This window comes from Pasteuria penetrans (assembly GCF_900538055.1).
Classification (GTDB): Bacteria; Bacillota; Bacilli; order Thermoactinomycetales; family Thermoactinomycetaceae; genus Pasteuria; species Pasteuria penetrans.
In genome coordinates this window covers 1,038,083-1,095,753 of record NZ_UZAC03000001.1, presented here as the reverse complement: position 1 = coordinate 1,095,753, position 57,671 = coordinate 1,038,083, and the positions used below count along the sequence as shown (strand labels likewise).

The following is a 57,671-nucleotide window of genomic DNA, read 5'->3' as shown; positions in this document are numbered from 1 at the left end:
GGTGAGCTGTGACACGCTGGGGAAAGCCATGGAAGACGAACTATTTATGATCCGGGCGGCATGCGGTGTGTAGGCGGGAGGAACCTAATCTAGGCGTTATACTAAGGTGTCGGGTCATAAGTTCCTAGTGAGGCCCCCGAATTCGTGGGGGTCTATCGGGCGTGGGGTCCAAAGTTCCCAGCGAGGTTCTCACATCCTCTGGGAATCTTTTGGAATTTTTAAATTCAATATATATGTACATTAACTAAAAAAAAGTGTATATTGCATTTATTCATTAATAAATAACATATTATGATGATTGTGTGGCATCATTCACGAAAACTGAGGTGGGCGTGTTTTCGATCATTGGTCTGTACAATCCGTACTTTTGGACTCGGCACCCGATGGTGTTTTGGTTCTCCGGAGCTGATGGGGTTGGATTCTAAACCACCCTGCGCCGCTGGTATAAGGAGCATGGGTAGGGAGTAGTGGTCAAGGAAAAGGCGGGAATGCTTGTCTGGTGCGGGTTGTGGGGATCGGCGGAAGCGATCCCCGTACATCGGTTGGTTTGTTTACACGAGCGGGACACTTCATCTTGATGTGGCTAGGCATTGTCGTCTAGGGTCGTTGTGATGGTTTTTTCTTCACCTCCGTAGGCGCTTGTCATTCATAACTTTCCATATTTTTGTTTGCATGATGGGGTTACTTCCTTTATGGAGGTAACCAGGATCTCCGTCATGGCGGTCAATTCCTCCATGGTTGCTGCCAGCGGTGGGACAAGAGCCACCACATCCCTACCCAGAGGGCGAATGATCAGGCCGTGTTGGTAGGCTCGTTGACAAACATGATGGCTGACTCGGGCCGCAGCGGGGAAGGGGATGCGTTGAATGGCATTGGATGCGAGTTCGATCCCTACTGCTAAGCCCAGTTGTCGCACTTCGCCTACGTAGGGGAAATCCTGTAGGGGGGCGAGACACTTTGCTAGATGATTCTGGGTTCTTTGGATGTGGGTCAGTAGCTGCTTTTCTTCGTACAGGGCCAAGTTGGCTAGGGCTGCCGCACACCCTAGAGGATTACCGGCGTAGGAGTGTCCATGATAGAGGGTTCGCGTGGAGGGTACAGCTTGTTCATCATAGAAAGCATAGTATATGGAGTCTGTAACTATGGTAGCGGAGACAGGGAGATACCCTCCTGTGAGCTGCTTTCCAACCATCAGGATATCAGGTTTTACCTCTTCATGTTCGCAAGCAAACATAGGACCCGTTCTACCAAAACCCGTCGCGACCTCGTCTAGGAGTAACAACACCTGATACTTTCGACAGAGTTTCTCCAAACCCTTCAAAAATCCTGATGGCATACGAATCATCCCCCCAGCCCCCTGGATCATGGGCTCTACAATCATGCCGGCAATCTCCTGGTGGTGGGAGTCTAGTAGGGTTTCTACCTCTGTCAAACGGGTGGTACAGCATGCGGACTCCGTACCCGGGAAGCGGTAGGGATGGGGATAATGAACGGTGTAGGTTGGGAAACCCATAGTTTCGAAGTCGCTGTGATAAAGGGGTATCCTTCCTACACTCATAGAGCCGAGAGTGTCGCCGTGGTAAGCATTTTGGAACGTGATGAGGGCACGTTTTTTGTGATAACCATGATAATGCCAGTAAAGAAAAGCCATTTTCAGACCCACTTCTACGGCCGCGGCACCATTGTCGGAAAAAAACACCTTTTGCAAGCGTGTCGGTGTGAGCTTGATGAGTTCCTCAGCCAATACAATGGCGGTAGGATGGGCCGCCCCCAAAAGAGTGGTGTGGGCTATCTTGTCCAACTGTTTTTTTATTGCTTCGTCTAGAATGGGGTGGCCATGTCCCCATACATTGAGCCACAGGGAGGCTGTTCCATCGTAGTACACCTTCCCCCGCACATCGATGAGTCGTACGCCCTCTCCCCGCTCAATGATGGGTGGGTCTTGAGAGAAGTGGGAGGCCATCTGCGTAAAGGGGTTCCATAGATATTTCCGATTTTTTTCTAATAATTCAATATAATTAGATCGTACCACCTTCATCCCCCCGTTGATCATGGAGTACCTATCGCCCTGCCGGTATATATTCTTCTACAACATTGCACCCTTTTCTTTCAGCCCATTCAACCATATTCAAACCCCATATTCAATGTTTGGGTCTCCTTGTGATGCGATACGGGTTCCTTGATTTTCCGAGTCTTGACCCTAGTCGTAGTTGGTAGGTCCGGAACGAAGGATCATCCCTTACATTGATCATTTTTTTTATAGACTTAATTATGATACCGGTGTGGGGGATTGTTTTTTATGATTCAGGGGATCTTTTCTGGTATGATTTTGTTACGATGGTAGGAAGAGTTTTCGAGGGGGGATTTGCGATGGTTGAAAAAAAGGCAGCTACGAAAGGGAGGACAAAAAAGAAGGAATCCGTGTATTCTGAATTACGGAAGCGTACGAGGGAACTTCTATCGGATGCCGAGGTGTCTGATATTCGGACAAGGCATCTTTCGGATCCTATGTCGGTTTATAGATTCCTGAAGGGTACTTTGGATCCCGTTGTATTCCGTTCCCTATGGTCGGAACTTCTCCGCTCTCGAAATATACATAATTTTCAAGAGCTCTGTTCTTCTTCCACGTGTGAGGCAATGGCCCTCTTTGATCCCGATATTATAGCTACCTTTGCAGAGGCCCCCATTTCTGACGAGACAGAGGACAGTGACGTGTTAGGGTTTCTTGCTGATATTTTCCAACAAGCCCGGGTCGAGCGGGAAGAGGGGGAAGCAGGGGACTCATTGATGAGGGTATGTACGTCCGTGGCCAGTCTGAGGTCTGTCCTACAGGATTGGTCTAAGGAGTCGGGTGGATCCGCGAGGATCGGTTTTGTACCTACCAAGGGTGCGTTGCATGCTGGTCATGAGTATATGGTGCAGCAGGCACGTCGGGAGAATGAACGGGTAGTTCTGTCCGTTTTTGTGGGTTCAAAGCAGTTTTCCTCCCATGAGGAGTACCTTCGTTATCCCCGTGATCGAGCAAGGGACCAGAAGAAGGCACAGAGGGCAGGTGTGGATCTTCTCTTTGTTCCTACCGAGGAGGAAGTGTACGCGGAGGCCCCTCCTTCCCTGTGTGGGGATTCCCTAGAAGGGTCCCGGGAAACGGGGCATGATTATGAGGAAGCGGCGCAAGAGGTTTTGAAATTGTGTCAATGGATTCAACCCCATTCCCTCTATTTGGGTCTCAACAACCCGAGGCGGTCCCTTGCGATTCAACGGAAGGTTGAGTCTATGCCGTTTCGTGTGGTGGAGATTCCGTCCGTTCGTGAGCGGGATGGTTTGATTTGTTGTGCACGAAATGCCCATCTTACATCCAATGAGCGATCGTATGCGTCTTTCTTCCATCTCCGTTTGAAATTAATAATGGATCTCATTTTTGTTGGAGAACAACGCGCTCGGTGCACCGGTTCTGTTCCCTCTACCGTGAAGGGTGCGGAAGAGTTTATCCTAGGATTATTGAAGCGCCAGGGGAAAGGAGGGAAGAGGGGGCCGATTACGAGAAAGATAGAGAGTGTGGCTCTGCGTACCTATCCAGGCTTTCAGGTTCCTGATGACTTACAGGTCCGTTCCCTGATCTTGTTGGTATCGGTTCGATATGGATCTACATGTCTGATGGATCATATTTTATGGACAGAGAATGGTTTGGAGAAACATCTCTATTGTCCTTCCCTGAGGGGGGGTTGTGGATGGATGATTCCCAAAAACTTGTCCGGGATCTACCGTCATCTCATCAGGTTCCTCCCTGATTTCAGGACCCTGTGATGATGGGGCGGAGATATGGATCAGGAGGGTCCCCGTGGGGATGGGAAAATTCGGGGTAGGTTTCCTCCTTTCCGTTTCCCATGGGGGGTTTCTATCCGCATAGTGACCATGTATAGATTGAAAACATACAGGGAATGAATATCAAGAAATCATCGGGGAATTTGTTGGTGGTGGGGGGGATCCCCCGTTTTTTTGATACGATGGAAGAATCTTGGGTCCTGGGTTGGGGTGGTTTTCGTGGATGTTGTGGGGGTCCGATTGATATTTTCAGAAGATTTATACATGATTACCCATTCGTTGTTGGGTTCCCTTCACAGGTTACCTACCTAAGGATAACGGAGGAATGGTAGGGCGGGTTTTGATTCATGTTGTGTTGTCGCTGTAGGGTAACTATTTTCGTTCTATTGCTCGTGATACAATGGGCGGTAAGGGGGCACGTTACGATAGGTTGGGGTATTTTTACATAAGGTGATCTATGGTAGGTAAAAAAGCTGGAAGGGGTAGGAACATGGCGACATTGACGGTGGAAAGTGTGACCCATGCCCTTCGTTCCGTACAGGATCCGGAGCTGGGCAAGGATTTGGTTACCTTGGGCATGGTAAGCGAGGTACGTGTCGAGGGGTCCGAGGTGAGCCTGACTGTTGTACTTACGGTGGCGGGTTGTCCGATGAAGGCCAAAATCAAACAAGATGTTGTGGACGCCATCAAGGCCCTTGGGGCTACCTCTGTGGGAGTTACTTGGGGCGAGATGACGAGCGAGCAAAGGAAGGCTCTTTCCGGGCGGCTGCAAGCAGAGCGGAAACAGACGGGTGCAGATGGAACGACCCGCCCTCCCGCCTATTGGTTGCAGGAGCAAGGGGTGGTTTGTCTCGCTGTGGTGAGTGGCAAGGGGGGGGTAGGAAAATCTACAGTAGCTTCTAACCTGTCTGTTGCTCTGGCACGTGCGGGTTGTCGGGTAGGTCTGGTAGATGCTGATATCTATGGATTTAGCATACCGGAAATGATGGGTGTACAACGCCGTCCGGTGGTCATTGATGAAACCGTTGTTCCCGTGGAGCAACATGGTGTTCAAGTCATGTCCATGGGCTTTTTTGTGGAGGATAATGCCCCCGTCATTTGGAGAGGGCCTATGTTGGGAAAAATGCTCCGCAATTTCTTTGTCGATATCCACTGGAACCAGGTGACCCATTTCGTTCTGGACCTACCCCCGGGTACAGGGGATATCGCACTGGATGTTCATCAAATGATTCCACAGTGTAAACAAATCCTTGTGACCACCCCCCACCCTAGTGCGGCTCATGTAGCTATTCGTGCGGGTAGTATGGCCCTGCACAAAACGAAGCACGAATTATTGGGCGTGGTAGAAAACATGGCCTGGTATGAGAATCGATTGGGGGAAAAGGAGCAGGTTTTTGGTTCGGGTGGAGGAAAAAAGGTAGCGGAAACGCTCGGGGTTTCTCTTTTGTCCCAAATACCTCTGGTGTCCCCTGGGGGTACCAGTGAGGGTGTGGTGAGGGATGCGATTTATCCCCCCGAACATCGATTGGGCGCTATGTACGATCAGCTTGCTGCCGCTGTTCTTAGTAAAATAAATTCGTCTTCGGCAGCCCGGTAGAGGGATACGGTGGGGGGGTTCCGCCTAGAATGCAACGAAATCGCATTCCGACTTGGCTTAGTTCGACTTTATTGGTAGGCATTCTCATTGCGCTGACCCTCCTTTGGGTGTTACAGGCTCTTTTGGGTTATAGAATTTCTTGGGGATGGAAGGGCGTAGCTCTTTTTTCTGTCCTGCTCCCTCTCGCTTCCATCATGAGTTTTCTGATTTATCTTGTCCTTCATTCCATGGCTAGGAGTTACTTTCTCGCTCGGTCTCCGCGTGCTTATCTCCTAGTGCAATTCATGTTGATAGGGGTTGTCATGTTTCTACTCTTCCATTTGCAGGGACAGCGTGCAGAGACGGGGTGGTGGCCCAATGGGGGATTTCCCGTCTTTGTTTTTCTTGCCTCGTTGGGGGTTGCTCTTTGGAAGGTATGCCTGGTGAATCGGCGTGTTTTTGTGCCCACTCTGTTTTTTATGGTTACATTCACCGCCCTAGCTAGTAGTCCCGTTCTCAATGTGCAGCAGGGTTTGCTCCCCTGGCACTACATCATTTGGTATGTTTTAGTCATTTTTTTCTGCAATGCATGGCAAATCTTATGGCTCTCACGTTGGGTACGTACTTCCACCGCTTCGCCTCCACCGGATTCCTCCCTTTCCCCCCCGTCGGGGGGGATCAATCGACAGGATTCACCCGCACACCGGCGTCTGAAAGTAACTCGGAAACTGTGACGAATGTGTATCCCTCCCCTTTGAGTTGATCGATGATCGTTGGGAGCGCTAGATGGGTCTGCTTACAGGTATCGCTGGCATGGAGCAGAACAATATCCCCTGGATGGGCTTTCTTTACAACATTTTTAATGATTTTATCGGCTCCAGGATTCATCCAGTCCTTGGAGTCCGTCCCCCAGTGGATCGAGGTGTATCCCAGTTTGCTGGCAATTCCCAGGACACGGGTAGAATCGCTGCCATCTCCATTAGGATAACGGATCAACTTAGGTTTTTTTCCTGTGAGTTTTGTTAGTATGGTATCCGCTTCGAGAATTTGTTCCCTGATTTGCTGTTCACCTAGGTTGCTGTAGTTGATGTGTTTATGGCCATGACTTGCAATTTCATAGGTTTTAGCAATTCGTTCGACAATATGAGGGTGTTGTCTTGCCCAGGGACCTGAGAGGAAGAAGGTGGCGGATTTTATTCCCTTTTGTTCCAAAATATCCAGGATGGGTCCAGAACGCTCTTCCCCCCAGCTGATATCAAAGGTGAGGGCAATTTGTTTTTTGTCCGTCTTTACATCACGGATTGCCATGGGGGGTTTCGGGGGTGCAATTCCCCCACTGAAAACCTCGATTGCGTAGTGGCGTTCCGCATAGGCAAACGAAAGCAAGCCGATGATAGTTGCCGAGAGTAAGGTCACGCGTAACATTTTTCTACCAGAAATGACGATGATGAAAGGATGCATTCGTTCCACTTCTCCCCCTTGTCTGGCTGCTGTGGGTAACGCCTGATGTTGGATCCTATATATCCCCATAGGTACGCTCCAGCTTGTCATGTATGATCCTGGGGTTTCAGGATAGGTGGTTGCTTTTCTTATGGGGGATAGGCCCCCAGCGGTAGTAATTTCAATATTCTAAACGAATTTGTTACAATCGGATCGAGTGGTAGGAAATGGGGTGGTTTCCATCGATCCCCTTAAGGGAGGACGGTATTCTATGGAGTGTGTTGCATAAAATTGGTACATATCCATGCGGGGAAACAGTCCCATCCAATGGGAATCCGCTACGGTAGATGGGGATTCGGTCCAAAATTCAGAGACAAGTTGGGAAACGAAAACCATGATCCTATATCCGGATCCCTTAGGTTTTCCTGACCCATGGGGTCATGGGGTCCGTGGTAGGATTGAGCCCCATGGGGAAGCGGGCTACAATAGGTGGGGGGAGAATGGGAGGCTCGAAAAGGAAAGGGTTTGTCCATTGATTTAGACTTGTGTACATAGGATCTGGTGGTTTTTGTCCAACCCTTTTTCCCCCTAGCGCCGAATAAGGGTTGTATAGTCATGGCGGAAGGATGAGGAAGAAAATCCTATTTGGGGGTGTGAGGGTTTTGCATAAATCCTCTGCTAGGACGGAGGAACCCTTTTCCCCCAGCGTGTGCGAGGGAGGGTTCTGTCTACGGATCCCACAGTGGGAGGAAGAGTACCCTTCGTGTACAGTGGGGATTACGCTATGGAAGAATCCGGAGGTAGAGAGTCAATACCAGTTGCCCTGGGGAGCGCATGGTACCCTGTGGGCACAGGTGGTCCACAATCGTAGGAGACTGTGTTGTTTTTTGGATATGGATATGGAATGCTGGACCATGGCCGAGCAGGTGCATGATACAAGGGTTGCTTGGGTTACTCCGTATAGGAGGGGACGCGGCTCTTCCTCCAGGGAGGATGCGTTTCCGGATGCGGATGGATTGGCCACGGATCTAAAGGACGTATTGTTGGCCATTTGCGTTGCGGATTGTGTTCCCGTTTATTTGATGTATAAGGAACCCGATTCCCCCCAAGGAAAGCCCTTTTTAGGCCTTCTGCATGCGGGATGGAGGGGAACGGCAGGGGGGATCGTTAGGCAGGTGATCCCCCATTTGCGGAAGCTTTGGGTACCCTTGTCCGAGGTTCGGGTAGCCTTGGGGCCATCCATTGGGCCCTGTTGTTTCCAAGTTCGGGAGGATGTGGCCCAATTGTTGTTGGCTAGCTCACCCTGTCCCTCGGTGGGTGAGTTGGATTCCACAACGGGATGGTGGCGAATCGACTTACGGGCCATCCTAGTCGCGCAATGTGTGGAGTTAGGGGTGAACCGGGAGCACATACTCGTGAGCCAGTGGTGTACGTGTTGCAGTCGGGAGCCCCGTTTTCACTCCCATCGTCGACAGCCTGAGGTGGGTTTGCGAATGGCAGCATGGCTGGGTTGGCGATCTAATGGACGAGGATGGGAGTAGATATCAGGTGCAAGAATCGCAATTGTACACCCGATGGCAGGGAATTCATCGTCGTCTGAGGCAGGCTTGTGCGCGTGTGAATCGTGATCCCGCGACGGTAAGGGTGGTTACGGTTACGAAGTCTGCCACAATTCAGCAAATTCGGCAGGCGCAGGAGCTTGGATGGGATCATTTTGGCGAAAGTAGGCCGCAGGAGGCATTACGTAAGAGGGACGCGGGTATTCAGGTGGGTACATGGCATCTTATTGGGCGATTACAACGGAATAAGTGCAAATGGGTGGCGGGGTTCTTTCGTTATTTTCATGCCCTGGATAGGATGTCCTTGTTGGAGCCCTTGTCCGTACAGTGTGAGAGGGCGGGCACAAGATTGCGTGTTTTCTTACAGATCAACGTGAGTGGGGAGGCCAGTAAGGCAGGGTTTCCTCCCTCTTCCCTTGCAGAGGTGTTGGACGAGTTGCCGGCTTATCCGTCGTTGCAGGTGGTGGGATGGATGACAATGGCACCGCGGGTGGAGAGGGCAGAGGAGGTAAGACCTGTTTTTCGTCGGCTTGCCTCTCTGCAGAGGGAATGGGCTGCGCGGGGGAATCATTTCCCCGAACTTTCTATGGGTATGTCCAATGACTTTGAGGTGGCGATCGAGGAGGGTGCTACATGGGTACGGATTGGTTCGTCTCTGTTTGCACCGGATCATGGAGGGGGAGGTAATTGAAATCCTTTGGGGGGAGGGAATGCGGTGGCGAGGTGGATGGATCGCGTCATGGATTTTTTGGGGATGGATGAAGAAGAGGAAAGCGAGGAGGAAAGAGGGGAGGAAAGGGAACCCTCGAAGCGTGCAGAGGGCAAGCGGGGGCGCTCGGGTGTCAACAATGTGGTCTCGTTTCATGCTCCGAAACAGACTCAGAAAGGTGTGCGTGTTGTTTTGTCTGAACCCAGGGTATATGAGGATGCACAGGAAATGGCCGATAATCTAAAGAATCAGCGGTCCGTGGTCATCAATTTGCAATCGGTGCCTAATCCTACGGGACGCCGTATCCTGGATTTCCTCAGCGGGACAGTTTATGCATTGGGGGGACATATTCAGAAGGTGGGTCCAGGCATTTTTCTTTGTACACCGGCTAATGTTGATGTACAAGGAACCATCCGTGAGATGTTACGTGAGAACTGAGGGAGGGGGATCCTTTGCCTAGGTTTCTATGAACAAAGGTGGATGGGTGATCTTCCCTCGTTTGCCTGAGGAATAAGGCGTGCGTAGTGAATCGTTGCAATTCTTATTTTATCTTTTTATATTCCTATTTATTATGGATTTAGTTCTAGTTATTGGATTATAATAGAGCTATGAGGTCGATTGAATTTATGTGGGATGGGGTAGAAACTTTTTGCGAGTTTGTCATTGCTTACATTGGGTAGAATTTCCTTTTTTATTATTTTACAGAAAATTTATTTATTTAAAAATATTCAAAATAGCCAACGGAACCTCTGCCCTGGGAGTAAGGAGGGGCGGAAAGGACCTCGTTGGGACGTGTGGATCTCATGCTGGCCGAATGGGATGGGAATGGATGCTAGAGAAGGAGGAGGGGTTGATTATCTACAGTAGCGGGGGATACTACAGTGTTCCTGATGGCCCTGGTAGTCTTCTCCTAGGGCACGGCTGTGAGGTATCTTACGATCAGGCGAGTTTTGTACCATGAAGTTCCCCTTAGTTCATCGGTCCTAGGGGGAATGATTCCCAATCTGATTTTTTTCAGTAGGGGGATGTGGGGGGTTGTTGGTTTTGGATAGGTGCAGGACGATGGTCTGATTCTAGTGGATAGTTCAAATGAATTTTACCCCCTTGGTGTACGGATTATTGCAATGGAATGGGGCTTGTACGGCTTGCCTCACACGTATTCATTTGAACAGGTGAGGTAGAAACATTGAGACTCTTAGTGAGGGAGTGTACAATGGTGCAGTGGGGAGTGAGCCGCCACCCTGATGATGGATCGTGATTGCGTAGGGTTGTGTTTAGAGACGGAGGATGTTTTTGTGACGTATGCATTCGGCCATGGGGACAGGAGTTGGATCGGTTTTTGTAGGGTGATTTACGTTCCCATGTGGGATACACAGATGATAGGAATGTGAGACTTACCCGCGCCGAGAGTCATTTTAGGAGGTGCAAACAAGAGATGCGAACAATGCGCATCACCCCTTACGATATCCGTGATAAGGAATTTAAGTATGCATTTAGAGGCTACAACTGTGCAGAAGTGAACGATTTTTTGGATCAGATTACCGACTGTATGGAGTACATGAAGGTCCAAAGTGAGCAATTGGAAAAGGAGAATGAGGATTTAAAGCAACAGGTGCAGAATTTACAGGGCCAGCTGGATGAAGTTTCTGCTACGGGTCGTCATACGTATGCTAGTGATTCCCCTCAGTCTGCTGGTATGATGGAACAAAGTATATACAAATCCATTCGTGTGGCTCAGGAAGTGGCTAATGAGGTGAGCGCCAATGCTAAGAAAGAGGCGGAGATCATAGTTCAAGAGGCGAATAAGAACGCGGATCGGGTTCTCAATGAGGCGATTGAAAAGTGCCGGGCTTGGGAACGGATGGCGATGTCCTATGAGGTTCATATGAAGGGTCTCATACGTTCGCATTGGGAGATGATCGAGAATTCTGATTGGTGTTCAACCGGGAAGTTGGCTGGGGAAGCGGATAGGGATGTAAAGGAGACAGCGTCTACCCTACCCGATGGATCTGAAATGGACAAGGTAGCACAGGAGGCGGCGGCAACAAAGGTTTCAGGCGATGGATCTACACAGCAGCAGCGGGCATCGACGGCGGCCCCATCTTCCACACAGGATTCTTTTTCTCCAGCGATGGATTCACAGCAAATAGCTGGTTCCTTGCCCACTCCAAGGGGCGGGGGGCAGTCCACGGATCGTAATGTGTTGACGTATTCTCCGACGTCCACAACGGGTTCGGGTCAACAACCGTCACCGTATGGCCCCCCCGCTGGTGTACAGGGGAATTATTCCCAACAGGTTCAGGATGGGTATGCGGGTCCAGGGGAATATTCATCGCAGCAGGAGAGTGGTGGTTATTCGTCTGATGAACAGCCACGGGATATGTATCCCCTTCCCCGTTCCTATCGTATGCGTCCGGAGTCTTATGATACGTCTGCGGGGGGAACGGCGTCCCGGGGGGGGTCTGCCCCCGAATACCCACCTACTGCCACCTACCCTTCCCCACCTGTGGGGGATGAAAATATACGCTCTGGGGGTCCGACAGGTCCATCGGAGGACAGCGGGGCTCAACAGGGAAGTGGCTATGATGATGGTTCCGTAGAGCCGCGTCGGGAGGTTCGGCGCGGAACGCGTAAAAAATTGAAGAAGAATGCTATCTTTTAGGGGGCAGCGGACCTGGACGTGGGATTCCCTTTGCTGAAAAGACGCCTTGGGCGGCTTTCAGCAATGGTTGTCCTGACAAAGGGTCGTTGTTTTTTGCTGGATGGGGTTTCGAGCAGTGGATATCTAAGTAGAAGAAATATCCAGTATAGGTTCCACGTTGTTTGGGTCAAACTATGATTGCACCACATCATCCCGTGTGCAACCCATGTTGTACGTGGTGTTGTAAGGTGAAGGGGGGTTCTTCCGGTGGGCCAATGTGGACGCAGCAAAGCGGACTCGGGGTCAACGCCGGGGGAGAGCAAGGGAAGTCCACCCGGTTCTGAATGAACTCTCGGTGTCTAGTCATTTCTTTGGGTAGACAGGTGAGTTATAGGGGTTGACAAGCTGAGTTCTGAACGATAATCCTCGTTCAATTTCCCGCTTTGGATCGAAGGGGCACCTTCCCGCTTCTTTTTTGGCAACAAAAAAGGGGCGTTCAAGGGTAGGTGCCCCTTTTCGTTCCTTCATTTATGGCTTCGCTCGAGTTTCCACCTGGATCCTCCCTGTCCTGTTCTTGGGTGTTTTTTTCTTTGTAGGTGTATCAGAAGAGCCGGCTCAGGGTGCTTGTAATTGCATTTTGTCTGTGATTTCAGTAGGAATCTTTTGCCTGAAACTGTTCCCAGAAAACGGGATCCAACGAGCGTAGGATACAAACTAGTGATGATGAGTCTACGGGGAATTGGGGGATAGATGGGGTTGGCTATAACAAGTAGCGCTGGATCGGGAATTATAAAAAAATTTAAAAATTTCAGTTATAAAGAATGAGGGATTTTCTTTCTGCGGTCCTGATCGTTTCCCCCTATGGTTGTAATGTTCTTGTGATATAGTAATAAACAATAGGCAGAAGAAAATGTAAGTACAAGGGACTCAGGGAGAGCTGGGGGGAAAGCTAGCAGATGGGTGTCTTATACCTGTTCCAGGTATAGTTGCATATTGGTGTTTCGTCGGATGAATGGATCCCATGGGCCCCTAGCATAATGCGAGAATAGTACGTGTGGTTCCTTGGCGGTGTTGATGGAGAGGGGAGGGGTCAAGAGTTCTCCTTGACACTCTCCCAGGGGAATTTAGGCATGCGATCGGGCGCAATCGTATCCTTTGTGGGAGGGGAGAAGCGGGAAAATCTGTCCTTCCACAGGTCCTGGAACAGGTAGTGGAAATGATCATGGAGAAAATCGTGTGAATCGTTTTGGATGATCAACGGGGGGAGGGGAACCCCCCGTCCTTGAAACGTGGTCGTATTGTAATGAATCGACGGTCTTTTCTGATGTTTGTTGTGGGCTTTTTGTTTGTTCTTCTTAGGATGGGGGGATGGGAAAATTGGAGGAAGAAGGGGGGAGTCCCTGCGGTTGTGGGTTGTAAAGGAATCATGGACGTTGAGGAAACGGGGCAGTGTGTGCCAAATTTTATTCGGCCTACTTTACGAAACGGGCGAGTAGGTGAGTACATAAGTCTCTCGGAGTATATCGCAGGGAAACCCACGGTCCTGTTTTTCCTTGAACTTTCCCTCGACTTTGTCGTTGGCAAGCCGATTTCGGATCATGATCAGAAGGGGCTGAGGAACTTACGTGAGGAATTACGAGTTGTAGGGGAACTACAGGATCGTTATAGGGGTCGGGTCAACTCTCTTTATATCCATAATGGTCACGATACCTATGATAGTGTAGGGATCCCTCAGGCCACTACGGTTGCTGGAGTCTGTTGCAGGAAGGTTGCAAACCTTTTGGGATGGATTCCGTTCCGTAGCGAAACAGTCCTTTTCTGTTTCCCTTGTTGTTTTGACTACCATGGGAAACTCAGTTTCCAATTTTACCCATTCTATCTCATTCCATAACTGTCATCATCTCATCCTATGGTGAGAGGTATATCCCCTTTCTTAATGGACGTTCGTTGGTGTTCGTGTGTACGGCGCTGGCTATGAGTGGTTTTATGGTAGGATGTGGGGGAAATCCCCTTACAGGGCTCATTCCGTCGTTCATCGCTTGCTTGTTTTTATGAGTGTGGCAATTTTCATTGCCTTTGTTTCCATAGAAATTTCTGAAGCAATACATTCATCGTTGGGGTCCCTCTCCTGAAAAAGTCCCATGTATCTTAGATTATGGGGTCCTCATAGTGACATTTTGTGTGATGGGGGTTGGACAACAGGATGAACCAGCAACAATGCCAGGAGTATTTCCGCCTAGTATGGGAGAAGGGTTGTCTCGCCCATGCTTATGCCTTATTCGGTCCGGCGGAATCGGGTAAGCGTGCGGTGGCTCTCTATCTAGCTCAGATGTTGTTCTGTACACAACGGCGGGGCGGGAAGGCCTGTCGACGGTGTAGGGATTGTCAATTGTGCGAACGGGAACGTCATCCCAGAATGAGGATTTGGGAGGGTGTTGATTCTATCAAGATCGGCGAGGTACGGGATTTTTTACAGCAGTCTAGTAGGGATGGGGGCCCTGACCCCCATGTGTGGATCGTGGGGGCAGCGGAACGTTGTACTACCCAGGCGGCTAATGCTTTGTTGCGTTTCCTCGAGGAGCCCATGGGGGTATGGTATATTCTCCTACTCAGTGATCGACCATGGGCTCTTTTGCCGACCCTACGATCACGTTGCCAAATGGTATTTTTGACACCCCCTTCCCCTGCGGTGAGGGTTGCTGGGTGGGTGAAGGGGGGGATGGGGAAGATTCAGGCCGAAGTAGTAGTACAATTGTCTACGCAGGGGGGGGCTAGTGTACAGAAATGGCCCTATGAAAAGTTTGCGCAATGTTCCATAGGGGTGATACAATGGGCGGAAGAGACGCTGGTTACGGGTAGGATGGGCCCCCTAGGGGCGCAGGTGATGTGGGAGGGTGAGCGCCCGGATGTTGTAGGGAAGGTAGACCTCTGCATTGCGTGGGCAAGGGAGGGGTTGTGTCGGATGGTAGATCGTGAAATGTCTGTTGTACCAGGGTTGTGGAGTGAATTTCCTCCTTCGGGCTCCCTTCGGTCCATTTCAGAACAGCGTTGGTTGCGGTTTCTGCGGAATCTTCTGGTTGCACGTGGGAGATTGATGAATCCCTCCCTCCACCCGCGTGGTATCTTAGAGCGTTTTGCTCTGGACATGCTTTCCACCGGCGATCAATGACAACGAGCAAGAGGGTGATGGCCGATATGGCCAAGGGTGTGGCGGTGCGTGTTGTGCGGGTGATGGATCATCTAGAGGGTCAGGTTCGGCGTTTGCAGTCCGATTGTGTTGAGCTTCGGCAGCAGTTGGTAGCGATTGTGGAGGAAAACAATCGTTTGTGGATGGAGAATCGCCGTTTGGTTCGCGCAAAGGGAAATGCCCCTGTTGGTGAAATAGGGGAAGGATCGGGGGTTTCCACGGGTGGTGATCAGCTGCGGTCGTTGTATGAGGAGGGTTTTCATATTTGTAATGTTCATTATGGTCGGTTGCGTGATCGGTTGGAAAGGGATTGTATGCTCTGCCTTTCCTTTTTGACGCAAGGGGATGAGGCGCCGGGGTAGTTTTTATACCGCGGTGTTTTTTCGTTGTACCTATCTATGATCTGGGGGGAGATAAGGTCCCATGGAACTTTCCTATCAGAGGAGTTTTGTCGATGATGCCCCCTCGATAGGGGGGGGGGATGGGTCCAAGCTTTACGTAGTAGCAACTCCCATCGGTAATTTAGCGGATATCACCTCACGTGCTCTGGATATTTTGCAGGGGGTAGACCTCATTGTGGCGGAGGACACACGTCGAACCCGTAAGTTGTTGAGTCACTATGGATTACATACTCCTTTAGCGCGTTACGACGGACGAGGGGGGGAGGCTAGAATACTGGAGCCCATGATGTCACGGGGTCATAACGTGGCTTTGGTTACGGATGCAGGAACGCCTACCATTTCCGATCCTGGGAATGCGTTGGTACGGGCTGCTGTGGATGCAGGTATTCGGGTGGTAACGATTCCGGGTCCTTGTGCTATGGTCGCTGCCCTTGCTGCCTCTGGATTGGCTACCCACTCGTTCCTCTTTGGGGGTTTTTTGCCCCGTAAAGCTACGGCACGGTGTGCGCGTTTGCAAGAGATGCAATTCGTGCCCGCCACACTGGTTTTCTATGAATCCCCCCAGCGGCTCCTGCAAACGTTATCAGATATTGCCAATGTGCTGGGGGATCGCCCTGTAGCCATTGCGCGCGAGTTGACGAAGTACTACGAGACGTGGTGGAGGGGTCCTCTAAGTAAGGTGATGGAGATGCTCAGAGAGGGCACTCGTATGCGAGGGGAATGTACGATTGTGGTGGAAGGAAGGGTAGCGGGGGAGGGTCCGCCAGTCCCCCCTTCCTCCGTTCCTGTTTCCATTGAACAGGCTGTTCGGGAGGAATTGGCACTGGGGAAGGTACCCCGACAGGCTTTTAAGGATGTTGCCAGACGGTTGGGTTTGTCCCGTCGTGAGGTGTATCAGAGGTACCATGGTTTGGGGATAGGGAGGGGGGAAGAGGACGACCCCGAAGGTGGATAGGGAATGGTTGGGTACGAATGGGGAGCCGTTTCCTATATTTTTTATTTTTACCTATCCCGTGTTGTTTTTATGGAAATTTTTATTCGAATACTTGTCTTGGTACAATCTATTTTTGTATACATCGTGTGGTTCGTGCATAAGATTTTCTGCAAGCGAGCCACAGGTTGTTTTCAAGAAAGTAAGACGGTCTGCTTGTGCGATGCTTACCATCCAGTTTTTGTTAGGAAGGGAGGTGTAGCCTCACGGAGCATCGCGGAGTTGAGCGATGCTACTTTAGGCTAGATTGATATATGTCCCAACCAGGAATACCCAATGTTACCCCTGTTGTTAGTTTGACACGTACGGATGCTGTCAATCTCCTCCTATCTTCGGTAGCCTTGGAGGAAATTGCTCTGAGTCACATTCTCAACGCAGAGGGGGAGAAGGTTCAATACGTTCTGGGTACGCTGTCTGGTTCGCGAATGCCGGTCCCGCCCACTATTGCAGAGTTGATGGATATCAATAAAAGTGTACTTTCTGTAATGAAGGAGACAATTGCTGGGGAAATTATTTTACAGTCTAAATTAGAATCAGTGGCAGGTTTGGTATCGGGTTCGGATGGGGGAGGTCTACCAGGCCCACCGGGCCCACCGGGTCCACCAGGGTTTCCAGGCCCGCCGGGATGTCCAGGTCCGCCTGGACCGCCGGGTCCGCCAGGGATTTGTTGTGGGGGTGCAACAGGTTCTCGGGGGGGTCCAGGACCACCGGGACCACCAGGGCCACCGGGCCCACCAGGACCACCAGGACCACCGGGACTACTGGGTCCATCGGATTCTTGTTGCATAGGTGCAACAGGGGCGACGGGCGAGCGGGGATACCCAGGACCACCGGGTCCACCAGGTCCACCGGGGTCGTCAGGGTTGCTGGGACCACCGGGGCCGTCTGGGTTGCCGGGATCCCCAGGACCACCAGGACCACCAGGACCACCAGGACCACCGGGTCCACCGGGTCCATCGGGTTCTTGTTGCGTAGGTGCAACCGGAGCGACGGGCGAGCGGGGATACCCTGGTCCACCAGGGCCTCCAGGTCCACCGGGGATGGGTTGTACGGGTGTTACAGGTCCGATGGGTGCGCGGGGGTATCCGGGACCGCCAGGTCCACCGGGGTGTCCGGGACCGCCGGGTCCTCCAGGATCCCCAGGTCTGCCAGGGTCACCGGGTCCGCCAGGGATCGGTTACACGGGTGTTACAGGTTCAATGGGTGCGCGGGGGTACCCAGGGCCGCCGGGGCCACCGGGTCCACCAGGTCCACCGGGCCCCTGCTGTTGTTGTCAGGGGGTAACCGGTGCCACGGGTCCACCAGGTCCCTGTTGCCCAGGTCCTACAGGTCCACAGGGGCCCCAGGGTCCAATGGGTCCAATGGGATCTATGGGTCCATTGGGGCCAAGGGGACCGATGGGACCAATGGGACCGATGGGACCGATGGGACCAATGGGTCAACAGGGTCAACAGGGTCTACCGGGTCCCTGCTGTACCGGTCCTCCAGGTCCGCCAGGAGTACCAGGATCACAGGGTCGGCCAGGACTATTGGGACCACAGGGTCCTCCGGGTCCACCAGGACCACTGGGTTTACCGGGACCGCCAGGGTTACCCGGCGTACCAGGAAGTACAGGAGCTACCGGGGTGACGGTGCGACACGTTGCAGACCAAGTAGGGGCCAGTTCTTCTTCTATGGCATCTATGTACTCTGCCCAGTTAGTGATAGGGCTGGAACTGTATCATCGAGTGCCTGCATGAATGAGGAATCATGTGGGCCTGCGTCCCACCCGTGTGCAAGATCCCTTTGTGAGGATGCCTGGCATAGAGCCGGGTGGGGTGCATCGAAATCATGGCTAAGGTGAGTCATACGCCCAAAGGGTGTTGAGGCGAAACGGATCATAAGGGCCATGAACCGGTATTTTTTTCTGGGAGATTATTCCCGATGCCGTCACGTCGGGTAGTAAGGGTTGCAAGAATGTCGATTTCTTGCATCGTTCCCAGTGGCCTTCTTACCGTCACCTAAGGTCATGGGGGAAGAGTAGATGGTACGGAACGTGGTTTGTGGGTTTTTCCGCAAAAGCAAAGCCGGAGTACCGGAGAAGTGTGTTAACGCACATGGAGGGAAAGGCTTTTGTCAGCGGCGGGTGGTAAGAGGTCTATTTCATTGTGGTTCTACCATCGGTCGTTGATAGAGTGCCGGATGCAGTGAAAGTTGCCTGTCCGGTGCGACGCAGGGGAGGGGTTGGGGCACTTTCCCTTTCCTGCGATGGTCCTCAAGGCCCAATGGGTCCGAATGGTGTGTGTTGCACAAGACAGCATGCCCATTTGGGTCTCACGGAATTGACTAATGTGGCCGCTGGTAGTGCGATCCCGATTGATGAGAATTTCTATATTTCGGGTACGAATATTACACATGTGGTTCCTTCGTCCAGTGTTCTTCTGGCTCCTGGATCAGCCTATTCTGTCGAGTACACGATTGTTGCTAATCCGCCGCCTACTTATGGTCTCAATATCGTTCTGCGTCTCGATGGTGTGAATATTCGGGGTAGTCGGGCGCGTAGTCCAGAAACTGCCCTGGAGATTGATGGTTTTGTCAGTTCTTCAGGGGGGGCCATTTTCAGAACGACGGGTTCCCAGACTAATGTGTTGGAGTTTGTCATTGATTCCGGTACTACGCCGACTTTGGTGGATGAACTTTCCATTCGCATCTTTCAGTTGGATTGATGGTATCGGGTTTGTTGTGGGGGGATGATACACGAGGGGCGCACATAGCTCCCCTCGTGATTTACGTTTACCCATAAGGAGGGAGGGCCTTGGGCTTCTCTGTTGGATAGGTATTCTGTTGTAGGTGTGTGAATTTCTGAATGAGGTTTTCAGGGGTGTGTGTCGAGTAGTAAGCTGTATAGGTGATGAATCATCTATCACAACAAACAACCCCTGCGAAGGATTGTTCCCTAGTATAATTGTATATATTTTTATAAATAATTAAAATTTTTAGATCATTCATTTTGTATCGAGGGCGTAGGGTGGTCGAAAGCCCCAGTTTAAAAAATTATTATGTTGTTATGAAGTTTTTCGTTCCTATTCACACCAAAAAAGGGTTCGAATAGACCCCCTTTTTGGTAATTCTCTATACCCCTGTGTACTTCTAGGGGTTCCCTTCTCGAACTACCTTATATCCCCCCTGGATTTTTCCAATGGATTTATCGTATGCGTTGAGTAATTTTTTATATCTATGTGGATTCCCACGGGCTTTCTCCGCGGTCCCTGTCAATTGGGACCACGCCTCATTGAGTGAAAACGTTTCTTCTCCATACCCGAGTTGTTTGTGATAAAAATCATTAGCTTTATCCACGAGCTCCCTCATATCTTCCCCGGATACTCCGTTAGGATCCTGTACCATTCTCTTAAATAATAGTTTATTTTGGGTAACAAGTTCCCTCCATTCCGTTTCCATTTCCCCTGTACCCGATTCCGTTACGGATGTGTGTTGTGAGTTCATACTATGGGCTTCTATCGAATGGGTAATGATGCTATCTTCCCCCATTAAGGCCAGTAGACTGGTAGAGGCGAATAGAATGCTTGTTTTTATTGTTCTTATCATAATTACTCACACACTCTCTTTCTTGTTTTTTAGGATAGATACACCACTATTCTTCTGGCAGGGGTTAGCATTCCCCCCTCCGACCCATTGTAGTTTTTTTGATGCATAGGGTCAAACAATCCGTCCATTTTTTTATAACTTTCCATATCATGGGAAGAAAACGGAAATTCTATGTTTTCTTTTCTATGGACCATCATGTTCTGGTGGATGGGAGGTTCCTGGATTTCCATGGGTCTCTACCTCGGGACCAAGCTAGGGAAGGAGACCTATGTTCTGGCGACATGCAGTGTACAGGTGGAATGAACTCAACCCTGGCTTTTCTGTGCAACTTGGAAACCTGTTGTCGTGCAGATGCCTAGCAGCTGATCGTGCCAGGCCGGTAAAAGCCAAGAGATATCGGGGAGCTCTGCATATACAGGGGCAGATTGGTTCGTGGTAGCCTAATGGGGGTGGAGCAAAGGGGACAGTCTACCGAACCGGGTCTGGAACGATTGAGTGGGGAACGCGAGGAATCACACCGGTCCGGTTCTGTGAGGGGCTCTTGGTTGAAATGCTGGGTCTACTCGACGTCGGACGGATGCCTGGCTGTTGCCAGGACGTAGTCAAAGGTCTAAGACAACTGGGGTGTTTTGTGCGCGAGGTCGGATCGGATCAGACCAAGTAGCCTGATGAAATCCTTGTGATAAAGGCAGGGCGAAGGGGTCCAATAGCACAGATTTTGTCTGATCTTCGTTAGGCAGGGAGCCAAGAGGAACTGTATACAGAAGGCGAACTAGTCTATGGTATTGTGTGCGTGTGCCGTAATGGGGAGGTGGGGAGATACCAGCCCACCTGATCCATGTTGGGAAGACTAATAGGGCACTTTTTATGGAAAATTTTTCTTGATATTTGTAGGTAGGATGTGTAGTTTAAAAGGGAAAGAGTTTATTTTATATTATATATTTATAAAAAATAAATATATTTTATCAATTCCATTGGGGGTTCCAGGAGGGCTCCTTTTTTTGGTTGGGTAAACCCTTCAAAAAATCTACGAATGGACCATCCAGATCATTTACGCATGCGATCCTACGCAATCAGCGGCATTAGGTGATTGGAAGCCTGTCACCTACCAGCAGTTGGCTCAGCAGTTGGCCCCGAAGGGCCCATTACAATCCTCATCGTCGATACAGCCTACTTGACATTGACATACACTCGATGATATTCCAGGCCCGAAGTTTGGCTAAGGACCTGAAAAGGGGGGAGAGCCTATCCACTAGGGTTACAGGGCAGCCCGGTGAACTCAAACGATCTGTTTGCCTACCATCCGTTCTCCATATGCTACTCCATAATACAGCCTGCTTGATTCATGCAATAATTTCATACCCTAAAGCCTCTGTTCATCCACCCGCTATGAACAGCGGAGACCCGGTGGTCAAGAGCCTCCGATTTCAATAATTATTATGTTATTAATGGATTTATCGAATTCGTTTAGTAATTCTCTATATCTATGGGGCTTTCTACGGGCTTCCTCAGCAGTCCATGTCAATTTGGACCATGCTTCCTTTAGTGGAATCGCATTTTTTCCATACCCGAATTGTTTATTATAGAAATCATTAGCTTTATCCACGAGCTTCCTCACATCTTCCTTGGATACTCCGTTCGGATCCTGTACCATTCTTTTAAATAATATTTTATTTCGTATGACAAGTTCCTTCCATTTTCGTATAACAAGTTCCTTCCATTTCGTTTCTATTTCCTCTGTACCCGATTCCGTTACAGATTTGTGTTGTGAGTCCATACCATAGGCCCCTATCGGCTTGGTAATGATACTATTTCCTCCTATTGAGGCCAGTAGGCTGGTAGAGGCGAATAGAATACCTATTTTCATTGTTCTTATCATAATTGCCTACACTCTCCCTCTTGTTTTTTAGGATGGACACACCACGATTCCTCTGGTAGGGGTTGGTATTCCCCCCTAACTTATTATAGTCTTTTTGATACATAGGGTTGAACAACCCGTCGGGACCGTGCAATTTCTTGTGGGGAATGCCCTATCTATGAATCTAGTCTCACCTTTTCGTAAAGCAATTGAGTAACATAATAACATTTTGTTATGACACTGTTCCTGTTTTAGTATCCCAGGGGTATTTATCTTATTTAATATTAATTTTTTATAAAATTTTTACCAGGTCCTTGCGTGAAAGACGAACATTGTGTTGTAGTAAGATCCATTCTGTTTATGGTACGTACAAAAACAATAAAAAATCCGTAATGTTGTTAACATTACAGACTAGGATGGAACCTTGTTCCATTACCATTATATTACATAAAATTTTCAATTTAGAGGACATAGTATAACAGAAGGATAAACAAAAAGAAAATGGAAATTGGTTACCATTTTTAACGAATCAGGATGGTCCGGGTACTATAGTGAATAGGTAAAAAAGGAGGGGACAGAGTTAGAAAACCAAAATATAAGGCTCTTGGCCAAACTTCGGACCTGAAATATCCTTGGGTGGTTTTTTCCTAATTCTGGATTGTAAGGATGAGTTAGGTGGGGTCTCAGGTTTCCCGAATCCTCACAGGAACACCTGATTCCCGGGAATGGACGGTTGACAATGGACTCTAGGATATAACTCATTTTATCTGATTTTGTGGTTCCCAATTTCTCTATTTTCACGATTTTCACTTCGTCCGAAAAAGGGGGGGCCCCGGGAAATTTAGTTCTGTCTTCATATCAACAACCCCTTATTACCTGATAGGGGGTGAGTTGCCTATCCCCACTCCCGAGACTGAACCCCCAGGTCCGATATGCGGCCAAGATCCAAATATAATAAATATATTTTATATAGTAATCCATGGAGGAAACACTCAGAATGGGGGGAAATCCCCCCCAAAAACCCTGTTCAGAAATTCACACCCCCAACGGGATACTGCTGGGAAAAACGAGAGAATACTCTATTGTCAGATATTGCTGGAGAATACATATCACCCCGTACGAGGAAACAATAGAAAGGGGGATTAGTGCATCTTTTACAGGGTTTGGAAGTGGAAGAGATAACCTTAGAGGGGGGTTCAGGACACCCGTATGGTTTTCGGGAGGGGCAACTTGGGCATGATCAACCGGTGGAACTGAATAAATTTATTTATGATAAAGGGATGAAACTAAATAAGGAAGGTAAACATTTGTTTCGCCTTGAGGTTAGGCAGGATGCCCCGATGGAAATGAAACGGTTCTTATTGGAAAAAATACCCGGTTCAGTTATCTTTATCTATGGTACAGAGATTACAGGGGCGGATACTGATGAGGTGGAGGGATTGCTCCTTACTTCGGTGGATTCCTCGTTTCCTCCGGTGATCTTGATCTGGGATGGGAATACCAATCGGATATACCGCTTGGATGAGGCTGGGTTAGGAACCCCAAGGATGCGAAACCGACGGGGTGAAAGTTGTGCATCGGTGCTTATGACAGCAACCGGTAGTGGCATGGCGGCTGGTTATGATGAATTAAATTTACCAGGTTTGGTAATTGGGGGACTTATAGGCGCGGTGGGTGGCCTTGTTTGGTGCATAGTAGATGATTGATAGAACCTAGGGAAGGGATCACGTCTGTATGGAATGGGGGTTTAATAGCCCATAAACTAAAAAAACCTCCCTACGAAACAACCACAACCTGGATATTGTGCGTCGTGTTGTGCTATTAGGGTGGATGAGGGGATAGTTCCTCCGGAATAGGTAGAGGTGGTAAGTGGATTCCAAATCGTTTTTTCCAGCAAACTATCCATTGCTTCACCGATAGATAGAGGGACCCCTCTCTTCATTATAAGGTCCTGAAACGTGTTTATCCGTCTATACACCGCATAGCCCACCGGGGCAGTAAATAGGTTGCCTTTCTCTGATTTCTCTGATTCCCATCTGGCAGGGGTAATAACCCTGCTTTTTCCTAGATTGTTCACTACCAGGTGTCCCTTTACCCCAGCATCGCTAGACGGTTTAAAGCCTGCCATGCTACCTATCGCCGGTTCCGAAGGACCAGACAACCTTTATCCCTTGTACAACTTCTTGACACGCATAAGCCGGTTATCCAGGTATGCCCACTTCAATTTTTGTGTTTTCTGTTGCACAATTATAATATTATATTTAAAATTTAGATATTTTTTTTCATATTTAGGATTCCTGTTGAGGACTTTTGACCCTATGCCCATAGGACCTAACGATTTCGCTTGTTTTTTCCCGGTGTGCTATACTGTCGTAGGTCTTGTCGACAACTGTGTGGTTATTGTTGTTCTTGATAAAATCAGGTAATTTGTTAAAAAAGGGGAGGAGGTATTGTATCTCACTTGTATCGGATCTTACAAGCATATGAGCTAATAGTATTTTGTTCGAAGTAGATAGGGCCATGTTACCTTGCCGTCTTTATAGGGGAAAGGGAGTGTTTGTCGTATGCAAAATAACATATCTGTTTGTAAGTTCTTATTGATACCACGCGTTCTAGTGGCTCTGACTCTAGTTTTTTGGTTGGTTGTTGTCCTTCCTCCTACGTTTGGTAAATGGTTATTCTTATTTATAATTAGTGTTGTATCATTACATCTCTTTATTTTGGAAATATTATTTTTATTTTTTATTAATAGAAACGTACATACCTCCCATAGGAGAAAAATGTTGTACTCGAGTATTATTGTGATGATTTCCGTTTTTTTGTCATTTTTTTACCTTATAATCATTCCTTCTATGTTCAGTACAGAAAAAGGTTGGTATTCTGGACCGGTCATAATTTTTCTTGGATTTACCCCATTTTTATTTGGTGGTTTTTCATTGTTATTTCTATATAATGATTCCAAAAAAAATCAAGAAAGGGTTCGGAGATACATTAGTCTTCATGACCGTTTGATACGGTGCAATGAAGAATGGAATTCTTTAGAAAGAAGGCCATGGCGACAATTCCTTACTTGGATCTGGATGGGTACTCTTGCTGCTATGATGACTAGTATTTTATTTTGTCCCGATGGAAAATGGGCCCTGTTATTGTTTTCCCTAACGTGTTGTGTGGGAATGTTGTTTGTTCATTGTATAGGTAGAGATTTACCCCAGTCCCATCCCTGGCACCCCCAATCGTGGTATATTAGTTTAGGGATAACCATTGTATTTACAGCTATATTTACATCTTTATTTACATCTGATATGCAGTGGGTACTTTGGCGGTTTTTTCTTTTGGATGAGGGTCGTTTGTTTATGATCTTGTTTTTTCTCTTTTTCCTTCCCCTGCTTCGTTTGAACAATCCTATGGATCATTCGAATCAATGGATTGTTCCAGGATTGCTTAAGATCCTTCGAAATCGGGAAGGGAAGGACAATGCCTGAGAACATATACCCTAGGTCTACTTGGCAATCCCTTCACCACACTTTTTTCAGATAGTGGTGGGGGTCTTTTCGGATTCTTTGATGTGTGGGGGACCGGCAGCATTTCGTTGGGGGTGTGGATAGCTCCCCCTTTTTGGTATTTCTCTATGCTCCTGTGGACTTCTAAGAGCTTCCTTCCCTAACGATCTCATATCGTTCCCGGATTTTTCCTTAGGCATTTTGTTGAATGGATTTATCGTACGCTTTCAGTAATTCTTATTCTTTGTGACATAATGGGGAGGTGGGAAGATCTCAGCCCACCTGATCCAGGTTGGGAAGATTAATGGGGCACTTTCTATGAAAAATTTTTCTTGATACCCGTATGTAGGATGTGTAGTTTAAAAGAGAAAGAATTTATTTTATATTATATATTTATAAAAAAATAAATATATTTTATTAATTTCATCGGGGTTCCAGGAGGGATCCTTCTTTTGGTTGGGTAAACCCTTCAAAAAATCTACGAATGGACCATCCGAATCATTTACGCATGCGATCCTACGCAATCAGCGGCAGTAGGTGACCGGAAGCCTGCCACCTACCCGTTGGCCCTGGAGGACCCATTACAACCCTCATCGTCGACACAGCCTACTTGACATTGATATACACTCGATGATATTCCGGGACCGAAGTTTGGCTAAGGACCATTTTTCCATTATGAACCATCCATTATGAACCATGAAAAAATAGGCCCTTCCGGGCCCTTCTGATTCTGTGTCCATTGAAGTTTGGGGACCTACATTGTACTGTTACTCATCACCGTAGATTAAATAATTATATATAAAAAATAACGATATGATGATCAATATAGCATTAATAAATTTACCAATCATTAGTATTTTTTTTCTCTCAGAAGAGGATATAGGGGGAAGAAGAAGTGGTTTGCCAACTTCTCCATACCTATCTGTTTCCTGCAGTGAGCTACCGAAAATGTATTCCATCCTACGCTGTCCCATACAGAGATGCAGCCAATAGGATGAGAAATGCGGTTGAATGATCGTAACCATAACAGTTGAAATTGTTTGTATTTTTGACCAGTTGGTTCCAAAGGTATGAAAAAAATATAAAAAGATAACATACAATGAACAAATTGTTATTATTTCTTTATTTATAAAATTTAAATCAATGGGACCTGCCTCAGAGCACCATCGGTATTCTCTTCCTATTTGTAATCTAAAAAAAACACACCAACCCACAAATCCTGCTGATAAGATCCAGAAGGGCCTATTCTGTGGATCCATATGGAAAAATAGGAACAAGGATGCCACCATCCATAGAGGACCGATCCAATGGAGAGCATACCACCGAAATTTTGAAAAACCCTGCATTTGGTATAGATGGCGGCATTTTTTCCTATAGGATTGCATTTGCAGGAGTCGGTCCAAAAGATCGAGCCACCGATATTTCTTTTTTCCCTTGGGGGGAGGGTCTATTTTTTGGACAAGAATACCAAAGAGAGGGACAACAAATATCAATGTCGGAACAATCATTTCATTGGGAAACCAATCACCCATACAGATAGGTACTATCATGATAATTTGAAAAAATATTCCAGTAATAAGGAAGAGAGGAACCATCAGCCATCTTAACTTTGGGGCTTTCGTACGTTCCATCGATTTCTTCATGGTTTCTAGGAGGACCTCCCATGTATAAGCACATAAACAATGGGCCCATTCGTTTTTCCTAAGATTTTACCCCTCATCCATTCCCCGTACCATCTTGATGATCAGTATAACGAAAGAGCTGAAGATTTCTAAATTACTTGCTTTTTTATCTATCCAATCAACCTACACCGCCGTTCGTGAAAAGACACCAGTTTTAACTTTTTTATCAAACTCCGTATACTTGGAATCACAAAAGGATTTGTAACCGAATGACTACTCACATCCGTGAAAAGAAGACAATATTGCAAACACGGATCAGAAAGAAAAAAGGGCAAAGCCAACGGGAAAACAGACAAAACGAACTAGTAAAGGGGTTACCCGGGGGTGAAAAACAGCCCTTACTCTCGGTAAGGGCTATTCTACAGAAGGTTGCGTGACTTTTATGCCATTTATGACAACAAAGGACACATTGGTGTCCTATTGGGCAGCATCCCGTTGGGGGTGTGAATTTCTGAACAGTTTTTTGGGGGGATTTCCTCCCATTTTAGGATGCAATCGTCAGGCGTTCGTACGACCGCAACCTCCTAGGTTCGGTATGAGCGTCCTAGATTAGGTTTCCTTCCGTCTGTATACCACATGCCGCCCGGGATCGTTAGTAGGGTTGTCTTCCGTGACCTCCTCTGCCGTGTGTCAAGTCGTACCCTAGTTTCGACCGGGGTGTTTCTACATCACATCAGCAAGCGAGGGTTAGGTGGTTGGAAAGCCTGCCAACCTATCGGCCAGCTCCGGGGGGCCAATTACAACCTTCATCATCACCTATATAACTTACTTGACCATACCCCTGGAGAAATTTTCCTGCGGTATCCCCCAGAATAGGATGGGGGTTAGCACAAGCACGAATCTTGCTACAGGAAAATCATCCCTCAATTTGATGTGTAATAAATATAAATATAATTTACATTAAATTTTACTTTGAAAATATCATTTATGTATATTATAATCTGTTTATATAAAATAATTTTTGTGTATATTTTATGGAATAGGATGATTTTCATACTAACTAAATCTTACGAATGGGGGTAAACAGATGAAGAAAAAGTTCAAAAACAAGGGAATCGCTATAGGAGTGACACTCCTAGGTGTGTTGTCCATCAGTCCAATTGGGGTATCGACTGATGTATTTGCAGGAGGCGCAGGAGGCGGATTATTAGGGAACGTAGTGAATGGGACAGGTGGTCTCCTGGGGAACCTATTCAATGGGATATTGGGTCACGGTGGTGGGATACTCAGCGGGATATTGCGCGGGATAGGGGGATTGCTAGGGATAGGAGGTGGTTGATTGCTAGGGATAGGTAGGAGCTCTTGGGTTTCAAGAGGGGGTAGGTGTGGGGATCTCATCCTAATTTGGGACAGTTGCCCGGGGATTGAGTAAGGTCATCTTGGCCGAGTTATCCATGCGATTGCAAGGTCCTTGCATTATGGCGTCTCCATGAAAGAATTTCGATGGATACTATGCCCCCGTATTTTCCTCGGAATATAACGGATCCACCTACAGAAAATCGATTAGGACCGAAAAAGAAGATGGGCTGTTGTTCTCTATAATTCCATAAGGGGGTACTGTACCTTGGTGTGGGAGGACCCCCCTGAGAACATGAAAAATAAAGAAGGGAGTCATTGAGTGTGTGACCCTATGACTCCCTGTTTTTGGGGGGATTCATCTATTTCCATAGTGGTGGGGCTCCCTGTCTTTTGGATCTTATCAACCAATCGAGCCTTCCATTTCTAATCGGATCAGTTGGTTCATTTCAACGGCATACTCCATGGGTAGCTCCTTAGTAAAAGGTTCAATGAAACCCATGACGATCATTTGTGTAGCCTCTGTTTCATCAAGGCCCCGGCTCATCAAGTAGAAGAGCTGCTCTTCACTCACTTTAGAAACGGTAGCCTCGTGTTCCAATACAATGTCATCGGTATGCAATTCGTTGTAGGGGATGGTATCCGAGGTGGATATGTCATCTAGTATGAGTGTGTCGCACTTCACGTTGGCTTTTCCACCGTGTGCTTTTTTGGCAAAGTGGGTCAGGCCACGGTACGTTACCTTTCCCCCCTGTTTGCTGATCGATTTGGAAACAATCGTTGCTGTACAGTCTGGTGCCAATGCAGTGACCTTGGCCCCCGCGTCCTGATGTTGCCCTTTACCGGCTACTGCAACGGAGAGGATGTCGGCTTTAGCCCCGCGCCCTTTCATCACGACTGCGGGATACTTCATGGTCAATTTTGAACCAATGTTCCCGTCTACCCATTCCATGTGGGCCCGTTCCTCTGCTATGGCCCTCTTGGTTACAAGGTTGTAGATGTTAGGGGACCAGTTTTGAATGGTCGTGTAACGGCAACGCGCCCCTTTTTTGACAATAATCTCCACCACGGCACTATGCAGCGAGTCTGTTGTGTAGATGGGTGCTGTACACCCTTCTACATAATGAACAAAACTATCCTCATCTGCGATGATTAGGGTTCGTTCGAATTGCCCCATATTTTCCGCATTGATACGGAAATAGGCCTGCAAGGGCAGCTTACAGTGAACCCCCTTAGGAACGTAAATGAAGCTACCACCGCTCCACACGGCACTGTTGAGGGCAGCAAATTTGTTATCTGTGTGGGGTACGACGGTACCAAAGTGTTTTTTGAAGATTTCCGGATGTTCACGTAAGGCCGAATCCGTATCGCAGAAGAGTACTCCCTGCTTGGTCAATTCCTCTTGCATATTGTGGTATACAACTTCCGATTCGTATTGGGCCGAGACACCGGCAAGGAATTTTTGTTCTGCCTCCGGAATTCCCAATCGATTGAAAGTATTTTTGATATCCTCCGGTACCTCGTCCCACGTTCTACCCTTTTTCTCCGAGGGTTTCATGTAGTAAATGATATCTTCAAAATTGAGCTCTTCCAATTTCCCGGGTAACAAGGAAAACCAACGGCTGTTCTTTGACGTCGGTAGGGGCATCTTTCTAAATTGTTCCAGTGAACGAAGGCGGAATTGTAACATCCAATCCGGTTCGTTTTTCATTTCAGAAATAGACGCCACAATCTCCGGCGTCAGCCCTTTCCCTGACCTGTATACAGAGACATCGCGATCACGGAAACCATACTTATAGGTTTCATTCAGTTCCTCTAAAGGCTTTGCCTTTGCCATAGTTACACCCCTTTGCTTGTAGTTTGTACTCCCAGTACGGATCGACGTAGCGCATCCCAACCCAACATAGCGCATTTGATACGGGCTGGAAACTTTTTTACCCCACTGAGTGCTTCGATTTCCTCACAGGGGAAGGAGGCGGGGTCTATATCCCCCCCTTGCAACCATCGAGAGAAGGTTTGCCAAAGGTCTGTGGCTTCCTGCAACGTCAATCCCTGTACAGCCTCCGTCATCATAGACGCGGAGGCCATGCTGATCGAGCATCCTTCCCCTGTAAATTTTGCCTCTTGGATGCGACCTTCCCGCAGATCCAGTGATAGTCGTACTCGATCGCCGCAGGAAGGGTTGGATAGTTCCATGGTCGCTGTTTCATTTTTTACTTGGCCACGATTGCGAGAGGAGCGCGCATAATCAAGCAGTACACGCCGGTACAAATCATCGAGAGACATAGACCCACTCCTCATTCGCCTATAACTAATTTTTTCTCAATTCATCTAAGAAAAATAATCTCGAACTTTCTGGACGGCCTGGACTAGGATTTGTATATCCTCTTCTTTATTGTAAAGATAAAAACTGGCCCTGACGGTAGAGGAAACCCCCCACCAGCGCATGAGTGGTTGACAGCAATGGTGCCCCCCCCCTCACCATAACACCATGCTCATCCAAAACGGTCGCCACATCATGCGCATGAACATCTTTTACGTTGAAGGTCACGGCACCATAGCGATTCTCCAAGGGTCCAAACAACGTAATCCCTGGCAACTTTTGCAGTTCCGCTGCTGCTTTTTGTGTCAGGTGCGAATCGTGTTCTGCTATTCTTTTCATGCCGATGGATTCTAGATAATCGATGGCAGCCCCCAGACCCACAACCGAGGCAATCATCGGTGTACCGCCTTCAAAGCGTGCTGGCGGATCCTTAAAAGTGGAGTCATACAGTTCCACGTTCTCAATCATTTCCCCGCCATATTCATATGGTTCCATCTCTTCCAACAGTGTTTCCCTTCCATAGCAGACACCTACGCCAGTAGGTCCGCACATCTTATGACCTGAGAAGACAAGGAAGTCCACACCAAGAGCACGAACGTCGATCGGCATATGGGGAACACTTTGGGCTGCATCTACTACTAGTATACCACCTCGGTGATGGATGAGATCTGCCAACTCCCGGATCGGTTGTGTTACCCCAGTTACGTTGGAAAGATGTTGAATGGCTAACATTTTGATACGGGGGGGTAATGTTGCTTCCACCTCCTTCATATCTAGTGTTCCGTCCTTGTGCATGGGTACATAAAAAAGCTCGGCCCCCGTTTTCTTGGCCAACTGTTGCCAAGGAACTAAGTTGCTGTGGTGTTCCGCCATGGTTAGGGCAAGGACATCACCGCTTTGCAGGCGGGGGCGCATGTAACTTTGTGCTATGAGGTTGAGAGCGGCTGTGGCACCACGAGTGAAGATGATTTCCTTTTCGGAGGCCGCATGGATGAAGTGTTGTACTTTTTTCCGTACGCCCTCGTACGCTTCTGTGGCCTGATGGCTGAGCTGATAGACACCCCGATGGACGTTGGCGTTGCAGGTTTCGTAAAAATTGCGTATGGCATCGATGACGAGTTGTGGCTTTTGGGAAGTGGCTGCACTATCCAGGTAAATTTTCCGTTTCTCCGCCTTGTCTGCCCTAACCAGCAGGGGAAAATGGGTTAGGGAGATCATGATAGGAAATCCTTCATGAGGCGTTGGTCGAACAACGTTTGTAAATCGGGCCAATCAATCTCTGAGAATAGTCCCGTCAGGAATCCCTGGATCAAAAGTCGTTCCGCTTCACGTTGCGGGATACCGCGTGATTTTAGGTAGTACAAATGCATTGGGTCCACCTTTCCCACACTCGCCGCATGACCGGCCAAGACGTCATTCTCGTCAATCAATAGGATGGGATTTGCGTCTCCGCGTGCTTTGGGGCTCAACATCAGGGTACGTGTGGTTTGTTGGCCGTTGGATTTTTTGGCTCCCTTGTGGATTTTAGTGATACTATTGCTGACGACGGTGGATGCATCACAGCTCACTACCCTAGCATGTACATGACTTTCCGTGTGTTGGGCCAGGTGTTCCGCCAGTGCAGTGGTTCCAAATACCGAGTGTCCGGTCCCCAATGCCAGCGACTGCAGATTGACATGGGCTCCCTGCCCGATAAGATAACTCGTCGTATCGGAGAGCACACGACCCTTGCTGGCGTCTGCTACGATCCAGGTCAAGTGGCTATCACGGCCGAGTTGGGCCCTTCGATGGAAGGTGCCTAGGGTTTCGTCGCGCAGTGCATTCAGGGTGGCTACTTTCATGCGGGCCCCTGTTCCGAGGTGGACGTCGACCACGCAGTGGTGTGCAGCGGTTCCGCCGGATGATACTATGAAAACGCTGGCTTCCGTGTTTTCCTCGGCTACGATTAGGACATAGGGGTAGGCGGAACTCAGTTGGTTGTCCCCGTAGTGGAGAAAGATCTGGTAGGGTTGCTTTGTCTCCTGATTGCGGGGGATATGGAGCATAGCAATTCCTTCATGGAGAGCTTGGTGGATGGCTGCCAATTGGTTGTGGGGTCCAAGATTTTTTGAAAAGGCGTGCTTTTCCATGATCTCGGGGCGTTCTTTGCAGGCCGTGCCCCAGTCGAATAGTCCCGATGGGGGTCCTGTGGTGGGGGTTTTCCACTGAATGGCCTGTGGTAGGATCCATTGTTGTCCCCAAGCTTCCTGGTTTCCATCCACTGTTGCTTTTTCGGGGTGAGTCTCTAGAAGTGGCCAATGTTCGATACGTAGTCTCTCCACCCTGGGCGCTGGCAGTTTGTTCATCAATGCAATAGCCTGTTTTCTCTTCTCCAACAACCAATCTGGTTCGTTATCGGGGCAATGTAAACGCTTTTCCCAAGGTACAATTTTGGGTTCCGATCCCGGTGTAACCGTTCGCACCTCCATTCCTCCCTTTTATGTATGTGGTCCCACGAGCGCCTCTTCCTTGATCCCCAGTTCGGCCTTGAGTCCATCATAGCCTTCCGCTTCCAGATGGTGTGCCAGTTCGGGTCCACCTGATTTCACAATTCGTCCCTGCATCATGACATGGACCCGGTCAGGCTGGATATAATTGAGCAAACGTTGGTAGTGGGTGATGATGAGGACACCTAGCTCGGGTCCCCTCAGGTCATTGACTCCTTTAGAGACTTCCTTGATGGCATCGATGTCCAATCCTGAGTCAATTTCGTCCAGAATGGCGATTCTTGGCTGTAGGACGAGCATTTGGAGGATCTCGTTTCTTTTCTTCTCCCCGCCGGAAAAGCCTTCATTGAGATAACGATGGGCTAATTTTGCATCAATTCCTAGCTTTTCCGTAGAGTTTTCCAACAAACGGATGAACTTCATAAGGGAAATCTCTTTGTCCTTTTCTCTTCGTGCATTCAGGGCCGCGCGTAGGAAATCTGCATTTGTAACCCCATTGATTTCGCTTGGGTACTGCATAGCCAGGAAAAGTCCTGCCCGTGCTCGTTCATCGACGGACATTTCCAATAGGTCTTGCCCATCCAGTTCCGCCTTTCCACCTGTAACGTCATACCGGGGATGGCCCATCAAGGCGGATGCTAGTGTGCTTTTTCCTGTTCCGTTTGGACCCATGATGGCATGGATTTCGCCCCCTTGTACGGTAAGATCGACCCCAGACAGGATGGTTTTCCCGTCGATGGCCACCGTGAGATCTTCCATCGTTAGTTTGGGTCTCTTCTCCACTGTTTGGCCTCCTTTTGCGTTGGACCGCAATTTTTATTTTTACATTATTTTTCACGATGGTTTTTATAGTTATTATCATATGATTCTCATTCCATTGTATCCTGTGGTTCCCATGCAATGCAAGCCGCTGGATCCATTGACATGCCTGATCTTTTTTAGGGTTGCGGGTTTTCCCGATTTTTTCATGGAGGTTTTCTGAATGACGGATCCATCGTTCTTCCCCCCGATCCCTGCCGAGTCGTGTGAGGTACCTTCCAGGGAAACGGTATCCTTACTGGCCATGTTTCTCACCACACTCAATCTCGCCCCTATACTGGAAGGTTATCTTCGCTGGGTGCCTCCCCGTTCCTTAGATCCAGAGGATAGTCAGCGGTTGAAAATGTGTATCATGGCTCTATTGTTTTCCCCTCGACGACTGGTTCTTCCTTCCCCACATTCCCCTGGGCCTGAGGAGGGTCTATGGCGGTGTATCTATGAGGTTTTCGGGGTTACACGTCCTATCTATGAAGATGTATGGGTTGGAATGTTCACTCGTTTGGGACAATACATGGCCCAGGACGCTCTAACAGCCCAGTTTGTTCTTCATCAGGCCCACTGGGGTGGAGTTCGTTGGTCCAAAGATCCCGAGGGATGGACGCTCCGCCACGATGAATTTCCCCTCTGGCTTACCGATCATGAGGAGGCTCTGCGGTTGTGTCGCACTTGTGACGATCCGCTCGCTTTTTTGGTGAGTCGTGGGCGGGGGAAGTTGGTTCGTGTTGGTGTTATTAGTTCGCAAGGTTTCCCCTTGTCTAGTTACGTGTCGACCATGGAGAAGAATAAAAAAAATCCCCTCGCTACGTTGCGCCGTTCCCTGCAAACCCACATTCATGATCCAGCCATTGGTTCCCGTTGGAAGGGGGTTACCGTCATTCTTCCCCGCGGCTGTACAGCTACAACCGCACGGAGGACGATGGCCGAATGGGGGCAATTGATTTGGGAAATTGAGCCCCGCGGTAGTGCCTCTTTCCTTCTCGATCGGTTGGATTCGACAGTGTGGCAGGAAGCTTCCATCCCGGTAGGGGGACCCTTCCTGGTTCAGGATTTGGGTTGGCATGCATGTTATAGAACCCGTTTTCGTATCATTGCTATACAGAAGGGTTCATTTCGTTCTAAGGAGGGATGTGTACGCTATTTAGCCACCAATCTACGTTCTTCGCAGGCCACTGCCTTGGAGGTTGTGAGTCGATACCAGCAGGAATGTGATTTTTTTCCAGATCAGAGGTTGCGTTGGCGTCTGGCTTACCGTGTGCCGCGGATTTGTTATAAGGGGAAACAGGGGAAACGCCTACGAGGTTTGACATTGTTGTTGCTTCTCGCTAATCACATCTTAGCCCTAATGGAAAGGCTTGGTGGCGGGAATTCCCTGTTGGAGTGGAATTCACTCCCGCGTAAGGTTCATGATAGGATTTTTTCCTCCCTTATCCAGATGGGGGATGTTGAATTCTCCTCGTGGTCTTTTTCCCATCACCTTGCCCATTCTTGCCAGCTCAATTTAGAAATTGCCCCTGTTTTGTCTAAGGGTTCTTTTGTAGGGGACGAGGGGGAACCCTTTCCTTGGTAATTCCCGTGGAATGGGATGAAGAGGCCTGGTATGTTGTGGTTTGTGCATGGTTTTATCTCCTGTATGTAGATGGGCTTAAAAATACCCCCTCTACCACGATTTTTTGAAACCGTGGCTGGGGGGTGAATTTGGTTCCAAAGAATATTGATCTATCCCTTGATTCCTAGTATTTGCATTATTTTTTGGAGAAGTCCACTGTCCAGGATTCCTCCTGCATGGGCGGCACCGCTGTTGCTGGTGTTCGTATCTTCACTGTTGGTGTTTGACGTACTTTCGTTGTTGGTTGATGTACTTTCGCTGTTGGTTGGTGTGGATAGATTGTTTTGGTTGGATACTGTTTGGTCTGGGTATGGGGGACAGTTTGCCAGTAGGTTGTTCGATACTCCTAGGCAGCTAAGCGATAACATACCCATGAGGGCTATTCCCGTGGCAATTTTTTTGTTTTTGGTTTTATTTTTTTTCATGTAAAGATCCTCCCTTTCCCATTGATATGGGGTTTATTTTATATTTTTTATTTATCCTTGAGTTAGTGTATTAAGTAAATTATAATATTTATTATTAAAAAAATAAAGCATAATTTAATGTAAATTTATATGGAAGATACTGGGGGGCAATTCCAGTATCGAGTGTGAATTCCTGGACAAGGTTCTTAGGGAGAATTCCTTCCTAATTTTTGAAATCTCCCTCATATATTCATATTTATAATATTTTTATATATTAAATAATAAAAAATACAGTTGGACTCCGACCCCCTGCTGCCCTTTTTACTATACTTTACTAAATATTTAAATACTATCTTTATTTTTCAAAAATGATAACAGATTCTTGTTCTTTTTCTCTCCTTCTTATATTATATTTTTTCATAAAATGTTGAAATTTTGTGGATATTTTATGGATATAGACCCATGCCTCATGATATCTATAATGCTTTTTACTGGTTCCTAATTTGCGGGGAAAAAGGGAGAACGATTTCATAGATAGTTTCATAATACATTTAAAATAATTAGGAATACCAACCGGGCGGACTTCCAACCACCTAGCGTTGCTGGTGTGGAAATACCCTGATGGTGAGCGGTTTAGGGAAGGAAGGGGCTAGAATCCTCCTCTGATGGAGATTAGGGAGTTCAAACGAGAGTGAACCGTTCGGGTACGCATAGAAAAGAACATCCCATGTCAAAACCGAGGTGTGTGGTCTCCATGTTGGGTGAAGTCATGGAATACGACCTACTCATGATCTGGTCGGCATGTGGTTGCAAAGGGTGGTAGGAACCTAATCTAGGCGTTTATACGGAACTCGGAATATTTTTATATGGATAAAAAATTAAGGGTAAATGTAAGGTATTTTCAATCACCATTTTATAGAAATTATGGTTGCGGGGGTGGTACTATAGAAACGCGTGAGGGGATGGTTGGTAGGATCTAGTAGGAAACTCATTCCCCTCTTGGCAACCCATGGAACCCCGATCGTTCCCCACTGGGGATCCGGCTGCAACCATTTCAAACGCTTACTGCTGTTTTTTCAGCTGAGGGGGTGGTACTATAGGAGTATGGGGGATAATGGGTGGTGGTGAAGGGAGCTCATTCTCCTCCTTGGCAACCCATGGAACCCCAATCGTTCCCAATGGGGATTTGTCTGCAACCATTTCAGAGTGAGTAAGGGGAGGGCTTGAAGTGAGAAGGAATACAAAAATGATTTTTGCCACTGTGCTACCGCTTACTGCTGTTTTTTCAGTAGCATTCAGTGTTTTTTCATACACCGAAGGGAAAGATAGGGTCACTGGCTCCAACGTTCACGATAGGAATATGGATGAAAACCGAATCAATGAAAATGTTGAGAGAGTAAAGAAGTTATTGAAGGAAAAGCATATGGATGAGAATAGGCAAAGGAAGTTGAGGAAATCATTCTCAAAAAATAAAGAATTTATTGTTAATTTAAGAAAATTAATTGCAGATAAGAAACCGGAATGGGCCAATCTCAGTCCATCGGAACAGATTGATAAACTAATAGAAGAGATGTCCCACTCTTTTGTGCTCTCCAATGACGGGGGATCCGGAGGAGGACCCCTTATTGAGACCGATATGGACGAGGGAACCATTCGTGATTTATTGAAGAAATTGGGATCTTCAGGAAAAGAAATTTATTATCAAAACATTAAGGGTCAATGGATTCCATTGAGTTCCGTCTCACTTTGAGACTCCTTCTAAATTTGCGTTTTAGGTAGGGGAGAGGGCGAGCAGCCCCCTCCTCTTTATGTCTATAGGTCTACTACCCCAAACTTTGTTCATGGATATTTTGTAATGATATTTATGTATATATACATATATTATAGGGATGGATATAACAGTCCAAAAAATAAGGGCACTTCCATAGTAGAATCTTACATACAATCGAAAATCGATACCTGTTGGATTCATTCCAGTTTATTTCAGTTCATTCCAGTGTTTTTGGTTCTCATCATGCAAAATAGCACCGTCGTACATAGTGCGGATGGGGATGAAAAACTCTCACGAACATGGTTTAAAAATTTTAGTAAGGATGAGCGGAAAAGGATAGGAATTGGTCGCCATTTTTGATAGATCAAGATTAGGATAGTAAGTATTTTTAGTGAATTACGTAAAAAGGGTAGGAAATAGGGTCGGGTTCCCGATCTACGTTTTGTGTTGTACTATAATAAAAATATCATACATTATGAATCTGTGAAGGAAGTCTCAAAGTTGGAGGGGAATCCCCCCTGAAAACCTTGTTCAGGAATTCACCCCCCCAACGAGATGCTGCTATGGATCGGGGACAGCGTGAGCCATGGGAATGGGGAGCATAAACAGAATCATGTACATACTAATCTTTCTATGGTTTCTGATATTTTGTTACCTGAGGATTTAGTGCGGAATATCGTGATAAAGCGAGAACCCCCTTCTTTCATGACCCGCATAGTATTCATAGTAAAAATTGATGATGGGGGGATGAAGAACAAAAATGAAGTTTTTGTCTGTATAACATTGATAAATAAAATTATTTTTAAAAATATGTGGGAAAGGTTCTCTTAGAGGGCCAAAAATTGGGGCTGACCGAGAGGATGCACACCCTTGTCGGATGTTGCCCCTCATCGTCCAGGACTGGACCATTATGAAATGGTAGATGAAAAGAAGTGAAAAATGGGTCCGTACTTCCTACGAGGATGTGGGGTTGAAGTTCACAGTATGATTGCATTGGGGGATAAAAACGGGCTACAATAAAAGTGGGATGGTTGGAGCGGAAAATCTATACTTGCCATTTTTCTTCATTTAAAAAATTATGTAATTTTCGATTGGGGTGAGTTTCTTTCTGTTACGATGGGTGCGACCGGATAGGGTAGTATCTTCCATTTATGATGTGCAGGCGGAGGATTTGTTGCGTTCGGGTGTAAGGGCACTGTTGCTGGATTTGGATGATACGTTGGTTGCTTTTAATCGTACGGAGGCCACACCAAATTTGCTACAATGGTTGGGTAACCTCCGTCGATCGGGACTGCAGTTGGCCATCATTTCCAATAACTGTCGTGATCGTGTGATGCAGTTTGCTGATCCCCTGGCCATTCCCTATGTTTGTGCAGCGTTCAAGCCTCTGCAGGGTTCTTTTCAACATGCATTGGCGTTGGTACGGGCCAAACCGGAGGAGGCAGCTATCATGGGTGATCAGCTTCTCACGGACGTTCTAGGGGGGAATCGGGCTGGTTTGCGGACGATTTTTGTCCAGCCGATTTCCTTTCGCGGGGGAATCTGGGCTGATCTCAATCGGCGCTTGGAGAAGATCCTCTTTCGTTGGATGGATCGTCATCGCGGTAAAGGATGTGACGCTCCGTGAGCTCTACCGACTCCCCTCCCCCCCCTGCTCCGCATTGCCCGGGTTGTGGTGCCCTCTTACAACCTGAGGATCCACAGCAGCCTGGGTATGTAGTGCCCCATGTTCTACGGCGTTTCCCCATAGTTTGTCAACGTTGTTATCGTTTGCGTCATTATGGGGTATGTAGTTCCGTTGAACACAAGAGCGAAACTTGTTGGCAGAATATCGTGGAAACTTTATGTGAAGATGGCTTGGTCCTCCATCTCGTGGATCTCCTGGATATACCGGGGAGTTGGATTCCGAATCTGGCGAGTGTAGTGGGCCGTCGTCGTTTGTGGCTCATAGGGAACAAAATGGACCTCCTACCCACGCGCACTTTCCCCACCCGGGTCCAGGGTTTTTTATATAGGGAGGCAAGGAAACAGGGGCTCAGGCCAGAAGCGATTCATCTTTGTAGTGCTAGAATGGGTTTGGGGATGGGGCGGTTGCGTAGGTTGCTATGGGAGCCTATCAACGGGAAAAAAATTTGTGTAGTAGGAACGACCAACGTGGGTAAATCAACCTGGATCAATCGTCTTTTGGCCCCAGATTCACGTCCATCGCTGAGTGTTTCCGCATACCCCGGAACTACGCTGGGGAATGTGGTTCTCCCTTGGGGGAAGGGGGGCTTGCTGTGTGACACGCCGGGTATGGTTCGCCCGGATCGCGTCAGTGAATGGCTACCTGCGGCCGATGCCGCTGCTATCGTTCCCTCGGAGGCTCTTCGTGTTCGCATTCACCATTTGGCTGCTGGACAAATGCTCTTTCTTGGGGGTGTTGTGCGTTTTGAGGTACAGATGGGGCAGCGCCAGCCCTGTATGGTTTGTGTATCCAATCGGCTGCCTGTTCATCGGACGAAACAGGAGCGTGCCGATGAGTTGTGGATCAAGCATCGCGGTTCCTTGTTGGCTCCTCCCTATGGGGATGTGGTAGAGGAGATGACTTGGAGGACGGTGATTTTTACGATCTCTGGTGGCAAAAGAACGGACTTGGTGATCAGTGGATTGGGGTGGATTACCGTGGGATATTCCCCAGCACAATTTATCCTTCGTGTTCCGCAGGGGATTTCCGTCGATCAGCGGCCGTCCATTGTTGGGAAGGTTGAGGTAGGTACATAGTGCGGCTGGGATTGTTAGGGTATCCGATCGCCCATTCTCTCTCCCCGCTCTTGGTCCCGCGGGCCTTGAAGGAATTGGGTCTCGAGTCTACGTATACGTATGACGGTTTTTCCATACCAGCTGCGCAGTTGGCAGCAGCTTGGTCCCAGCTTAGTGGACCTGATTCCCTAGGTTATCATGTAACGGCGCCGCATAAACAAACCATCATTCCTCTCCTAGACGGTCTGGATGATACTGCGGTACAAGCCCAGGCCGTCAATGTGATTTTCCGTCGGCCCGACGGGGCTTGGATTGGTTACAATACAGATGGTGCTGGTTATGTACGTTCCCTGCAGCGGGAATGGGGGGAGTCCTTTCTTCCACAACAGAGGGTTTTGGTCCTGGGTGCAGGGGGAGCCGCGCATGCTATTGTGGCTGCCCTGGTGGCCCATCATGTGGGGCCTATGTATTTTGTCAATCGTACGTTAGGGCGTGCGAGACATTTGGCCAGCCTCTATCGGGGGCAGGTAGTGTCTTGGACACGACTACGCGATGCGCTCCCTTGTGTACACCTTGTGGTGAATGCTACTCCTGTAGGTTGGCGTGGCCAGGGAGAGGTTCCCTTCCCCGGCCATTGGTTGAGTAGGCAGCATGTGGCGAGCGATCTTGTGTACCGCCCTCACCCTACGCATTGGCTTTCACAGGCCCAGCAGGCGGGTGCGTCGATCCATATGGGTTTGGGTATGTTTCTTCAGCAATTGTCGCTTTCTTTGGAATTGTGGTTTCAGCGTACGGTTCCCATGAGTTTCTTGATTGCCTGGTCCCTGCAGGCTATGGGTTACCACGGCGTAAAGGGGCCAGAAGGCGTATGAGGCGGATCGGGCTATTGGGTGGGACTTTCGACCCTATTCATCAGGGTCATCTTTGGCTAGCCGAGTGTGCGCGCGATGCTTTGCAGTTGCAAGAGGTTTGGTTTATACCTGCTCCTAAGCCACCTCACAAGGATAGGGATAGCCTTCTTTCTGCTGAACATCGTGTTGCGATGGTACGATTAGCTCTGGCCCATAATTCCCATTTTCGTTTGTGTACTGTGGAGTTGCAACGGCCGGGGTTTTCCTATACCGTCGATACACTAGCTCAGCTGGTACGGGTGGGCGGTGGGGAACAGTTTTTTTTGCTTCTGGGTGCTGACAGTGCCGGTACCCTGGCCAGTTGGTACCGAAGCGAATGTATTCCCCGTTATGCTCAGTTGGTCATTCTTGCGCGCCCAGGTGTCAAGATGCCGGAGATACCGAAGCATTTTGGGTTTGTCCATTATCTCACGCCGGCCGTAGGGTTTTGGCTTTCCTCTTCCGTTCTTCGTCGGCGTTTGTTACAGGGGTGTTCTGTGCAGTATCTCGTTCCTGATCGTGTCCTATCCTACATCTATGAGAGAGGATTATATGGTTGTGAAAATAAGGGAAAATAGCATTACGAATACGGTTCAGGGTATGGTTTCTCCCCAACGATGGCGACACATCCAGGGGGTTCATGAAATTGCGGTGGATATGGCGACTGCGTACGGTGTGGATACGGATGATGCTGGTTTGTCTGCCCTTCTGCATGATGCCTGTAAGGAATGGTCCCAGAAACAATTGGCCTCCTATTTGGGACGTTTGGAAATGACCTGGATGGTTTATCCCATCTCCATTTGGCATGGACCCGTTGCGGCCCTATGGGCAAGGGAGGAATTGGGGATAGAGAATGCCCAGGTGTTGAATGCTGTACGGTATCACTCTACAGGGAAGCCCCAGATGACAATGCTGGAGAAGATCATTTACCTGGCGGATCGGGTAGAGCCGGGACGCGATTATCCGGGGGTGGAGGAGTTGAGGACCCTTGTTCCCGATCAGTCGGAGTTAGCGATCAAGGAGGCCCTCTATCGCCAAATATCTAGATTGGTTCAGGAGAGGAAAATGGTTCATCCGTATACGTTACTCGCTTATAATGAGTACCACGGTCCAGAAGAGGCCGAGGAAACATGGGCTACGGGTAGCGTCGGTTTGTTCAGCTGATCAACGGGCGGTTCTGTGAAGTCGGAATGGTGTAAGGGGAAGGTGAGGGGGATGGGTGGTTGGATATAGAACAGATGGCGCAGCGTGTGGCTCAGGTGGCTCATAACAAGAAGGCCCAGGGTGTTGTCATTCTCAATGTACAGCGGTTGGCAACCTTTACGGACTATTTTGTGATTTGCCACGGTCAATCTGTGAACCAAGTGCAGGCCATTGTGCGGGCTATCAAGGAGTCTATGCTGGAAGAGGGCGTCTCCATTCCTCGGATGGAGGGGTATACGGGGGGACGCTGGGTTCTGTTGGATTTAGGTGATGTGGTGGTACACGTATTCCATCATGAGGAGAGGGAGTTTTACCATTTGGAGCGGCTTTGGGGAGATGCGGGAACGGTTCAGTTGCGGGAGAGTTAGCCGGAATGGGAGGAAAAAGGGTTATGGGGGGACCATCGGCTCGTGTGAAAGCAGAAAGGAAATGGCAGTCCTATTGGGAAGAAAAGGGAACCTATCGTTTGCCTATGAAGGGGGGGGATTGCGGAAAGGAGACCCGCTATGTACTGCCACAGTTTCCCTATCCCTCAGGTGATGGTTTACATATGGGTCATATGCGAGTGTACACGATATCGGATGTATTGGCTCGTTTTCATCGCATGCAGGGGAAGCGGGTTTTACAGAATATGGGGGCCGATGGGTTTGGATTACCCGCAGAAAATGCGGCTATGAAGCGGGGGATTGATCCGGCGCGGTGGACGGCAACCAATATCGATCGTTTCCAGAGGGAATTGCGCAGTATGGGGTTGGCCTATGATTGGGATCTTTACGTAACCACCTGCCAGGAGGAGTACTACCGGTGGACACAATATATTTTCCTCCTACTCTATGATCGTGGTTTGGCTTATCAGGCCAGTGCAGCTGTCAATTGGTGCCCTTCCTGCCAAACGGTTCTGGCTAATGAGCAGGTGGCGGGGGGTCATTGTTGGAGTTGTGATACGCCTGTTCAGATGAAGGACTTGGTACAGTGGTTTCTGCGGATTGGTCGTTACGCAGCCGCGTTGCAAAAAGGTCTCGATGCAATGGATTGGCCTGAACATATCAAGACCATGCAGCGCAACTGGATCGGATATCGTGAAGGTTTTGAAATGGCGTTTCACTTGGACTCGGATGGGGAGCGGGTCGTTCTTCCTCTCTTTCTTTCCCGATTGGATTCAGCACCTGGTATCACTTACGTGGCATTGTCCCCCGAGAGCCCCCATCTTTCCCGTCTATGTCCTGTATCGGAGGGATTACGGGAATGGCAGGAACATCGTCGTCGTCGCGATTACGCTTGTGATGGTACAAAGGGATTTCTCATAGAGGGGGTTCAGGCCATCCATCCCTGGACCGAGGGGAAACTCCCTGTATGGGTTGTTGATTACCTGGCTCCCGGTTGTGGGGTTCAGGAGACGGTGGGTGTTCCCGCGCATGATGGGGATGATTTCGTGTTCGCCCAAGCCCATGATTTGCCGATTCGTCCTGTTGTCGAACCTACATCGGGGGAGGAGATATCGTCGTCCCCCTATACAGGAGTGGGGCGCATCAAGGCAGGTTGTCCTGGAGCTGGCCTCTCTAGTGAGGAGGTCACGAAGTTGTGGTTGGATCAGTTCGGGGGTGATAGGTTGGGTCGGGTTACCAGACATCGTGTGCATGACTGGTTGATTTCCCGACAGAGGTATTGGGGTACACCAATTCCCATCATCCATTGTCCCCGATGTGGTGTGGTTCCCGTGCCCCTAAAGGATGTACCGGTGAAGCTACCTACTGATGTTCAATTCGTGCGGGGTAAGAATCCTATGGCCTCCTCCCCTACCTTTAGGGTTGTGGATTGTCCCCGTTGTGGGGAGAAAGCGGAGCGCGAGTTGGATACGATGGATACCTTTATGGATTCTACCTGGTACTTCTTCCGTTATGCGGATCCACACAATCAGGACCTGCCCTTTTCGAGGGAAAAGGTTGCGGAGTGGATGCCCGTCGATATTTATGTAGGCGGCGTGGAACATGCTGTGTTGCACTTATTGTATGCTCGTTTCATTACTCATTTTCTGTATGATGAAGGTCTCTCCCCTGTCAGGGAGCCCTTTGCGCGTCTTTTACCCCAAGGTATGGTCCTTCAGGATGGTGCGAAGATGTCGAAGTCGCGGGGTAATGTGGTGAGTCCCAGAGTTCTGCTCGATCAGTACGGGGCGGATACAGCACGTATGTTCATTCTCTTCGCAGCCCCCCCCGAGAAGGATATGGAGTGGAGTGATGAGGGTGTCAAGGGTTGTCACCGTTTCCTACAACGTTTGGAATCCATCTTTGATCGATGGCAGAAAGAGGGGGAGGGGGGCCCTTCTGATCCCGCGGACGCGAAGGAACTGCGTAAGCATGTTCATCGGGCGATACAGAGGATCACGCGTGACATAGGGGAACGATGGCATTTCAACACAGCCATTAGTACGATCATGGAACTAGTGCGGGCCCTGCAACAATGGGGTCCTGGAGCAGGGCCTAAGGTGCAGGGGGAGGTTTTGCACCAGTTGGCAAGGTTGTTGGCCCCTATTGTGCCCCACCTGGCCGAGACATTCTGGCAGCAGCATTTGCAACAGAAGGGGAGTGTTCATCTCGCTGATTGGCCTGTTTGTGATCCCGTCCATTGGGAATCCGAGGAAGTGACATGGGCCATTCAGGTGAACGGGAAATTGCGGTGTTGTCTTTCCTTACCGGCCGATAGCGGGGAGGAGGTCGTGTTGACGGCAGCCCGGGCTGAGTCGCAGGTGGAGCGCTGGTTGAAGGGATGTGAGGTTCGTAAGGTTGTGTTTGTACCCGGTCGTTTGCTCAATCTGGTAGTATCAAAAGCCGCCCCGTGAGGCGGCTCTTTTTGTATATTTTTGTATTTTTACTTATTTTATAGTTTTCTCCGCACAAGTATAGAGTGGGTGCAGGGCAGCAATCTTAATATGATGCAAATTCGTTTGTAATTTATATTTTATTACTATTTACAATTATTTTTATATATTATTTAATTTTTACTAAATTTATGCTTTTTATACTAAGCAATCCTAATGATGGCCAGCTGATACCTTGATATCAAGAATGCTCCTGCTATGGTGGTTGTGAGTATGAATTGTAAAGAACTGGGTCCCCCAGCCGGTGTACTAAAAATGGATACTAGACTCAACTCCGTATCAGTCAACCCGAGTGTTGCGCTCAGACTGGTGACTCCTACTGGTGTCATTCCGTTCAACGTGGCCGTAACGGTGGTGGTAAGGATGCCGAGTCCAAGAGTAGCTCCAAATATGAGATTGAGATAGTAGGTAGCATCGCCTGTTAGAGTGAACGTGGTGGTGGCGGCAACAGGTGGTGTAATGTCGGCTCCATTGGAGTGAAAGATGGTTGCTGCTGGGAAATTGAAGGGTGTACCAGAGACTACGACTATAGGGGTGGTGCTAGTGGCCTGACGGAACAAATCGGAGAGAGCGAGTGAACCCGTAATGCCCGTGCTCCCCGTGGCTCCCGTGCTTCCTGTAGCCCCCGTGGCGCCGGGGTCACCCGTGGGACCTGTTGGACCTGTGGCACCTGTAGTTCCCGTAGCACCTGTAGTTCCCGTGCCCCCCCCTGTGAAGGTTCCCGTGGGTCCTGTGGCTCCCGTGGTGCCGGGGTCACCCGTGGGACCTGTTGGGCCCGTGGGACCTGTTGGACCTGTTGGGCCTGTTGGACCTGTGGTGGAGCCCGTACTGCCTGTGCCACAACAAATAATGGGGAAGGGAAAATTACAGGATGAGGGACATATACCAAAAGCCAATGGGAATCCCTCCTATGTTTTTATGGAATGGGTTGGTGTGAATGAGGACGGTGGGTATTTCGTTGTCTGTGAACGGATATATGGGATAGGGGGGGTACTATTTTTGTTGTACATTGGTGGTGGGAATGGAGGTCCTCGGTCACCCCCCCATCTAAGCACGGGGGATGCCAAGTTCACTCTCATTCTATGTGTGTGTGGGGATGGGCGTACCGTGTGACTTCCCATTGGAGACAGCCCAATTTGTTTCTGGCGAAACGGGATGGGGGTTCGATGGTGGAATCTCTCCGTGACGGATGTGGGGGGATTCTCCTGATCGGAAAGGGATTCAGTGGATCGCACGGGGGACCAGGGGGAATGCCGGCGTCTCTTTCCACGTGGCTATAGCAAAATAGTAGGGTGGGGCCATAAGGGGACGGAAAAAGGAGATCAGTTGGTAGGGATGCTATGGTCTATGTTCCTGTGGGTTTCTTTTGGGGGTAGTACTACGGAGCAACAAGGGTTCATCTTGGTTTGCCTGGTCTGTCCCGAAGGGGAGTAGGGCGTGAAGGGTTCAAGGTGAAGGGTTCAAGGTGAAGGGTTCAAGGTGAAGGGTTCTAGGGTTCCATGATGGAGAAGAAGGGAATGTGTGTATGGTAGTCCGAGTTCGATTGCGTGTGTGTGAGACGTTGTTTTTAGGGACACGACTCCTAGGGTTGTGTCGTATGCTTTTATGAACTTTTTATGAGTTAGGGGATGAATTCCGAATCAGGAAGGGCACCATGATATGTAATGTTTTGAAAATAGATATTATTTATAAATTTATAATATATAGTGTATAATATATATGAGGATAATTATATAAAAAATAAAATATTAAAATATTTAACAATGGGGGTGTTTTCTATGAATTGGGTCCAAGGGAGGGCTGCTTCCTTCTACCCTACCATCCTTACCGTAGGCCTCATTGCACTTCTAGTTCCTGCCCCATCCGCAAACGCAGAAACCGATCCGAATCGTTTATCGTCCACCCCCTATTGGCAACCGATACGTAAGGAATCTATAAGTGAGGAACTAAAGAATGATATCAAGAGGAAGATGTCTCGGAAGGGTGTGGATTATGAGCTAACGGATGATTCGTATCAATCCAGGGATGGTTCCACTGTAGATGTTGTGATTCGAATCCTGCCCAGTAAAAAGAGTAGTACCCTTCGCTCTTCGGATGGATTGAGAATCGATCCAGGGGAAGAGGATCAAATCAGAAAGGAGAACTCTGGGTATGACGATGAATCTTCAAGAAAAACATCCTATAGCGGGTCCCATACAGAAGAAAGCAGGGAAGGAGGACTAGGGTACAATCGAAGTTTTCGATCACAAGCTGTGCCCTCATCCCCCGATGGGGGGACTTCTAATCGTCCTTCCGAGGAGGGAACCACCGGGGAGATCGCTAGGGAAAGAAAGGAAATTTCTACTAAGGAATCATCGGGGAAGGACCCTAGCATAGAGGAAAAAAATCCACAAAGTAATACCAGGAATTCATTTTCAAATTCCATCCGTATTGCTGTGTATGCTGATCCTTCCTATCGCAAGGGTCATCCAGGATGGAAGGAAGATATCAAATACCTGGTTCAGATGGTAAGTGATCGTTTTTATAAAGCCATGGGGGCCCCATTGGAAATGGTCAGTTGCCAACCTTCGGAAACAAATTTTGTTGGGCCCCCTCCTTATGGTTTGCGTCCCCATTTGGTTTCTATTGCCCCCCGTCCCTCCGATCCCGTGGACATCAAGGTTGGTTTTACAGAGCAGACTGAGGAAATAGCTAGGAATGCTCTAGGGTATAGCAATATGTGGATACCACCGTTGGTAGCGAGAGCTGGTGAGTTTCCCAGTTCTCTTGTGAGTGCCAACCATCATTCAGAAGGGGATCATGCTGAGTACGATGCCCATGTCCTACAACATGAACTCACCCATGCCCTAGGGGAGCATCATACCTATAAGCCCACACCTTCCAATGTGATGAGTACTAGGCTTGGTAGCGAGGGTTCCTACAGCAGTGAAAAAGAGGCACTGGATAACATGCATGGCAGAACCAATTGGTTACCCGATCAAATAAGATGTATGAAGGATACGGTAAAGACATGGCATTCCATGGAATCTGATGATGCCCAATTTTGTGCCGTGAGGTACAAGAGGGTCGTTGGGGAGAATAATAGGATCGTAAGGGAAGATAATGAGAAGGTGAAGAGGGATTCAGAGTACCATCAATCCCGCTAAATGAGATCAAGGGGATTTATATAAAAAATACGGGAAATGATTTTCGTCTGGGTTCCCCGGGAACACAGGTTTATGTTAGGACCGTCTCAGAGTGTAGTTCTTTGGGTTCCGGTGGATAGGTGAGTACTGGGGGTCCCCCCTGATTCCATGGTTGTTGGGTGTGTGGCAGCGGGAATCGGGGGGATTTCCCGGGACATGAGAGAGGGTTTATTTCATTATGATAATAATAAATCCAACAAGGTAAGAAATGGGAATCTGCACAGGTACTGGGCGGTTGTGTAGAAACCGGAGGGTTGATCCTACGCCCTCGGCTTGGGTTGGATCCCCAGTGTTCCGGTCTGAAGAATCATTTGCATGGGGGATATGGATTTTTCCCCCTTGCTCCTCCTAGTCTCATTTCGCTAGAATGAAAGGAAATGGGAGGGCGGTTTTGTTGTGCCGTGTCCAGGATGGCCCATGAGGGGGGAAGTCATGTCGGGGAATGCGGAAGAACATAGGACCGGAACGCAGCGTGTCAAGCGGGGTATGGCATCTATGTTGAAGTCAGGTGTGATTATGGATGTGGTCCACGAGGATCAAGCCCGCATTGCGGAGGATGCTGGGGCGGTGGCTGTGATGGCCCTCGAGCGTGTACCTGCGGATATCCGGGCTGCGGGTGGAGTGGCCCGTATGGCGGATCCGAGTCGGATCGAGAAAATTCAAAAATCCGTTACGATTCCTGTGATGGCTAAGGTTCGGATCGGTCATTTTATGGAGGCCCATGTGTTGCAGGCTCTTGGGGTAGACTATATCGACGAGAGTGAAGTTCTGACTCCTGCTGATGATGAATTCCACATAGACAAAAAGAGATTTACCGTTCCCTTTGTTTGTGGCGCGCGTGATTTGGGGGAGGCCTTACGTCGTGTCTCCGAAGGGGCTGCCATGCTTCGTACGAAGGGGGAGCCTGGAACGGGAAATATTGTCGAGGCCGTTCGTCATTTACGGCGTATTCAGGACCAGGTTCGTTCCCTTCAGGGTAGGACTGAGGAAAGGTTGGTACATAGGTCTCGGGAGTGGGGGGTTCCCTATGAGTTGTTGCTCGAGGTTCAGCACACGGGTCGTTTGCCCGTTGTCAATTTTGCCGCGGGTGGTGTAGCCACACCTGCCGACGCGGCCTTGCTGATGGCCTTGGGGGCTGATGGTGTTTTTGTAGGTTCGGGTATCTTCAAATCCGACAATCCAGCTGCCTTCGCCAAGGCCATTGTGAAAGCGACCATGGACCATGAAGACTATACCTCCCTTTTGGATGCAAGTAAAAGTTTGGGTACGGCTATGAGTGGCCTTCATGTGTAGCCATTCTGTCGGCTACTTCCTATGTGGGATTCATAGGATAGGATCCAATCAGGGAAGGGGAGATGAAGAATAAAAATCGGCATCTTGGGTTTCCAGGGAGCGATCCGTGAGCATGCTGAGTCCTTATACCGTGTAGGGGTTGGAAGAGATAAGGTTGTGATCATCAAACAACCGTCTCAGTTGAAAGATGTGGCGGCGTTGATTCTCCCTGGGGGGGAGTCCACTACGATCGGGAACTTCCTCGGTTTTCGCCGCTTTCGTTTTGCCTTGGAGAAATGGTATGGCAGGGGGAGGCCTATTTTTGCTACTTGCGCGGGTCTCATCCTACTCAGTCGTTCTTCTGTTGGTTCCGTTTCTGTCCCCTCGTTGGGTTGGTTGGATGTGACCGTGCGTCGCAATGCTTTTGGACGTCAGGTGGATAGTTTCGAGGCACTTTGTACCTTGAGGGGGGAACGTATCGTGGGGGAGAATGTTCCCGCAATCTTCATTCGCGCCCCCATTGTGGAATCGGTGGGGGAAGGGGTTGAGATCATAGCTCGTGTTCGTGGTGCCATTGTGGCCGTTATGCAGAAGGGAATCCTGGCTACTTCCTTTCATCCTGAGTTGACGGAAGACCTTCGTTTGCACCAGTGGTTCGTGGGGGAGGCAATGAAGGAACAGGGCGAAGTAGGAGGATGTACAGGTAAGGGGGAGGATTCTTGTTAGATATCAAATCTGTGCGTAAGGATGAGGGGGAATTGAGGCGGCGTTTCCTCAGTCGGGGTCTTGCTACCGAGGTTTGGGATCAATTGATTGCGATCGATCATCAGAAATTGCGACAGCAGCAGGAGGTGGAACAATTACGACACAGGAGACGGCAACTCTCCGAGTCCATTGCGGCCCGTCATGATCTGCGGGAGGAGCTGGCGGGTGAGATCAAGGAGGTTTCCCATTCGTTGCGGATTCAGGAGAGTGTACTACGGGAAACCGAAGAGTCTTGGCTTGGGCAGATGCTCTCCCTTCCTAATCTACCGGATGCGAGTGTACCAATGGGTCGGGACGCGGCGGATAATGTTGTGGTTCGTACCTGGGGCCAGCCTCCCACTGATGCGAAGGAGCCGCATTGGGAGATGGGTGCGCGTCTCGGTTGGATTGACACGGAGAGAGCCGCTAAGGTAACAGGGGCTCGGTTTGCGTTTACCGTGGGTGTAGGGGCGCGTTTGGAGCGTGTTTTGGCACAATGGATGTTGGATGTACATACAAGGGATCATGGTTATAAAGAAATAGCTCCCCCTTTTATTGTCCACGAACGGTCGTTGTTGGGTACAGGCAATTTTCCTAAATTTCGTGAGGATGTTTTTCGGATTGGGGAAATGGATCATTATCTTCTCCCCACGGCAGAGGTACCCATAACGAATTACCACCGGGAATCCATTCTGACGGAACTCCCTTGTCGTTATGTAGCTTATACACCCTGTTTTCGCTCGGAGGCGGGGGCTGCGGGTCGTGATACTAAGGGTTTGATTCGTTTGCATCAATTCCAGAAGGTAGAGCTTGTTCAATTTGTGGATCCTGATGCTTCTGGGTCGGCTTTGGAGGAGATGACCTCCCATGCCGAGAGGATTTTGCAATTGCTGGAATTGCCCTATCGCGTTGTTTCCTTGTGTACAGGGGACCTCGGTTTTTCTGCTGCTAAAACCTATGATTTAGAGGTATGGTTGCCCAGTGCGGGTACCTACTGTGAGGTTTCCTCCTGTAGTAATTGCAAGGGATTTCAGGCGCGTCGGGCAGGGATTCGTTTCCGTTCCCATGAGAGGGAAAAATCTGTTCATGTGCATACACTCAATGGTTCTGCTTTACCTATTGGGAGGACCATGGCTTCCTTTCTCGAATGTCATAGTCGTTCTGATGGCTCTATTTATATTCCCCCTGTCCTACGGCCCTATTGGGATGGTCAGTCTTTCCTGCGCCCTCCTTTGTAAATCTTTCATTGCCAGTGTTTCTGTGGTTGGCATACAATGGAAGAAAGCTTTTTGTATGAGGGGGTGAAGATGGGTATGGCTATGCATTCTTTCCCTTTTTCAGGGATAGGGACGAGAAGGAATTTTTTTATTCTACTTTTGTTTCTCTTGCCGTGGACCCTCGGCTGCGACCGTCCGGGATCGGAGCGTTCCCTGGCGCCTGCACAGGGTCTGCGGGTCGTTGTCACCTCCTTCCCCCTGGAATACTTTGTGAAGGGGGTTGGGGGCGATTTGGTTTCCGTGGAGAACATGTTGGGGGCAGGTGGGGATCCCCATCATATCGAGCCTACCTTGCGGAATCGGGCCCACCTGGCTCGAGCTCAGTTGGTGGTCTATGAAGGGGCGGATCCTTCCGTCCGTCGTTTGATCGATGTCGTTCGGTCGGAACAGAAGGGCACCCATTGGCTCGACCTTGCCTTGTGGGAGGATAGGGGTGATGGGGCGGATGAAGTCGATGCGGGTCGTACCCATCGTTGGCTGGATCCCCATGAGGCCAAGGTGATGGTGGAACAGATAGGTTCTGTTTTGTCTCGTATGGATCCAGCCCATCAGTCCTCCTACGTTCGGAATGTCAGGGATCTCCAGCAACGTCTGGAATTGTTGCGCCAGCGATACGATCAGGTGCTCTCGCAGGCCCGGCAGAAAACGTTGGCGGTGGTGCACGATGGTTTTCGCGTTCTAGCGCGCCGCTATGGTCTACGGTATGTGTCCGTGTTGGAGGCGCACCATGAGTATCAAGAGCCCTCTCCTCGTCGTTTGCAGGACCTTATGGCTACCTTACGGGCCCAGGGTGTGAGAACCCTGTTCACCCAGCCGGGGGTGGAACAGGGAATCGCCCATAGGATTGGCGATGCCCTTGGGGCACAAATTCTTCCCTTGCATGCGATGGAAAGTAGTACACAGGAGGAACGTCAACAGGGTTACTTTTATTGGATGGAACGCAACCTGAATCAATTAGCGAAGGGTTTCGGGGTATCCTACGGATAAGGGTTGGTGGGTCTTTTTTCGTTCTGTTTTTTTCTCGTAAATGTGGACATTGGATCTTAGGATAGAGATGTTTTCTTTCCCTGTATCCATGAGGGGGTATCCCTGCGAAAAGGAACGATCGGACCGTTTCCGCCCTGAAGGCCCGTCCCTGGCATTTGGTTTCCCCTTGATCTGTCCTTAAATTCAATGAATATACTCATGTTATGGGATAGTGCTTGCTCCCCCATCCATACCTCCTCGGAGAACACATCAGAACGATATTCTGTTGGGTAGATCATTCATTCCTATTAGTATATATCCAACCCCAACCGTTATATTTTATTGGGTAGAGAACACGGTAAAAACGATAAAAAAGCCACCCATCATTATGGTATAATATCCCTCTTATTCTAGAAAAAAATAGGATAAGGGGACTCGAGGGTGGGTGGCTTCCTGGGGCATGGTGGCATAATATCCAGGGACTGCGAGACAGAGGGGTAGAACTAAGAAGAAAATTCCTCTGTAGGATCGTCTATTGTCGGGAGTGTTCCTATATGCTAGGTTCGGTGCCGGAAGTGGTGGGGTTGTTTGGTGGGTGGACCCCGTTGTTCTCATGCTGCTGACATAAGGATGACGGAGTATCTACTCCTATGTGTTTGTTAGTACATAGTTATGGGTAGGGGGCAAGCACGAAAACTAAGGTAGGCGTGTCTAGGGGATCCGTCCCGTATGATTCGTACCTCTGATTCGACACCCATGAGTCCATGGAAGCAAGGAGACCCATGGGGAACACTAAAAATTTCTTTTTGGGATGGAAGAGGGAGCGGTCCAACGGGTGTTGGACGGGTCCAAGTACGGTGGTCCTACTGTCGTTGTAACCCAAAACTGTCATCGATCTCCCTGTTCGGTGTGGGAGTGGGTTCGGGAATGATCCTAGGACCATAGTACGATCAATAAGGTTGGCAAATACTGTCGGCGTATTTTATGATCGTGACCATGGTGGACGGAAGTTGTACCGCAAGATTGACCGGTGTTGTTCCAAAGCTGCTAAATCGTATCTCAAGACGAATGTGGTTGTTAAGTCCATGTGGTGGAATATCACTGACACAACCCAGAACTGTGTTGCTTATAGAAGAATCAAATGCATCGTTAACTAGAGCGGGGCCAACCCAGAACGCAACGATTTGATTGAAGAAAAAATCTGTGGTGAACTGCCGGAAATAGGCTACATAACTGCCGTAAGCACCGGCGACAGGAGCACCGGCAGCACTGGTGTAGTTAGCATCTATGTGAAAGGACATTAAATAGGTTCCGGTACTCGGTAGTAGGATATCTGTGGTTCCAATGAGTTGTATATCCCCGCTTCCGTATCTTTGGCCGTTACCGGTTTCAAGAGTTACAGCAGTACCGGTAGCTCCTTCGGGGGTAGGGGTGATGAATTGGGTGTCGGCACCTCCTCCAGCTACTATGGTCATACTCGTATTCAAACCAGGCCCGGTGGCACCCGTAGCACCTTGGGGCCCCACGGGTCCTTGTGTGCCCTGTATCCCTTGTGGTCCTTGTGTACCTTGTGTGCCTTGTGGTCCTGTTGTGCCTTGTGGTCCTGTTGGACCTGCTGCTCCTGTTGTGCCTTGTGGTCCCGCCGGGCCTGGGGCTCCTGTTGTGCCTTGTGGTCCCGCCGGACCTGGGGCTCCTGGTGTCCCTTGTGGTCCCGCCGGACCTGGTGTTCCTGGTGTTCCTGCTGGCCCTGCTGGCCCTGCTGGCCCTGCTGGTCCTGGTGTCCCTGGCGATCCTGCTGCTCCTGGTGTTCCTGGTGTTCCTGCTGGCCCTGCTGGACCCGCTGGTCCTGGTGTCCCCGGCGATCCTGGTGTTCCTGGTGTTCCTGCTGGCCCTGCTGGCCCTGCTGGACCCGCTGGTCCTGGTGTCCCCGGCGATCCTGGTGTCCCTGGCGATCCTGCTGCTCCTGCTGGTCCTGCTGGACCCGCTGGTCCTGGTGTTCCTGGCGATCCTGCTGCTCCTGCTGGACCTGCTGGACCCGCTGGTCCTGGTGGTCCTTGTATTCCCTGTGTTCCTGGTGTTCCTGCTGGTCCTGGTGTTCCTGCTGGACCCGCTGGTCCTGGTGTTCCCGCTGGTCCTTGTATTCCCTGTGCTCCTGGTGGTCCTTGTATTCCCTGTGCTCCTTGTGGTCCTGGCGGTCCTGTTGGCCCTGGAGGGCATATACATGTTGGACCTGTTGGACCTGTTGGGCGTGTTGGACCCGTTGGACCTGTTGGACCTGTTGGGCGTGTTGGACCTGTTGGACCCGTTGGACAGCACGGACAGCATGGGCAGTGTGAGGACTTATGGTTGGACATGGTTTCATACCACCTTAGTTGGATAGTATCTATAAATTAAGAGAACGATAGGATTTTGTTACTTACATCGATTCTCCAAAATCGCGAAGGGTTTTTTTATACCCAGTTCCCTTTCTGGTTATGGGCAGCAGGTACCCGAAGTTACGAAGGGAGAGGAATTTCATAATATAATGTTGGTTCATTGTTTTACTGGAAGGGATGACTAAATTGATAGGAAAGGGTTATTTCCTGTAGAAAGATGGGTTGTTCTGAGTCTGATTTGGGGTAGATCACTTTCTTGCGACAGTAGTAAGGGGAGTTGGGATGCTCTCTGGACTCGGTTTTGCATGGTATTCGGTGTTATCCATGGATACGGGTATTGTTAGGGCCCCGTTTCCGCGATGAAACCGATTAAGAAATGTATGGTTGGCTATTCCATTCCGCGTTCGCAAGGATGGGCGTTCCCGAGTGAGAATTTTCACAACCATGATTTTTTTCTTGATGCGTAAGGGTTTGCGTGTCATAGGAGGGGTGGGGGAGGGGTCCCTCGGAATCGGCTGGTGGTATGGAAGGTTTCAAAACTATTCAAGGCTGCTGTTGTAAAGAGAAATGGGGATCTTCCTGGGAAGGGGCAGGACGAAGGATTCTTGTCCGATGTGTGTCCAGTAGGCTGTATAAGTGAGGAATGATTGGTCTTCCCGGGGTCGTCTGGTAAGTTAGCAGGCTTCAAACTGCCTGACCATTGCTGATGTGGAAATACTCCGGTGGTGGGGAGCGGGTTTAGGAAAAGGCGGGGTTAGAATCCCCGTCCGGTAGGGATTAGGGAGCTCAACGAGAGTGAACCGTTCGGGGACGCATCGAAAGGAACCGCTCATGTCGAGATCGGACTGTGAGCCTGGTACGTCGGAAGAAGTCATGGAAGACGCGACCTATGATCCGGGCGGCATGCTCTGGTGGGACACAACGGATGGGAGAAATCCAATCTAGGTGTTGCACAGACGTCTGGCAATGGCCAGGTATAATAAGAGCCAGGGACAATTTGGGACCCGCGTACGAAGTCGGATCAGCCAGCCGATGAAGTTCTTGTAATGAAGGCAGAGCGAGGGGGGTGGTTCATCCTGACGAGGACAGTAAACGATAACTTTAGTGAGAAAAACCATTTGGGGAGATCACTGGGACCTCAGAGCAACATCCCCATAATTGAAGTAGGACCTGTTTGAAGATTGGGGTGGGATGGGAAGATCCGTATAATGCGGAGAGTATTGTGTGTGCTTCTGAAGGGTGTGGGCTGGGATAGCTAAGCCCTACTCGGTGTGGGACCAGGGGGTCGGGGAACTCCCCTTTTCGGTATTTGTACTGGGGTAGACTCTATTATAAAAATTTTATTATTTTAAATAATTTAAACAAAATAATATAGGACTGAGGGCGAAGTTCTCCTCCGTGATTTTGGAACATTGCAGGAGGGAATTTTGGTTTCTTTCGTACGCCTATGGGAGAATCCTTCCTCTTTATTAAATAAATACATATTTATTATAATTATATAAATTTTATTATATAGAATTGAAGTTATTCAATAACAATAGGGAACAATCTTGGTACTTACGATCCAATTCGGATATTATGGGCGATACAAATGAGGAAGATCAGATTTACGAACAAGAAATAAATGGATCTATCTGTTTGTTATTTGAATACATAAATAACTATGAAATTACAATCTTAGATCATTTTGGCCATTCCATTTACTAGGAAAATCATTCTAATGGATTTTGTCCTTCGTTCCATTGCTTGATCATGGTTGTCAAGATAAGTCAGAGAGAATGGCTTAGGGGTTTGGTCTTCGGGCCAAAAGTCGGTATCTTTTTTCGAAATCAAGGGTTCTTGCACAGAAATATGGATGATTTCTCATGAAACGGATGAGGGTTGTGGCCGCTTTGTTCTGATGTTTTTCCGTATATATACCTATTATTGGGATAGGAATGTTTTTTTCTTTTGTATTTATGGTTACGAAGTACTGAGGAATGTGGAATCTCATCCGCTAGGTAGGATGTTTTATTTCAGCTATCAAGCTTAGGTCCTAGGGGATGGGTTCTCAGCGAATCCTTTTGCACCTAATATCCGCGTGATTTTTTTCTATGTTGTGCAGGGTGTGAAGGGAGGGATATGGGGATATTAGATCATCTCATGTAGGGTTGAAAAAAACTGAGGATTGGGGGACTGGACAGGGTTTCAAGGTCTTTGGGTGTTGGATGATGGGCTTGTGTGTGTGTCAAGGTTGGGTGATGGTTTCAGCCCTCTGGGATCGTTCGGATAGGTGGGCAGATTTTCAATCGCTCTCATGCTGCCGGTGTAAGAACAACGGGGACTTATGGGTTCCTGTTCAGGTTGTAGCGGAGCTCATACAGTACCCGATCATCGTTTGGATCGATGATCGTTTTAGATCTGACCCCGTTTTTTGTGCGTGGGGGTGTATGTTTTTGAATATTTTTCCTCTTTGTTCTTCTATAGAAATGACAGTAGCGGGT

At 48.9% G+C, this 57,671-nt stretch carries 56 protein-coding genes (1 of these 56 cut by a window edge); 43 read left to right on the top strand and 13 right to left on the bottom strand.

The window, feature by feature from the left end; all coding sequences use genetic code 11:
* A protein-coding gene (locus tag PPRES148_RS04410) for a hypothetical protein (RefSeq protein ID WP_149453416.1) crosses the window boundary here: on the top strand, positions 1-73 show its end. The gene continues 122 nt to the left of window position 1, outside the view; 73 of the gene's 195 nt are visible here — the last part of the coding sequence; the start codon falls outside the window, past its left edge; it ends in the stop codon at positions 71-73.
* A 573-nt stretch (positions 74-646) separates the two neighbouring features.
* On the opposite strand, the gene bioA is transcribed toward PPRES148_RS04410, so the two are convergent.
* Complete coding sequence (gene bioA / locus PPRES148_RS04405) at positions 647-2,038, bottom strand: adenosylmethionine--8-amino-7-oxononanoate transaminase (RefSeq protein ID WP_246142896.1); 1,392 nt, start codon at positions 2,036-2,038, stop codon at positions 647-649.
* 332 nt (positions 2,039-2,370) lie between these two features.
* Here bioA and PPRES148_RS04400 point away from each other — a divergent pair, with 332 nt between their 5' ends.
* The 4 genes from PPRES148_RS04400 to PPRES148_RS04390 all read left to right on the top strand — a co-directional run bounded on the left by PPRES148_RS04400 (position 2,371) and on the right by PPRES148_RS04390 (position 6,132).
* Positions 2,371-3,804, top strand: a complete 1,434-nt coding sequence (locus tag PPRES148_RS04400; protein WP_187820590.1) for a pantoate--beta-alanine ligase — start codon at positions 2,371-2,373, stop codon at positions 3,802-3,804.
* 192 nt (positions 3,805-3,996) lie between these two features.
* A complete protein-coding gene (locus PPRES148_RS11015; protein WP_187820589.1) occupies positions 3,997-4,134 on the top strand; it encodes a hypothetical protein in 138 nt (45 codons plus the stop codon).
* A 178-nt stretch (positions 4,135-4,312) separates the two neighbouring features.
* Positions 4,313-5,419 carry an Mrp/NBP35 family ATP-binding protein gene (locus tag PPRES148_RS04395; protein ID WP_149453413.1) on the top strand — a complete coding sequence of 369 codons (1,107 nt, stop codon included), beginning with the start codon at positions 4,313-4,315 and terminating at the stop codon, positions 5,417-5,419.
* A 29-nt stretch (positions 5,420-5,448) separates the two neighbouring features.
* The gene (locus PPRES148_RS04390) at positions 5,449-6,132 is read left to right on the top strand and encodes a KinB-signaling pathway activation protein (RefSeq protein WP_149453412.1); all 684 of its coding nucleotides are present in this window, start codon (positions 5,449-5,451) and stop codon (positions 6,130-6,132) included.
* Here PPRES148_RS04390 and pdaB read toward each other — a convergent pair.
* Positions 6,077-6,859, bottom strand: coding sequence for a polysaccharide deacetylase family sporulation protein PdaB (gene pdaB, locus PPRES148_RS04385; protein ID WP_149454229.1), 783 nt, complete (start codon positions 6,857-6,859; stop codon positions 6,077-6,079). The genes PPRES148_RS04390 and pdaB overlap by 56 nt on opposite strands.
* 641 nt (positions 6,860-7,500) lie before the next feature.
* Between pdaB and PPRES148_RS04380 the strand changes: the two genes are divergently transcribed.
* The 6 genes from PPRES148_RS04380 (at position 7,501) to PPRES148_RS04365 (ending at position 11,768) form a co-directional block, all read left to right on the top strand.
* Positions 7,501-8,379 (top strand): purine nucleoside phosphorylase YfiH/LACC1 family protein, encoded by an 879-nt coding sequence (locus tag PPRES148_RS04380; RefSeq protein ID WP_187820587.1) that lies wholly within the window; start codon positions 7,501-7,503, stop codon positions 8,377-8,379.
* Between the two features lie 7 nt (positions 8,380-8,386).
* A complete protein-coding gene (locus PPRES148_RS04375) occupies positions 8,387-9,088 on the top strand; it encodes a YggS family pyridoxal phosphate-dependent enzyme (RefSeq protein ID WP_246142895.1) in 702 nt (233 codons plus the stop codon).
* A 36-nt stretch (positions 9,089-9,124) separates the two neighbouring features.
* Positions 9,125-9,544: a cell division protein SepF gene (locus PPRES148_RS04370; protein ID WP_149454228.1), complete on the top strand. Its 420-nt coding sequence runs from the start codon at positions 9,125-9,127 to the stop codon at positions 9,542-9,544.
* A 391-nt stretch (positions 9,545-9,935) separates the two neighbouring features.
* Complete coding sequence (locus PPRES148_RS12875) at positions 9,936-10,067, top strand: hypothetical protein (RefSeq protein ID WP_281289918.1); 132 nt, start codon at positions 9,936-9,938, stop codon at positions 10,065-10,067.
* A 283-nt stretch (positions 10,068-10,350) separates the two neighbouring features.
* Complete coding sequence (locus PPRES148_RS11000; protein WP_187820585.1) at positions 10,351-10,497, top strand: hypothetical protein; 147 nt, start codon at positions 10,351-10,353, stop codon at positions 10,495-10,497.
* Between the two features lie 44 nt (positions 10,498-10,541).
* Positions 10,542-11,768, top strand: a complete 1,227-nt coding sequence (locus PPRES148_RS04365; RefSeq protein WP_149453409.1) for a DivIVA domain-containing protein — start codon at positions 10,542-10,544, stop codon at positions 11,766-11,768.
* 1,069 nt (positions 11,769-12,837) lie between these two features.
* Here PPRES148_RS04365 and PPRES148_RS10995 read toward each other — a convergent pair.
* The gene (locus PPRES148_RS10995) at positions 12,838-13,005 is read right to left on the bottom strand and encodes a hypothetical protein (RefSeq protein WP_187820584.1); all 168 of its coding nucleotides are present in this window, start codon (positions 13,003-13,005) and stop codon (positions 12,838-12,840) included.
* Positions 13,006-13,029: 24 nt separating this feature from the next.
* Between PPRES148_RS10995 and PPRES148_RS04360 the strand changes: the two genes are divergently transcribed.
* The 7 genes from PPRES148_RS04360 (at position 13,030) to PPRES148_RS04330 (ending at position 19,031) form a co-directional block, all read left to right on the top strand.
* Positions 13,030-13,638 (top strand): hypothetical protein, encoded by a 609-nt coding sequence (locus PPRES148_RS04360; protein ID WP_149453408.1) that lies wholly within the window; start codon positions 13,030-13,032, stop codon positions 13,636-13,638.
* 312 nt (positions 13,639-13,950) lie between these two features.
* Complete coding sequence (locus PPRES148_RS04355; protein ID WP_149453407.1) at positions 13,951-14,916, top strand: hypothetical protein; 966 nt, start codon at positions 13,951-13,953, stop codon at positions 14,914-14,916.
* Between the two features lie 17 nt (positions 14,917-14,933).
* A complete protein-coding gene (locus PPRES148_RS04350; protein WP_246142951.1) occupies positions 14,934-15,296 on the top strand; it encodes an initiation control protein YabA in 363 nt (120 codons plus the stop codon).
* A 61-nt stretch (positions 15,297-15,357) separates the two neighbouring features.
* Positions 15,358-16,290 (top strand): 16S rRNA (cytidine(1402)-2'-O)-methyltransferase, encoded by a 933-nt coding sequence (gene rsmI / locus PPRES148_RS04345; RefSeq protein ID WP_149453405.1) that lies wholly within the window; start codon positions 15,358-15,360, stop codon positions 16,288-16,290.
* Complete coding sequence (locus PPRES148_RS04340) at positions 16,283-16,528, top strand: hypothetical protein (RefSeq protein WP_149453404.1); 246 nt, start codon at positions 16,283-16,285, stop codon at positions 16,526-16,528. The genes rsmI and PPRES148_RS04340 overlap by 8 nt, the downstream gene beginning before the upstream one ends.
* A gap of 52 nt (positions 16,529-16,580) precedes the next feature.
* Positions 16,581-18,065 carry an alpha-helical endospore appendage domain-containing protein gene (locus PPRES148_RS04335; RefSeq protein ID WP_149453403.1) on the top strand — a complete coding sequence of 495 codons (1,485 nt, stop codon included), beginning with the start codon at positions 16,581-16,583 and terminating at the stop codon, positions 18,063-18,065.
* 408 nt (positions 18,066-18,473) lie between these two features.
* A complete protein-coding gene (locus tag PPRES148_RS04330; RefSeq protein WP_149453402.1) occupies positions 18,474-19,031 on the top strand; it encodes a hypothetical protein in 558 nt (185 codons plus the stop codon).
* 424 nt (positions 19,032-19,455) lie between these two features.
* Here the strand turns inward: PPRES148_RS04330 and PPRES148_RS04325 are convergent, their stop codons facing one another.
* Complete coding sequence (locus tag PPRES148_RS04325; RefSeq protein ID WP_149453401.1) at positions 19,456-19,911, bottom strand: hypothetical protein; 456 nt, start codon at positions 19,909-19,911, stop codon at positions 19,456-19,458.
* 268 nt (positions 19,912-20,179) lie between these two features.
* Between PPRES148_RS04325 and PPRES148_RS10985 the strand changes: the two genes are divergently transcribed.
* Positions 20,180-20,350, top strand: a complete 171-nt coding sequence (locus tag PPRES148_RS10985) for a hypothetical protein (protein ID WP_187820581.1) — start codon at positions 20,180-20,182, stop codon at positions 20,348-20,350.
* Positions 20,337-20,513: a hypothetical protein gene (locus PPRES148_RS10980; protein ID WP_187820580.1), complete on the top strand. Its 177-nt coding sequence runs from the start codon at positions 20,337-20,339 to the stop codon at positions 20,511-20,513. Before PPRES148_RS10985 ends, PPRES148_RS10980 begins: the two co-directional genes overlap by 14 nt.
* 809 nt (positions 20,514-21,322) lie before the next feature.
* On the opposite strand, the gene PPRES148_RS04320 is transcribed toward PPRES148_RS10980, so the two are convergent.
* On the bottom strand, positions 21,323-21,790 hold the full coding sequence (locus PPRES148_RS04320) for a hypothetical protein (RefSeq protein ID WP_149453400.1): 468 nt from the start codon (positions 21,788-21,790) through the stop codon (positions 21,323-21,325).
* A gap of 1,124 nt (positions 21,791-22,914) precedes the next feature.
* Here PPRES148_RS04320 and PPRES148_RS04315 point away from each other — a divergent pair.
* From PPRES148_RS04315 to PPRES148_RS04310, 5 genes are all read left to right on the top strand, one after another.
* Positions 22,915-23,475 carry a hypothetical protein gene (locus tag PPRES148_RS04315; RefSeq protein ID WP_149453399.1) on the top strand — a complete coding sequence of 187 codons (561 nt, stop codon included), beginning with the start codon at positions 22,915-22,917 and terminating at the stop codon, positions 23,473-23,475.
* Between the two features lie 1,647 nt (positions 23,476-25,122).
* Positions 25,123-25,251, top strand: a complete 129-nt coding sequence (locus PPRES148_RS12870; RefSeq protein ID WP_281289917.1) for a hypothetical protein — start codon at positions 25,123-25,125, stop codon at positions 25,249-25,251.
* A 1,472-nt stretch (positions 25,252-26,723) separates the two neighbouring features.
* Complete coding sequence (locus PPRES148_RS12265; protein ID WP_223127950.1) at positions 26,724-26,876, top strand: hypothetical protein; 153 nt, start codon at positions 26,724-26,726, stop codon at positions 26,874-26,876.
* 284 nt (positions 26,877-27,160) lie between these two features.
* Positions 27,161-27,328, top strand: coding sequence for a hypothetical protein (locus tag PPRES148_RS10975; protein WP_187820579.1), 168 nt, complete (start codon positions 27,161-27,163; stop codon positions 27,326-27,328).
* 650 nt (positions 27,329-27,978) lie between these two features.
* Positions 27,979-28,230, top strand: coding sequence for a hypothetical protein (locus tag PPRES148_RS04310; RefSeq protein WP_149453398.1), 252 nt, complete (start codon positions 27,979-27,981; stop codon positions 28,228-28,230).
* 420 nt (positions 28,231-28,650) lie between these two features.
* Here PPRES148_RS04310 and sufB read toward each other — a convergent pair whose 3' ends face one another.
* Genes sufB through sufC form a run of 6 tightly spaced genes read right to left on the bottom strand, consistent with a single transcriptional unit; the run spans position 28,651 to position 33,815 of the window.
* The gene (sufB, locus tag PPRES148_RS04305; RefSeq protein WP_149453397.1) at positions 28,651-30,084 is read right to left on the bottom strand and encodes a Fe-S cluster assembly protein SufB; all 1,434 of its coding nucleotides are present in this window, start codon (positions 30,082-30,084) and stop codon (positions 28,651-28,653) included.
* A gap of 2 nt (positions 30,085-30,086) precedes the next feature.
* Positions 30,087-30,533 carry a Fe-S cluster assembly sulfur transfer protein SufU gene (gene sufU / locus PPRES148_RS04300; RefSeq protein ID WP_149453396.1) on the bottom strand — a complete coding sequence of 149 codons (447 nt, stop codon included), beginning with the start codon at positions 30,531-30,533 and terminating at the stop codon, positions 30,087-30,089.
* A 45-nt stretch (positions 30,534-30,578) separates the two neighbouring features.
* Positions 30,579-30,695, bottom strand: a complete 117-nt coding sequence (locus PPRES148_RS12865; RefSeq protein WP_281289916.1) for an aminotransferase class V-fold PLP-dependent enzyme — start codon at positions 30,693-30,695, stop codon at positions 30,579-30,581.
* The gene (locus PPRES148_RS04295) at positions 30,640-31,788 is read right to left on the bottom strand and encodes an aminotransferase class V-fold PLP-dependent enzyme (protein ID WP_281289915.1); all 1,149 of its coding nucleotides are present in this window, start codon (positions 31,786-31,788) and stop codon (positions 30,640-30,642) included. Before PPRES148_RS04295 ends, PPRES148_RS12865 begins: the two co-directional genes overlap by 56 nt.
* Positions 31,785-33,032, bottom strand: coding sequence for a Fe-S cluster assembly protein SufD (sufD, locus tag PPRES148_RS04290; RefSeq protein ID WP_223127949.1), 1,248 nt, complete (start codon positions 33,030-33,032; stop codon positions 31,785-31,787). Before sufD ends, PPRES148_RS04295 begins: the two co-directional genes overlap by 4 nt.
* Positions 33,033-33,047: 15 nt before the next feature.
* Positions 33,048-33,815 carry a Fe-S cluster assembly ATPase SufC gene (sufC, locus tag PPRES148_RS04285; RefSeq protein WP_149454227.1) on the bottom strand — a complete coding sequence of 256 codons (768 nt, stop codon included), beginning with the start codon at positions 33,813-33,815 and terminating at the stop codon, positions 33,048-33,050.
* Between the two features lie 223 nt (positions 33,816-34,038).
* Here sufC and PPRES148_RS04280 point away from each other — a divergent pair, with 223 nt between their 5' ends.
* From PPRES148_RS04280 to leuS, 10 genes are all read left to right on the top strand, one after another.
* Positions 34,039-35,442, top strand: coding sequence for a hypothetical protein (locus PPRES148_RS04280; RefSeq protein ID WP_149453394.1), 1,404 nt, complete (start codon positions 34,039-34,041; stop codon positions 35,440-35,442).
* A gap of 231 nt (positions 35,443-35,673) precedes the next feature.
* The gene (locus PPRES148_RS04275) at positions 35,674-35,910 is read left to right on the top strand and encodes a hypothetical protein (protein ID WP_149453393.1); all 237 of its coding nucleotides are present in this window, start codon (positions 35,674-35,676) and stop codon (positions 35,908-35,910) included.
* Between the two features lie 1,203 nt (positions 35,911-37,113).
* A complete protein-coding gene (locus tag PPRES148_RS04270) occupies positions 37,114-37,635 on the top strand; it encodes a hypothetical protein (RefSeq protein WP_149453392.1) in 522 nt (173 codons plus the stop codon).
* Positions 37,636-38,752: 1,117 nt separating this feature from the next.
* The gene (locus tag PPRES148_RS04265) at positions 38,753-39,283 is read left to right on the top strand and encodes a YqeG family HAD IIIA-type phosphatase (RefSeq protein ID WP_223127948.1); all 531 of its coding nucleotides are present in this window, start codon (positions 38,753-38,755) and stop codon (positions 39,281-39,283) included.
* Positions 39,280-40,419, top strand: a complete 1,140-nt coding sequence (locus PPRES148_RS04260; RefSeq protein WP_149453390.1) for a GTPase — start codon at positions 39,280-39,282, stop codon at positions 40,417-40,419. The genes PPRES148_RS04265 and PPRES148_RS04260 overlap by 4 nt, the downstream gene beginning before the upstream one ends.
* Positions 40,419-41,270, top strand: a complete 852-nt coding sequence (locus tag PPRES148_RS04255) for a shikimate dehydrogenase family protein (RefSeq protein WP_149453389.1) — start codon at positions 40,419-40,421, stop codon at positions 41,268-41,270. The genes PPRES148_RS04260 and PPRES148_RS04255 overlap by 1 nt, the downstream gene beginning before the upstream one ends.
* Positions 41,267-41,866, top strand: coding sequence for a nicotinate-nucleotide adenylyltransferase (gene nadD, locus PPRES148_RS04250; RefSeq protein WP_149453388.1), 600 nt, complete (start codon positions 41,267-41,269; stop codon positions 41,864-41,866). Before PPRES148_RS04255 ends, nadD begins: the two co-directional genes overlap by 4 nt.
* Positions 41,847-42,452 (top strand): bis(5'-nucleosyl)-tetraphosphatase (symmetrical) YqeK, encoded by a 606-nt coding sequence (yqeK, locus tag PPRES148_RS04245; protein ID WP_223127947.1) that lies wholly within the window; start codon positions 41,847-41,849, stop codon positions 42,450-42,452. The genes nadD and yqeK overlap by 20 nt, the downstream gene beginning before the upstream one ends.
* A 59-nt stretch (positions 42,453-42,511) precedes the next feature.
* Positions 42,512-42,859, top strand: coding sequence for a ribosome silencing factor (gene rsfS / locus PPRES148_RS04240; RefSeq protein WP_425468238.1), 348 nt, complete (start codon positions 42,512-42,514; stop codon positions 42,857-42,859).
* Between the two features lie 23 nt (positions 42,860-42,882).
* Entirely contained in the window at positions 42,883-45,330 is a 2,448-nt protein-coding gene (leuS, locus tag PPRES148_RS04235) for a leucine--tRNA ligase (RefSeq protein ID WP_187820576.1), read from the top strand.
* Between the two features lie 182 nt (positions 45,331-45,512).
* Here the strand turns inward: leuS and PPRES148_RS10970 are convergent, their stop codons facing one another.
* The gene (locus tag PPRES148_RS10970) at positions 45,513-46,265 is read right to left on the bottom strand and encodes a hypothetical protein (protein WP_187820575.1); all 753 of its coding nucleotides are present in this window, start codon (positions 46,263-46,265) and stop codon (positions 45,513-45,515) included.
* A 328-nt stretch (positions 46,266-46,593) separates the two neighbouring features.
* Here PPRES148_RS10970 and PPRES148_RS04225 point away from each other — a divergent pair, with 328 nt between their 5' ends.
* The 7 genes from PPRES148_RS04225 to PPRES148_RS04195 all read left to right on the top strand — a co-directional run bounded on the left by PPRES148_RS04225 (position 46,594) and on the right by PPRES148_RS04195 (position 53,758).
* Positions 46,594-46,803 (top strand): hypothetical protein, encoded by a 210-nt coding sequence (locus tag PPRES148_RS04225; RefSeq protein WP_149453385.1) that lies wholly within the window; start codon positions 46,594-46,596, stop codon positions 46,801-46,803.
* A 344-nt stretch (positions 46,804-47,147) separates the two neighbouring features.
* On the top strand, positions 47,148-48,515 hold the full coding sequence (locus PPRES148_RS04220; RefSeq protein WP_149453384.1) for a hypothetical protein: 1,368 nt from the start codon (positions 47,148-47,150) through the stop codon (positions 48,513-48,515).
* A gap of 471 nt (positions 48,516-48,986) precedes the next feature.
* The gene (pdxS, locus tag PPRES148_RS04215; protein ID WP_149453383.1) at positions 48,987-49,847 is read left to right on the top strand and encodes a pyridoxal 5'-phosphate synthase lyase subunit PdxS; all 861 of its coding nucleotides are present in this window, start codon (positions 48,987-48,989) and stop codon (positions 49,845-49,847) included.
* Positions 49,848-49,931: 84 nt separating this feature from the next.
* Positions 49,932-50,552 carry a pyridoxal 5'-phosphate synthase glutaminase subunit PdxT gene (pdxT, locus tag PPRES148_RS04210; RefSeq protein ID WP_246142894.1) on the top strand — a complete coding sequence of 207 codons (621 nt, stop codon included), beginning with the start codon at positions 49,932-49,934 and terminating at the stop codon, positions 50,550-50,552.
* Positions 50,546-51,808 (top strand): serine--tRNA ligase, encoded by a 1,263-nt coding sequence (serS, locus tag PPRES148_RS04205; RefSeq protein ID WP_149453381.1) that lies wholly within the window; start codon positions 50,546-50,548, stop codon positions 51,806-51,808. The genes pdxT and serS overlap by 7 nt, the downstream gene beginning before the upstream one ends.
* 69 nt (positions 51,809-51,877) lie before the next feature.
* Positions 51,878-52,834, top strand: a complete 957-nt coding sequence (locus tag PPRES148_RS04200; RefSeq protein ID WP_223127946.1) for a metal ABC transporter substrate-binding protein — start codon at positions 51,878-51,880, stop codon at positions 52,832-52,834.
* A 708-nt stretch (positions 52,835-53,542) separates the two neighbouring features.
* Positions 53,543-53,758, top strand: a complete 216-nt coding sequence (locus PPRES148_RS04195; RefSeq protein WP_149453379.1) for a hypothetical protein — start codon at positions 53,543-53,545, stop codon at positions 53,756-53,758.
* Positions 53,759-53,763: 5 nt separating this feature from the next.
* Here the strand turns inward: PPRES148_RS04195 and PPRES148_RS04190 are convergent, their stop codons facing one another.
* A complete protein-coding gene (locus PPRES148_RS04190) occupies positions 53,764-55,167 on the bottom strand; it encodes a collagen-like triple helix repeat-containing protein (RefSeq protein WP_149453378.1) in 1,404 nt (467 codons plus the stop codon).
* Between the two features lie 816 nt (positions 55,168-55,983).
* Here PPRES148_RS04190 and PPRES148_RS10955 point away from each other — a divergent pair.
* Positions 55,984-56,133 (top strand): hypothetical protein, encoded by a 150-nt coding sequence (locus PPRES148_RS10955; protein WP_187820571.1) that lies wholly within the window; start codon positions 55,984-55,986, stop codon positions 56,131-56,133.
* Positions 56,134-57,671: the final 1,538 nt, after the last annotated feature.

What these genes read in the sequence shown, in the direction of transcription:
- PPRES148_RS12870 (WP_281289917.1), top strand. Translation starts at nt 25,123, where the DNA reads ATGATCTTGTTTTTTCTCTTTTTCCTTCCCCTGCTTCGTTTGAACAAT.
- rsmI (WP_149453405.1), top strand. Translation starts at nt 15,358, where the DNA reads ATGGAACTTTCCTATCAGAGGAGTTTTGTCGATGATGCCCCCTCGATA.
- PPRES148_RS04370 (WP_149454228.1), top strand. Translation starts at nt 9,125, where the DNA reads ATGGATCGCGTCATGGATTTTTTGGGGATGGATGAAGAAGAGGAAAGC.
- nadD (WP_149453388.1), top strand. Translation starts at nt 41,267, where the DNA reads ATGAGGCGGATCGGGCTATTGGGTGGGACTTTCGACCCTATTCATCAG.
- PPRES148_RS04280 (WP_149453394.1), top strand. Translation starts at nt 34,039, where the DNA reads ATGACGGATCCATCGTTCTTCCCCCCGATCCCTGCCGAGTCGTGTGAG.
- PPRES148_RS12865 (WP_281289916.1), bottom strand. Translation starts at nt 30,695, where the DNA reads ATGCGCTGGTGGGGGGTTTCCTCTACCGTCAGGGCCAGTTTTTATCTT.
- PPRES148_RS10975 (WP_187820579.1), top strand. Translation starts at nt 27,161, where the DNA reads ATGACTACTCACATCCGTGAAAAGAAGACAATATTGCAAACACGGATC.
- PPRES148_RS12875 (WP_281289918.1), top strand. Translation starts at nt 9,936, where the DNA reads ATGCTAGAGAAGGAGGAGGGGTTGATTATCTACAGTAGCGGGGGATAC.
- PPRES148_RS04200 (WP_223127946.1), top strand. Translation starts at nt 51,878, where the DNA reads ATGGGTATGGCTATGCATTCTTTCCCTTTTTCAGGGATAGGGACGAGA.
- PPRES148_RS04310 (WP_149453398.1), top strand. Translation starts at nt 27,979, where the DNA reads ATGAAGAAAAAGTTCAAAAACAAGGGAATCGCTATAGGAGTGACACTC.
- pdxS (WP_149453383.1), top strand. Translation starts at nt 48,987, where the DNA reads ATGTCGGGGAATGCGGAAGAACATAGGACCGGAACGCAGCGTGTCAAG.
- PPRES148_RS04395 (WP_149453413.1), top strand. Translation starts at nt 4,313, where the DNA reads ATGGCGACATTGACGGTGGAAAGTGTGACCCATGCCCTTCGTTCCGTA.
- PPRES148_RS04295 (WP_281289915.1), bottom strand. Translation starts at nt 31,788, where the DNA reads ATGATCTCCCTAACCCATTTTCCCCTGCTGGTTAGGGCAGACAAGGCG.
- PPRES148_RS04190 (WP_149453378.1), bottom strand. Translation starts at nt 55,167, where the DNA reads ATGTCCAACCATAAGTCCTCACACTGCCCATGCTGTCCGTGCTGTCCA.
- PPRES148_RS04390 (WP_149453412.1), top strand. Translation starts at nt 5,449, where the DNA reads ATGCAACGAAATCGCATTCCGACTTGGCTTAGTTCGACTTTATTGGTA.
- PPRES148_RS04320 (WP_149453400.1), bottom strand. Translation starts at nt 21,790, where the DNA reads ATGATAAGAACAATGAAAATAGGTATTCTATTCGCCTCTACCAGCCTA.
- sufB (WP_149453397.1), bottom strand. Translation starts at nt 30,084, where the DNA reads ATGGCAAAGGCAAAGCCTTTAGAGGAACTGAATGAAACCTATAAGTAT.
- sufC (WP_149454227.1), bottom strand. Translation starts at nt 33,815, where the DNA reads ATGGAAGATCTCACGGTGGCCATCGACGGGAAAACCATCCTGTCTGGG.
- leuS (WP_187820576.1), top strand. Translation starts at nt 42,883, where the DNA reads ATGGGGGGACCATCGGCTCGTGTGAAAGCAGAAAGGAAATGGCAGTCC.
- PPRES148_RS11000 (WP_187820585.1), top strand. Translation starts at nt 10,351, where the DNA reads ATGATGGATCGTGATTGCGTAGGGTTGTGTTTAGAGACGGAGGATGTT.
- PPRES148_RS04335 (WP_149453403.1), top strand. Translation starts at nt 16,581, where the DNA reads ATGTCCCAACCAGGAATACCCAATGTTACCCCTGTTGTTAGTTTGACA.
- sufU (WP_149453396.1), bottom strand. Translation starts at nt 30,533, where the DNA reads ATGTCTCTCGATGATTTGTACCGGCGTGTACTGCTTGATTATGCGCGC.
- PPRES148_RS04365 (WP_149453409.1), top strand. Translation starts at nt 10,542, where the DNA reads ATGCGAACAATGCGCATCACCCCTTACGATATCCGTGATAAGGAATTT.
- PPRES148_RS04350 (WP_246142951.1), top strand. Translation starts at nt 14,934, where the DNA reads ATGGCCGATATGGCCAAGGGTGTGGCGGTGCGTGTTGTGCGGGTGATG.
- PPRES148_RS04325 (WP_149453401.1), bottom strand. Translation starts at nt 19,911, where the DNA reads ATGATAAGAACAATAAAAACAAGCATTCTATTCGCCTCTACCAGTCTA.
- PPRES148_RS04195 (WP_149453379.1), top strand. Translation starts at nt 53,543, where the DNA reads ATGATTCGTACCTCTGATTCGACACCCATGAGTCCATGGAAGCAAGGA.
- PPRES148_RS04355 (WP_149453407.1), top strand. Translation starts at nt 13,951, where the DNA reads ATGAACCAGCAACAATGCCAGGAGTATTTCCGCCTAGTATGGGAGAAG.
- PPRES148_RS04220 (WP_149453384.1), top strand. Translation starts at nt 47,148, where the DNA reads ATGAATTGGGTCCAAGGGAGGGCTGCTTCCTTCTACCCTACCATCCTT.
- pdaB (WP_149454229.1), bottom strand. Translation starts at nt 6,859, where the DNA reads ATGCATCCTTTCATCATCGTCATTTCTGGTAGAAAAATGTTACGCGTG.
- PPRES148_RS04400 (WP_187820590.1), top strand. Translation starts at nt 2,371, where the DNA reads ATGGTTGAAAAAAAGGCAGCTACGAAAGGGAGGACAAAAAAGAAGGAA.
- bioA (WP_246142896.1), bottom strand. Translation starts at nt 2,038, where the DNA reads ATGAAGGTGGTACGATCTAATTATATTGAATTATTAGAAAAAAATCGG.
- PPRES148_RS10985 (WP_187820581.1), top strand. Translation starts at nt 20,180, where the DNA reads ATGTTCTGGCGACATGCAGTGTACAGGTGGAATGAACTCAACCCTGGC.